Origin of the sequence: Leptospira borgpetersenii serovar Javanica (genome assembly GCF_003046425.1) — a bacterium.
Classification (GTDB): Bacteria; Spirochaetota; Leptospiria; order Leptospirales; family Leptospiraceae; genus Leptospira; species Leptospira borgpetersenii.
On record NZ_QAJG01000012.1, the window covers coordinates 1 to 57,671 of the forward strand.

Sequence of the window (57,671 nt, forward strand, 5' to 3'; positions counted from 1 at the left end):
ACCCAAAATCAGGGTGGGGCGTAAGTTTCACAGAGGATTTGTAGTAATTCCGACAGATTTATCTTCAGATCCAAGTATTTGTGGGTAAGGTTATGGTCGGGAGCGAGATGCTTTCGTTTCCTCTACCAGCCTTCTTGACTCCGTCGAATCAAAAATATCATACTCGAGACTGTCTTATGTCCAAGAATCATGCTAATCTAAGGGTCGCCTAAGAGACTCAAGTCGTCTCGCTTCTATTGGCGTTCGACGAGTTCTTGTATCGAATTCACGTTAAAATACGTTTCAAACCCGAATTTAATTTCCATTCCTTGAATTTTTTGTGGCACAAAAAAAATCGAGGGCCGTTGGCATAGTTGAACCAATTTGGAGGATTCAAACTATGTTTCAAAAAAAAATAGCTGTTATGTTGTTCTTGACATTACTTTTTTCGAACTGCGCTAACAAAAACGACGACAAGTCTCTTAACAATGCCCTTCTTTTGGCGGTGCTTCAACAAAAAGATCCAGGAACTGCCGGGGTATATGCCGCTTTGAGCGTCCTATCCACAAACAACAATCCTGGAAAACAGGGAGCTTATTCCAGAGGGAATGTGTCTCCTTTAGCGGTAATCAGTCAATCTCAGGATTGTGCTTCGGGCGGAAAGATGACTTTGTCGGGCGATTCTACCGATCGTCAAACGGCTAACGGATTTAGTATCCAATATACCGGTACAAAGATGACGTTTGAAAATTGTCGACAGATGGCGCCTACGATGCAGGATAGTGGGACCTCTCTTTTTATCATTCAAGGAGAAATTACGTTGGATGGAAGAGCGGATATCGTAATGGATGGAAATTTTAATCCGAATGCCCCGATGACAGAGCTGAAGTATACTGTAAACAGTACACAAAGAATGCATAGTAGTTCTTATACCGTCAACGGTTTCCTATATCCGAAAATGGATATTACCTTCACATCAAACAATGCAAAATATTCGTTTCAAAATATGGACGATATTGATAAAACAACTATCACCATTGAAGAGACCGTGGAAATCAGCGGAACGATCGGCGAGGAAAAGATAAAAGATTCACATACCTATAAATCTACGATTAAACTTAAACCTTAAATTATTTCTGAGCCGCCGAGCCGAAAAGGTTCGGCGGCGTGAATGAATATCATACATTAGTGACTGTTTGATCTGTAGACTAACACTTTGACAAAATCGAGTTTTCTGGAAGTGTATTGGAAGTCGTTAAGAATAGAACCGTAAAAGATGGAAATAATCCGGAAACTGTCGATCCACTTTTAAGTTTTATAGCTGCTTTCATTATTGTTTGGAAAAGAGTTTACATAAAGAACATGAAATCCTGAAAATTATCGACTCCATTGTAGTGTCGTTTCCTCGGAATAAAGCATTTGGAAAACCTTTTGCCAACTTTCTTCCACTTTGTGGGAATACCAAGGTCCAAGCCATTCTTCCAACGCAAAAAGCCAGGCTTTTTCCAGCAGGGGAATTTCCTCTATTCGGTTGCAAATTTTAATACATTCCATTTTGAAATCTTGAATCGCTTTTTCTAATTGTACATTTTGAACATCGGAAAGAGCGATGTTCCGTGCGGAATTCATAAAGGATTTGGCTTCTTCTAGTTGAATCTTCGAGAAGATGTTCTCGAATTTCGGATTTTTCTCTTTGAGATAGACAAAGAATATTTCTGCGAATTTAATTCTATCCAAATTGATGATATCAAAAGACTCGTTTAAATTCCGAATTAGGTTCTCTGAAATGTTCATTCCGATTTGTGCTCCTATAACCAACCTTCAGAAGAACCTTTGAAAGAATATTCAATTTCAAGAGATAAGTTTTTTAAGTTATAATGAGAAAGGTTTCATAATAGGAATCTAGAATCATAGAGGACAGAGGACTCATCGAACCCGGTCGATATCGATTCAAAGACGTCGGTAGAGTTTCGAAAAGTGTTCGAAGTGCCTTTTGTTGCGTGATTTTTACTACTCGGACGCATGGAAAGAATACCGCAATAAGTTCGTTTCAAAAGTTAGAATTCTTCTTCAAAAAAGCCGACAATTCTGGATTCGGTGCAATTTGATCTGGGCTTCTATATCTTTGTAAAATCGCCTATTAATTTTTAGTACCATTTTCATACATCCGAGTACTAAGTCTGAAGTTATTCACAGAATTTGTCTGTTTTCTTGCTAAACTTTATTCGTCTTTTAGGTCCGGGATAGGCCATTCCTATAGGTCTTTCTATGACGTAAGCTTTTTCGAAAATCACCCAAGCATGTTGTTGTTTTCCGGTCGGACTGACGATAAGATTTATTTCTTGAAAACTGAAGGAAAAGGATTCTTCTTGGTGCATGTCACTATTTCTTTTTGAAACTTTTTCTGATAACTTTCAAACCAAACACAAAGAAGTTACTTCCGGAAAGTGGTTCGGTTTAAACTCTTTAAATTTAGAAGGGAAACCTTTTGCCACTTTCTTTGAAGGAGATCTCGTTCTGAAACTAGGAGCGGAAAAGATCGCAGAGGTCATTTCCCGTTATCCGGGAGCAAAGCTCTTCGACCTTCTCATAACAACAGGGCCATGAAAGATTGGCTCCAGGTTCCGGTTGAATTCGAGGAAGATTGGCTTTCTTTAGCGGAAAGTTCTTTTTTACTTGCTCAAAAAACGTTGAATGTCTCACTTCCGGCTAAGAAGAAAAGCGCGCCTAAAAAAGCCGCTAAGAAAAAAACTCCGGCCAAGAAAAAGAGCACTCCGAAAAAGAAGGCGGTTAAGAAAAAGTCTTCTGCTAAAAAGACCAAAGTAAAACCCAAAACTACGGCTAAAAAGAAAGTCGCTCGGAAAAAAGCGGCCACTAAAAAACGGAAGAGATAAATCATTCTGTAACTTGCCCGAATTTCAGATTCGGGCAAGAAGGGTTCTTATGTGTTTCGACAAAATCCGATCCTTGGCAAAAATGTTTGAGGCGGATTTAACTCGTTTTTTGAATAAAAATCGGGAAACCGAAGAAGTTACCTTTTAAGTAAAAATACTTTCTGGATGAATTCTTTCGTTTCTTTTAAGATCAGATCTTTGTCGCTTTTCATATATTTGGAAAACAAGACGTGGTCTCCTGTTTCTACCTTTACGGCTTTGTTGAAAGGACTCGCTTTTCCGTTATGATTCAGTTTTCCAAATGCGTTTAACATCGACGGAACTGAGGCGGATTTGTCCTGTTCCTGTTCGTTTTTGTAATAATAAAACAAAAGAACGGGAGAAGTAATTTTGGAGAACGGATCCGTTTCTAAGATGTATTCTCTCAAGTCAGATAAGTTTTGAACTGCCGCGAGATACTGATCTCTATACCAAAATGCGCTGGCAGGATCTTGCTTTTGTTCTTGTGTTGATTTGCGAATTTTTCCCATCACTAAGTGAGCGAAGTTTTTTCCCCAGGAAAATTGGTAGATACCGCCCCAAGGGCTCGTAAAATCGTAAAAAGGAGAAACAAGAATCAAAGCATGTACTTTTTCCGGATATTTGGCCGCTAAATACGTGCAGATCAATCCACCCATACTTGTTCCGATTAGAATCGTTTTTTTACCGAGTTTTTCAAATTCTAAAAATGCCGTTTCGGAATCTTGTATAATTTCCGCAAAGGTAGTGTCTCTATGATCTTCCAGATTGGTTCCGTGTCCGGGAAGACGAACATAATAAAGATTCGCTTTGAGGTCTTTTGCTAGTTGGTCCGTAACTTCTTCCCCTTCCGCGCGAGATGCTCCAAAACCGTGGATATACAGAATGGCGAATTCGGTTTTACCCTGGGAATATCTTACCAATTTTTCCTCATTATCCGGTCTTGCTTTTTTAGTTCGACTGATTTGAAGTTTTTCGTGATAATAACTGCCAAAGTCGGGGTGTAGAGGAACCACTTTGTATTCGTATTTAGGAGTTTCTGCATAAAAAGTAACGATGAGGAACAGTGCAAACATCCCTAAAAAACCTAAAGTCCACTTAAATAGTTTCATCATTTTATTTTTTTTCATCATTCTAATTAAACAATTCAATTCATTCGTATTACTCCTGCAAGAAAAAAGAATTCAAAAATGCAAGAGATTGAATACGAAAGCAGAATGATTGTCGTTGTCACTTAAGGTCATAAAAGATAAGGCCCGTTGTCGTATCTGCGTTCGGAAAGATATTTAAAATTTTCATCTTTCAATATCTTCATTTACCTTTAGGAATATTTGAAATTTGTCATAAAACTTTAGAATTGTAGGAACTTTTTGGATATCAGGATAGGACTTTACATTCAGAGGACTGAGGACTTTTGTTTTCTTTTTTGTCTCCGCAAACTGCATTTTAAATCCGTGATGTACCATCTCCCCCGTTTCTTTCTGTCCTCTGTCTAGAACGAGCGAAGCGAAGTTCGTCAGTTTTCAGTCCTCTGAACGCGAAAGGTCTTAGAGCCGGTCTCAAAACCTTAGGAATGTAAGAACTATTACAATTTTAAACGACGGGAGAAAACCGCCAATGCGATGGTTTCTGTGGGAATTCCGACGTTTTTTAAAAACTTGCCGGATCGTTTAGAGATATTTTTCTTCAGGTTTTAAGACCGGCTCTTAATTCCTTTTGTTGGCTTTCTTGTCTTGTGGTAAAATCTCGCATATTAACCCACGTTTTTCAAGTCCGGAAAGGGCGCCATTTTGTCTTATCTTTCGAAACTTATTCGATGAAAAGAGTTGCTGTAACTGCCTTCTTCCAGCGTTGAATTTTTTGGGCTCTTTGGGTTGAATCCATTTTCGGTTCGAAAGACTTATAACCTTTTTGTAGACTTTTGAGTTCTCCTAAATTTTTCCAAAAGCCGATGGATAAACCCGCAAGATACGCTGCACCTGTTGCGGTCATATCCGGTTCGGGAGCACGATCCACTCTCACGTTCGAAAAGTCCGAAAGACATTGGAGCAGAATATCGGATTGAGAAACTCCTCCATCCACTTTGATATCCTTAATCTTGATTTTTGTATCTTGTTGAATTCCTTCCAAAATTTCGTAGAGGCTAAGAGCAATTCCTTCCAAGACGGCTCTTGCTACATGCCTTCTATGAGATGCAAGTGAAAGGCCGATCACGGAAGCCTTGGCGCGAGGATTAAAGTAAGGGAATCGAGCGCCTGTAGGAGTTGGAATAAAAACGACTCCTTCCGTGTCTTCAGTTTGCGCCGCAAGTTCGTTGAGAACTTTAGGGGTGTCGGAAAGTCCGATCCCTTTACCTAACCAGTCAATTAGAGTTCCGGCGGTTGCAACATATCCTTCCAACATATACGTGGTTTTTCCGTCGATTCTCCAAGCGATCATAGGAAAAAGTCCGCGTCTGGATAATTGTGCCTTGAGGCCGATGTTGATATCTACGAAGGCTCCCGAGCCTTGGGAGATTTTCACTTCACCCGGTTCAAAACAACATTGACCGAAAAGAGCGGCCATCTGATCGCCGATTGATGCTCGAATCGGCACCGAATGTCCTCCTAAAAACTCGGGTAAGGTATGACCGAAATCTCCGTTGCTGTCTTTCACTTCCGGAAACAGATTTGCGGGAATTCCAAAAATTGTAAGGATCGGTTGATTCCAAATTAATTGGAAGGGATTAAACATTCCTGTTGCGACCGCGTTAGACGAATCGGTAAGATGTTGTTTCCCACCTGTGAGTTTATAAATGAACCAGGTATCTAAGGTGCCGAAAAGGACTTCACCCTTTTTACATCTGCGTTTTAACTCCGGATTTTCGTCCAAAACAAATTTCAGTCTACAAGTTGCGTGATCGGTTGTAAACCTAAGCATAGAAGTAGCGATCATCATTGGATGATTCGTCAATCTTCCGACGAGTGTGGAAACAAAACGAATGATTTTCCAGATCGGATTCCGATTCATAGCCTCCGCGGTTTTATGCGAACGAACATCCGCCCAACTGATCAAAGGGGTTAAGGGTTTGCCGGAAAATCTTTCCCATAATAAAAAGGATCCTCGTTGATTACAAATTCCTAATGCAGCTATTTCTTTCGTGATTTGTTTATTCTTTTGAATTTTTTTCAAAAGAATAAGTAGGGACTTCCATAGTATTTCCGGATCGTGTTCCAAGGCTCCCGCTTCGGGGATGTTTGGAGGAGTTTTTTCATATTGTCTTTCGGTGATTTTACCTTTTCTATCCAATAAAAATGCACGAATTCCACTTCCTCCGCTATCGATGGAAAGGACGTATTTCCCCTGTGGATTAGTCATCCAAATCTCCGAGTATTCAGTTTTTTTAAAGAGAGATCAAAATAATCGAAAGATGAAGATTTTGTCCATTTCTTTCTGAGGATTAGGGCTTGTCTCAAAATCTAAAATTGTGGGAACTCCTACAACTCTAAACAACAGGGAAAATCGTACAAAAGCAGTATAAACCGCCAATGCGACGTAATCTGTAGGAACCCTACATTTTTTAAAACTTATCGGATCGTTTAGGGATATTTTTCTTAAGGTGTTGGAACGGACTGACTCTTCGTGATTCTTTGGTAAAAATTTAGGAAAGTTTTTCGAACTTGAAAAATATATGTTTGGCCGTTTGATCATCGATTGATTAGAAGAAAGAGTGAATTTCAGTGAGAATAACGCTTTTGTCCATACCAAAAATCCCATTGAACATTCTTTTAAAGAGTGAAGTTAGGTTACTTCAAAGCGCTTTCCCAAAAATGGAAAGCGCTTTGAAAAGGGTTTAAGAAAGAATAGTTCTATACGAGAATTTCTCGAAGATGAGAAAGAATTTCTCGATTGTTCGTTGCAATAATATCTTTTCCCATCTTATGAAAAATCATCGATTGAGATTTTCGATCCATCTTGTCTAGGAGCATTCCGAGAAATCTCGGTTCTGATATGAGAACGAGACTAAGGAATCGATTGGATTTTCGTCCTTGAGTGATCACATCCGAAATCTGGCTAGCAAAGGATTCTGCAACTCTTCGTTTCGGTTCTTGAACGGACTTCGTGTCAAAAGCGATTTTCTGCGCTTTTGCGCGTTTCCCACGGCCGGAAGAGTTGGGAATCAGTTCTCGGTTTTTCATTCTTCCTTTTGGATTTTCGATACTTTCTAGAAGTTCTAGTCCCTTTCGAGAACCTTTGTACTCGAAAATTTTTGCTTCGGATCGATTTGCGACCACTACCCATTTGTTTTTCATCTTTTCCTCCTATCGAGCGATTCATAAAGAGCGAGATAGTCGTAGCGTAGCGCGAAGACTCTTAGCGTAGCTAAGATAAGCGATTCATAAAGAGCGAGATAGTCGTAGCGTAGCGCGAAGACTCTTAGCGTAGCTAAGATAAGCGATTCATAAAGAGCGAGATAGTCGTAGCGTAGCGCGAAGACTCTTAGCGTAGCTAAGATAAGCGATTCATAAAGAGCGAGATAGTCGTAGCGTAGCGCGAAGACTCTTAGCGTAGCTAAGATAAGCGATTCATAAAGAGCGAGATAGTCGTAGCGTAGCGCGAAGACTCTTAGCGTAGCTAAGATAAGCGATTCATAAAGAGCGAGATAGTCGTAGCGTGACGCGAAGACTCTTAGCGTAGCTAAGATAAGCGATTCATAAAGAGCGAGATAGTCGTAGCGTAACGCGAAGACTCTTAGCGTAGCTAAGATAAGCGATTCATAAAGAGCGAGATGCTTTAGTTTCCTCGAGCGATTCATAAAGAGCGAGATTACAACGAGAGGCGAAGAGTTGCGTAGATTAGTATGGTATGCTTGTTTTGACTTCGTCAAGATAGATGGTAATAGATAAATCATATTCGAATTTAAACCCATTCCCTCGATGAATCTAAATTGATCCTCGAAAACGTATCAGGACCTTTTGGTGAGAATCATCCTAAAAAAACTCAAACACCTTTATGGGGTCGAGTGTTGGATTCGTGCTCGGACCTGTTAAGATTTTATATTCGTATGTATTTTAGGGGAAAAAGAGGAATAGTCAAGATTCAAATTTCATGAGAATCGATCACGGAAAAAAATTAGAGATGATTCGGATCAATATTTTTGAACAAAGATAATTTATTGCTCTCAAAATAGAATTGAAAGCTTCTTCAAGAAGTTGGTTTGAAATGGTATCGTAAATTGGGAAACGAGTTTTTAGACTTTTAAAATCTCAAAATCGACTTAGAGCCAGTCTTAAAACTTGAAAAGAAATCAGTTTCAATCATTCCACAAGTTCGTAATAGAACGTAGTAGTTTCTACATTTTTGTTAAACTCAAGCCGTCTCGCTTCTATTGTCGCTCGACGGGATTTTAAATTTTTGTACGCGGGAGTGAGGCGAAGGGCTTTCGTCTCGAGCGTTTTTTGGAGTAACCCGCAAGTCCCGTTTTATTTCGCGAAGATATGAGCGAACAACGAACTCACCTGAAAAAATATTCAAAAATCATTATGAACTTATAGAAAAGCTTTGGACTGAATTTTAAGTTTTATGAATCTATCTATCGTTTTTTTCCGTAGAACGGTTTGAAATAATAGTTCTATTTACTCGATCGAAAGTTGGCTTAATTGATCTAAAAAATTTACCGCAAAACTTCCGGGGCCGTTCGATTTTTTCGCTGAACGAGAACCTGCAATCGCAAATACCGCTGAAGCGGATGCGGATGCTCGTAACGGATCTTTTTGAATCCCTAAAAAAGAAGCGATCAAAGCACCCAAAGAACAACCGACGCCAGTTACCTTGGTCATAATCGGATCTCCTCCGTAGATCTCTATGGTCTCCTTTCCGTTTGTTACGTAATCCACTTCGCCGCTTACGGCGACAACCGCGCCGGTTTTTCCGGAAAGCTCTTGTGCATAGGGCAGTGCATCCTTGGAGTTTACCGTCGAATCGACTCCTTTTCCTTTGCCTGCTATTCCGGCTAACGTAAGAATTTCGGAGGCATTCCCTCTAATGACAGTCGGTTTTAAGTCGAGTAATTTCTTAGTCGTTTCCGTTCTAAACCCGAGTGCGCCTACGGCGACGGGATCAAGCACCCAAGGAGTATTCGTTTGATGAGCGACGGTTGCTGCGATTTTCATGGCTTTTGCATCGTTTGAAGTTATTGTGCCGACGTTGATCAATAATCCATTTGCAATCTTCACGAATTCTCCCGCTTCCTCTTCGGCGATTACCATCGCGGGAGAGGCGCCGACTGCAAGCAATACGTTTGCGGTCCAATTAGTGACTACGATGTTTGTCATAATATGCGTTAGAGGGGAACGTTTTCTTAGCTCTAAAAGATCTTCTACGATCTCTTTTGCGGGCCAGGCCCTTTCTAAGGCTGAATGTTTTGGCATGGTACTGTAGTTTTAAAAAAGAAAATGAAATCTTGTAAAGAACTTTCATCCTTTTTTTTATGTCGAAAAAAAACTTCGAATCCGTTTGTAGATAATTTTACGTTTGTAAGACTTTCTCTGTTTCCTTTTTCTTGAAAGTCGCAATAATGGGAATTTGTCTGATTTCGTGCGTCTATCTCCGTGCTTAAAAATCATTCGTCCCCAATTCTCGGATTCAACATGAAACTCAAATTCGTTTTACTTAAAGCTTGTTCTAACCTGGAATGTGAAACGAAAAAGGTCGTCGAAAAATCTATAAAAACTTCCCCAAAGGAATGTAATTGTAGAAACCCTTGCGTTTTTTGTTGCAAACTTGTTGATGATTACAGCTATTTTATCCCAAGGTTTTGGAACGGACTTTAAAATTTCCGGCGATGTACAAAGAGGCGCACAAATATGCACGCCTCTTGATTGATTCGGAAATTTTTTAACGATAAATTAAATCCGAACGCCAATCTCTCACCGGAGTGGAATTCAATCGTAGATAGAATGTCGTCTCCCTGACAACACCATTACTCCAAAGAAATAAGTATTGGCTCCAGGCTCCATTTCTCCAAATCGTGAGGTATTGATGTTTTGCTAAGACAGTATTATAATCTTTGAATGCGATTTGACTTCCGTCTTGTATACATCCTCCGTCCAGGTTTATGATTTGGAGTCGATTGGAGCCGTCGTCGAATTTAGGATAGTAACCGTAATTGCCGTTTCCTCCTGAAAATCCCCCGGAATACCACCAATTCCAAAAATAATTCAAATAAGCGGAGGGTTCGACTCGAACGTATCCGCTTTCCATGCAGAACGGGTTTGAGTTGGGATCCGATGGTTGCACTAAATTGAATTGTGTGAATTTTGTTTCAGTGGTTGCGTCCGCTTTTAACCATCCGTTCGGTTTTCGAGAATCGGCTTGAATCCTTTTTCCTGTGTTTACGGATACTAAGGAAACTTGATCGTACTTTCTTCTATGCCCGGATTTTGTTGGAGTTGTGTCATCCGCATATACAAAACCGTAAACTGGATAGGAGTCGGAAAATTCATAACTTATATGTCCGTTCGATCTTTTCCAGATTTTTGGAGAAATCGGATCGTAAGCCAAATTTTGCCAAACCTCAGGTTGGCTGTGGGATTTTGAAACGAGTACGTAATTCGTATATGTAGGTTGTGAATCTCTATGTCTCAAAGCGGTAAGGGCGTTAACTTGCGGGTCCTGTGTATAAGGAATTCCCGCATATTTAGGCTCGCTTACGTTTAGACTAGTAAGCATTCCATAATATTCGTCACTACCTCTGGTTACGTTCAGATCTCCCGCTATTAAAACGAGTTCGTCCCCTGGGATTGCTTTTGTATTGATGAAATCTTTGATATTGTTGAATTGATTCATTCTTACGGATCTTCCTAAATCCGAGCATGCCGGACCTACCGTTTGAACTTGGGTTCCTATAACATGGAATTTTTTTCCATTTTTGTTGATTCTTACGTAAGTGAATCCTTTGTGATAAGACGATTCAACACCACATCCAGGATTGTCGAAGATGTATTGTACCTTTTCTTCAATGGGCCATTGACTTACGATTACAACTCCTCCGTCTGTAGACGTAGATTGCCTGTAAACTCCTAAAGTGGCATTCCAACCGTTTCTGGTACTTCCTACTGCTTCGGTTTGATACGGATATTGTGAATGAATTCCGTCTAAGAGAATTTTTCTCGCGTTAGTGTCGGAAAGACCTTCAAATACTATGACGTCTTGATTTTTTATGTAGTCCGAGTTTGCGATTTGTTCTGCTCTTTCTTTTTGTCCCCAATCTGTCCAAGCTGGAAGTTGAGTCGACATTAAAGAAACGTTATGACTTAAAATTTTGATTTCCACGTTTTGTGAAGCGGAGCGTACCCTTCTGGAGCCTGATGGAACTCGAACAGGGCTTATTGTTTCTATTATAGTAATACTTCCTGTACCAGTACTTGCTGGCTGTGTTGGACCGTGGATTATTTCTATGCTAGTAATACTTCCTGTACCTCTACCTGCTGGTCGGCTTGGAGGTGATGTTGAGCCAGAACTTGTTGGTCGGCTTGGAGGTGATGTTGAGCCAGAACTTGTTGGTCGGCTTGGAGGTGATGTTGAACCAGAGTTTACTGAACTTGAACTTGTTGAATCAGAGTTTGCTGAACTTGAGCTTGCTGAATCAGAGTTTACTGAACTTGAGCTTGTTGAATCAGAGTTTGCTGAACTTGAGCTTGCTGAACCAGAGTTTACTGAACTTGAGTTTGCTAAATCAGAGTTTACTGAACTTGAGTTTGCTAAATCAGAGTTTGCTGAACTTGAGTTTGCTAAATCAGAGTTTGCTGGGTCGAGATCTCCTGGACCTGCTGGTGAGGTAGAACTTGCAGGATCAGAGTTTATTGGATCGTAACCTGTTGAACTCTGACTTTCGTTGCTTACGCTTCTGTTATTTGAAATAAGGAGCAAAAACTTAAATAAATCAGCATAAGAATTTTGTTTATCAGGTAAACAACGTGAGGTAAAAAATAAGAAGAGACTGCAACATATAAGAAGTCTTGAATTTGTATGTCTCTTTGATTCTTTTCTGACTTTTTCGGGGAAGACATTTCGCTTTGTTTTCATAATTTATCTCCATTCCTTTTTATGAACGTCCTTATTATACACGATCTGAAAAAGAATAATAATATTTTATAAAAAAATGTTTCAAGGGCGTAATTCTTGTCGCTTAAGTGTCGTTTGGTGAAATGTGTATTGAAGTTTGACGAGAATGCGAATCAAATGCGACACTGAAACATATGTTCAATGAAAAAGTTGAAGTAAGTTGTCCGATTGAATAAATCTTTGAAAGGAACGTTTGTGTATACTGAGCGTTTGTTTCAAAATTTCAGATTACATTTTATTACGAACTTATAGAATGATTGTAATTAGTTTTTCTTAAGGTTCTTAAAATAGATTCTTAATATTTGAAATCAATTCAACTTCGAAGTTTGTTTGGACGCTAGTATACGATTTGATTTAGGAAAAGGTTTCGGAAGAAGAACGTATACTTAATGTGAATTCGATATAAGGTTCTGTCCCAAAACTGGGACAGAACCTTGCAGCTTGATCTTTCTGACAAAGCAGAAAACGAAAGCGCGTTCGCTCGCTAAAGGGTCCACTCGGGTAACTAAAGCGTCTCGCTTCTATTGGCGCTCGACGGGACTTAGGGACGCGCTGTAAAAAAGTTTGGCGAATCCAGGCCTTTGCAAGTAAAGGCCGAAACTAAAGTGCTTCTCTCCACGGATCGCGCATAATCATCGCTTTCGCATTTGTCACGCCGAACTCATGTTATATTTAGGACAGAAGCGATGGGCTTAGGTAGATCGATCAATATATATTCGTAATCTTCGATGACAGGACGAAAGATGAAATTGAAAGTGTTTCTATACTCACGATAGAAAAAGAAAGGATGTTTTATGAACTCGTATTGTATTGTGTTACAGTAAAAAAACACACATCTATCATCGATACCTGCACTTTTTTCTTAAAGCGTTTTTAAGTATGCAAGAATGAACGGTTCTATATCTCCGTCCATCACTGCCGCGACGTTTCCGGTTTCATGATCAGTTCTATGGTCTTTCACAAGATTGTAAGGATGGAAGACGTAACTTCGAATCTGAGAACCCCAAGCGATGTCTTTTTTTTCGCCGGATTTTTTTTCCAATTCTTCCTTGGCTTTTTCCTGTTCCATCTCGTAGAGTCTTGCCTTTAACATCTTAAATGCGGTATCCCTGTTTTTGATCTGAGATCTCTCGTTTTGGCAAGCGACGACGATTCCGCTAGGAAGATGAGTGATTCTAACTGCGGAATCGGTTGTGTTGACGTGTTGTCCACCGGCTCCCGAAGAACGATATACATCCACACGAATGTCTTTTTCCTCGATTTTAATATCGATTTCGTCGTCTATCTCGGGGCTTACGTGGACTGAAACGAATGAGGTATGCCTCCTTTTGTTTGCATCAAAAGGAGAAATCCTTACGAGTCTGTGAATTCCGTTTTCCCCTTTTAAAAAACCGAAAGCGAAATCACCTACTACGTGTAAGGTGGCATTTTTGATTCCGGCTCCGTCGCCCGCCTGAATATCAATGAGAGAATACTGATATCCCTTTTTTTCAAAATATCGAATGTACATCCTAAGAAGCATTTCAGCCCAGTCTTGACTTTCGGTTCCACCCGCTCCGGGATGAATGTTAAGGAAAGCCGGTTTAAGATCTTCTGAATTTTTAAGAGCGCCCAAAAGTTCCAGTTCTTCGAATTTTTCCTGAAGCCTGTTGTATTCCATCGAAAGCTCTCCGATTCCGTTTTCGCCTTTTTCGTCGAGAGTTAACTCTACTAAATCAGGAAAATCTAATATATCTTGTTGAATCGTAAACCAAGGAGTGAGTTTTTTTTCCAGTTCGTTCTTTTTCTGACTCACAATTCTCGCTTCTTCCGGATTGTTCCACAGGTCCGGATCTTCAGACTTTTCATTGAGCGCCTTAAGGCGATCCTTGTCCTGTTCCAAATTTAGGAGTTTCCAACGATTTAGAAAATTTTCCTGTAATTCTCTGGAGACTCTTTTAAGTTCTTTTGCTGATTTGACTTCCATAATCTTTGTTTGCGGTTGATTTAATGATTTGTAATTTGCTGTAAGATGGTTTGAGAGGATCCATTTATTGAAAAAGAAAATCTTCTTTATTTTCTCTTTCTTGTTCCCAGGAAAATACGGTGTCTCTGAGTTGCGGAGTGTTCCCTTCCACCGTGGCTACCAAAATATATTCTTCCTTTTTCCTGAATTCTTCCGGATTTTTCTTTAAGATCAGCTTACCGGAGCGAATTAGATCGAGAATGTGTAGAAGAAAAGGATCTTTTTCCGTTCTGGAAAGCTCCTTCATCGCTGAATAAAACGGAGTGATTCCTTTGTGGAACCAATCCACGATTTCATTTTTACCGCTTGGCCAGAGTTGATTCAGTTGGATCGTTTCTTCCCTGAGAAGAGACTTACCTTGAAACGGTTTTTGAAGATGCCTGCATTGGAAATAGAGTTCGTGGTTGATCTCTCTCGGAAAGGTCTTTCCATACCCGGACCCGATCCATTCGATCCACGCTTTTTTTTCTTTTACGGGTAAGGATGGAATGAGGGCGAAGAGATAATTCTGATTTTTGAATATTCGAGAAGTGGAAAGATGATCCAACACCTCATAGGGGATCATGTATAGGCCTTTCTGCCATTCTAAAACCAGGGGAATTTTTTCTACGTCCAAATACTCCACAGGAGTTTCGGCTCGGACTACGTCCCCGAACTGAGTGAGAATATAAATAAAAGAAAGAAGTTCTTGTCGATTCATTTTCCGGATCAACGTATCGGGATCCAAATTACGATGCAAAGCGTGTCTTAATAGATTGTATTGTTCCACCGGAAATTGAACCGGAGATAGGATGATCCCGAGAAATTTTTCCATTTTCTTGAGGCTATGTCTCTCCACAAGATCCAGATTTCCAGAAATCAAAAATGGCATAGGTTAAAGGGCCTTGTGTCCGATGTCTTTTCTATAAAAAGTTTTTGGAACCTGGATTTTTTCCAGGAAAGAATAAGCTTGGTCGACCGAATTCCTAAGATCGGTCCCTTGAGCGACTACTCCGAGGATTCTCCCCCCTGATGAAAAAACTTTTCCATCTTTTTTTGATGTCCCCGCATGAAAAAGATAAACGTTTTGACCGGAAGTTTCCGGAAGATTCAACGGAATATTTTTTTCATAAGAATCCGGATAGCCCTGAGCAGCGAGGACCACTACTGTTGCGGCTCCGCTTTTTATCGATGTTCGTACTTCTTTAATTTTGCCTGTAGAAGCTATATAAAGAAGTTCTAATAAATCTCCGTCGAACATTGCAAGTACACATTGGGTTTCAGGATCTCCGAATCTGCAGTTGAATTCAACAACTTTCGGTTCTCCGTCAGGGGAAATCATCAAACCGGCGTAAAGAAGACCGCGATATGGATGTCCTTTCTTACGGAAAGTTTCAAACATCCGATCGAAAATTTTTTCTTTCACTTTTTGTAATATAGTTTCCGTAATGACGGGAGCGGGACAATAGGCTCCCATACCCCCGGTATTCGGACCTTGGTCTCCGTCGAACGCTCTTTTATGATCTTGTGCTGCCGGTAAAAGAAAGTAGGAATCTCCGTCGGAAACGGCGAAAATGGACGCTTCTTGGCCCTCCATGAACTCTTCAATGACAACTTGATTGCCGCTTTCTCCGAATTTTTTATCTTCAAAGATTTCTTTGAGTGCGTTCATCGCCATTTTTTTTGTCGTGGCTACTGTGACGCCTTTTCCGGCGGCCAGCCCGTCTGCTTTGATTACGATGGGAACCGTTTGGGATTCTAGATAATTTAAGGAAGCGGAATATTCCGTAAACGTTTTATACCCCGCCGTAGGAATGTTCGCTTCGACCATTAAAGATTTCGCGAAATTTTTGGAACCTTCGATTTGTGCACAGTAGGAATCGGGACCAAAAGTGGGAATCTCCAATTCGGCCGCCCAATCCGCAAAGCCTGCAACTAGAGGGTCTTCCGGTCCGACCACGATAAAATCGAAAGGATTCAGTTTTAAAAAAGACTGAACCGATTCTTTGGACAAAATATTAAACGAATTGGAGGGAAGAATCTCGTTGTCCGGAAAACCGCCGTTTCCGGGAAAAACTTTCAATTCGCTTAACAATGAGGACTTACGAAGATGGAACGCGATTGCACTTTCTCTGCCTCCTGAACCGATGAGAAGGACTTTTAACTTAACTTGCAAGATTTTGAATCCCCTTTTTCAGAACCTCCACTTTATCGGTGAAGATTTTGAGTTTTTCTCTTTCTTTCTCCACTACATCGGGAGCGGCTTTGGAAAGAAAGCCCGGATTGGATAGTTTTGCTTCGAGTTTTTCTTTTTCGACCTCGGATTTTTGAAGTTCCTTATTTAAACGAGCTTTTTCTTTTTCAATGTCGATCAATCCTTCCAAAGGAAGAATGATTTCTCCTTTTGTAAAATGAGAAACCGAATCCGTTTTCTGAATCTCGTATGTAGCTTCGATTCGAATGGATTCCAGACGGGCGAGTTGTAAGAGAGATACCTCGTTTTCAGAAATTGTAAGGCGAGTGATATCGTCTTCGGATTTAACGATCGCTTTACACTTCTTGTCCGGAGTGACTCCGTTTTCAGAGCGCATAACGCGTATTTTTGTGACGATTTCTTGAAGAAGATTGAGCTTTTGAACTCCTGCAGCATCGTAAGAGATCGGATACGCTTCCGGGAAAGGGGTTGTAACAATGTATTGGTTTGAAAAAACGGAATGAACTTCTTCGGTCAAAAACGGCATAAAAGGATGCAAAAGTCCTAATGCACGAATAAGCACGTCCGAAAGAACCTGTTTTGCGACTTCCGTTGATCGGGGAGAAACTTTACCGTACGCCCTCGGTTTGACGAGTTCTATATACCAATCGCAGAAATCTCCCCAAATGAATTCATAGATCGCGGCGGCCATTTCATAAAAATGGAATCTAGAATGAGCTTTATTGTATTCCTCTAAACAGCGGTTGAATCTGGAAAGGATCCACTGATCCATAGGTTCGAGGTCTTTTTCGATTTCCGAAGTGATTCCTGTCGGAACGAAGGATTCTTCCAAGTTCATCAGAATAAAACGGGACGAATTCCAGATTTTGTTACAGAAAGAACGATAACCGCCCAAACGCGATTCGTCGAAAAGGATATCTTTCCCTTCGGGGAGGGTTGCCGCGAGAAAGAAGCGAAAAGAGTCCGTTCCGTATTTTTCCATCATTACGAGAGGGTCGATTACGTTTCCGACGGATTTGGAGAATTTTTTTCCGTCTTTATCCCTGACTAATCCGTGTATGAGTACTTTATGAAATGGTGGAGCTTTTAAAAACTTCATTCCCATCATGATCATTCTGGAAACCCAGAAGAAGATAATATCGAAGCCGGTGACAAGAACGGAAGTCGGATAGTATTTTTTTAAGTCCGGCGTTTGTTCCGGCCAACCCATTGTCGAAAAAGGCCAAAGTTGGGAGGAGAACCAAGTATCCAAAACATCCGGATCGGGCTCCACATCTTTGGAATTGCAGGAAGGACAGGCAGTTACGGGAGTTTCGGAAACTTCCACGTGTTTGCACGTTTTACAATGATACGCGGGAATTCTGTGTCCCCACCAGAGCTGTCTGGAGATACACCAATCTCGGATGTTGTGCATCCACTCGAAAAAAGTTTTTTCCCACATTTTTGGAATAAATTCGACTTGGCCGGTTTGAACGGCTTCTACTGCCAAGTCCGCGAGAGGTTTGATCTTAACGAACCACTGGGTCGAAAGATACGGTTCTATCACCGTTCCTCCTCTTGAGTTGTGTCCGACTGAGTGAACGTGGTCTTCGATTTTTTCGATTAAACCTTTAACTTCAAGATCCGCGACAACTTTCCTACGCGCTTCAAAACGATCCAGACTTTGATACGGGCCTGCATTTACGTTCATGGTCCCATCCGGATTCATGACGAGAAGGGGTTTGAGTCCGAGTCTTTGGCCCGCTTCAAAGTCGTTTGCGTCATGTGCGGGTGTGATCTTTACAAGCCCCGATCCGAATTCCTGATCCACGAAAGAATCGAAGAGTAGCGGAATCTGTCTGTTTGTAAGAGGGAGATCCAGAACTACGTCCTTAAAAGACACATAACGTTTATCTTCGGGATTCGCACAAACCGCCACGTCTCCGAACATCGTTTCGGGTCTTGTGGTAGCTACGACTAAAAATTGATTCTTTTTGCCGTGGATGGGATATTTAATATGATAGAGTTTACCTTTTGTTTCACGGAATTCCACTTCTAGATCCGAGATCGCAGTTCTGGAAGTGGGGCACCAGTTGATGATTCTTTCTCCGCGATAGATCAAACCTTCGTCGTAAAGAGATTTAAAAACTTTGAATACGGCTTTGGAAAGACCCTCGTCCAAAGTGAATCTTTCTCTGGACCAATCGACCGATTCTCCCAAAAGTTTTTGTTGTCGTGTGATCATTCCACCTGAGTGGTCTTTCCATTCCCAGATTCTGTTAACGAATTCTTCTCTTGTAAAATCGGTTCTTTTTTTTCCTTCTTTTGCAAGTTCTCTTTCCACAACCATTTGAGTTGCGATTCCTGCGTGATCCATTCCTGGAAGCCAAAGAGTGGACTTGCCTTTCTTGCGTTCGATTCGGATAAGAATGTCTTGAATAGTATGATTGAGTGCGTGCCCGATATGCAAAGATCCCGTAACATTGGGGGGCGGGATAACCATCGAGAAAGATTCTTTGGAATTGGAATTAGGCGCAAAGGACTTTTTCTCTTCCCAGAGTGAAATCCATTTATTCTCGACTTCTTTCGGTTCGTAGCGATCGCCTATTTGTTTTTTCATGTCTATAAAAAACAAGTTTTCCTACTTTTTCCCAGGGTCAAGAGGATTCAAACTGTTCTGACTTTAAGAAGGGAAAAATTAGGCTTGAAGTGACGATTTATTTTCATACTTGAATCTTCATTCTAAAAAGGTTCGAAAGGTTAGAATGAAAATATTACTCTTGAGAGTAAGACGCCTGTATGGACGTCATTCATGTAAACTCAGTGAAACCGTTTTTGGTTGTGGAGACGGACCGGGAAACGTTTTTTTGAAAACCGATTGGCCCGGTTCTATTCAATTGATTGGGGGAATTTTATATCGTATCGATGCAAGGATCTTAGGAAAGGATTCTTGATTCAGGGACAAAGAGCGATTATTTTTTCGGATTTCGATTTGAGTGTATAATTCAATGAAGCACGATATAATTTTTTCTGAAGTTTTCGATCGTAGAGGAGTTGATGAGCCTTGTGCCTTTGCTTTACAATCTCAGAGAGGTGATTATAGTAAAATTACTTTTCACGCACATTCTATGAGTCAACTAGTGATCGGCTTAACGAAATTTTTAAAAGAAATACTCTGACAAAATATTTAATGTGAGTTCGGAGTGATTCATTTTTCTGTTGGAATTTGAAATTTGTAAATTTATTCTTAAAATGTGAGAACTATAACAAATCGCGATTTGACGAGCAAATTCTAAAAGTAAGGCCTCTACTTATAGAAAATTCTTTCTCATTTTTTGATGCCGAATTCACGTTATTTAAGTCTGTCCCAAACAAAACCTTAAAAGAAATCAGTTGCAATCATTCAATAAGTCCATAATGAAACAAATGAGTTTCCGTGGATTAGTGGATTGGAATATTCCGTGTATTTAACCGTCGAAACTCTTACGGTCAATTCTAAGAATGCAGGAACTCTTCGATTTCCCGGAGTAACAAAGAGTATCCCTCACCGGAAACGGACTGGAAAGCGACTGAAAGCTCTGTGTTGGAATCCAATCCACCGGAACTTAATTCGCCGGCAAAAGGAATTCCGAATTTTTGCTCGCAGAAACGGGCCAGGGAGGAATGAATCGGGCTGATCGAGTAACTGCAAATCCTCTTCTTTAAAAAGACCGCTTCAAAAAGAGACTGACCGAAATAACTTACAAACCCGGAGCAAGACGCCAATAAATTTTGAAACTGAAACCGGGAAACTCGAGGTATAAATTCGATCGAGTTTCCGACGGGAGGCGCACCGCCCACACGAACGATTTGAGATAGACTTTTATCCTTCGAAAGTAAGGACGAAAGGAAAAAATCCAATTCTTTTGAGGAATGTATGCTCCCGGCATAACAAAGAAGGAAGGAATTCGATATCGGATCCACATTCAAAAGTCCGGGAGAAATTAAAATCCGATCCAAAGAAAAACGATCCGAAATTGTCGGATGGGGAAGAAGATCGTAATGACCGTATTTTTTCCTATCCGGACCGAAGTGATCCAAAAGAAAAATTCTTGTTTTTGAATATTCTGGAATTGGAATGTCTCTGGAATCCACTACGAGCAAATCCAACTCGCCGTCGGCGGGAAAGTCCTCAAGCCAGAACGTTTTGTAAGAAGCCGCGGACAATAATGCGAAGAGAATTCTAGAACGTTCAAAATGGCCGCTTCCGAATTTTTTCGGATCTCCGACTAAAATTCCGACACGAAACTGATTTGTTATTTTCGTGGATTGAGTTTGAAAACGGATTTGTTCCACGTCTTGGTTTCCCACAAAAACGTTCGGTTCTTTTTCGAAAAGTTGGATACACTCTTTCGCTCCGAAAAAAGGATTCCGATCGTTGAGCAGATTGAAAATTCGGGAGACAGTTTCGAAATCTTTCGGCTCGTCGACCGTAAGTCTGAGTTTCGGTAAAACTTGCTTTTCTTTTTCGGTAAGCAAAGAGGAAAGTTTGGTGATTCGAAAACGATGCGGGTTCTCTTTTATGGAAAGACTTACGTGTTCTTTGTGTCTTTCTTCGAGGACTTGAGGGCGCCACTCAAGGGCCTTTCTTGTAAAGATTTCTCCTCCCATACCCAAAGGGAGTTCCGTCACATAAGCAAGATCCGGTTTTGTAAATTGAAACGACTGTAAAAGTTGGTCCAAGTGAAGCGTATCGTAAAACGGATTATCACCTGTGAGACGCAGAATCGCTTCCGCTTTGAAAAATTCTGCGGCTTTTATATACCTCAGTCTTACGTCGAGAGGATCTCCTGTAAAAAAACGATACTTCCTATTTTCTAAAAAGGAACGAAGCTCCTGATCCGCTTCGGGGATCAAATACACGATTTGCTCTTCGGGAAGGACGACTCGAATTCTGTCTTGGATTCTGTCGATGAGAGTTTTTCCGGAACCGGAAGGAAGCTCTCGTAAAACCTTACCGGGAAGTCTTGCGGAACCCGTCCGAGCCTGAATGAATGCGTAAATATTACGCGTTGAACGTATACCACTCATCACAATTCAGGCAGGGTGCACCCGTAGTTTCATGTTTTCCGTTTAACGAATCTGCGAAAGAAGGCAGACCTTTTTGCCAAATCTGCATTAGGGTTTCTTTATGAAGATTTCCAAATACCTTGCCCGGAGTTTGTTTACAAATGGAAACAGTTCCGTCCGAATTCACGTAAAGATCTCGGTTGAGATGCCAGCAGAATTCCCTCTGAATCGGAGTGAGATCAGTAACCCTTTTTTCCGGCATAAGGCCGGCATAACGATTGTATTTTTGAAGAATGACTCCGTAACCTTGTTTTTCGGTTTCATCCACCCAAACTTCCACTTCGTTTTCAGTTTCCTGAATCTTTAAAAATTGAAGATAAATTCTATTTTTTGGAAAGATATTACCGAGTTGTTCCAGATTCGAAAACACTCGACTCAATACTTTTTTTCCGTAAAGAGAATTATATTTTTCCTGGTTTCGGGTCGTGAGGTTTACGATCCAGGTGATTTTTTGCCTAAATGAGGAATCTAACGTATTCAAAAAATCTAAAGTTGAATTCAAGTCGGTATAAAGAGCTGTTTCTATAAATAATTCCTGCAGCAAAGGGGAGGAAATTTGAAAAACTGTAGAAAGCAACTTCGTAAATTCGGGATGCAAAAGAGGTTCGCCTAATCCTCCGAAACAAACTCCATATTCGTTGGAAAAGGATTCTTCCTGTTGTTTCAGTAAATTCTCCAGAAATGCCGGACTAAGAAAGGATCCGTCTTGATCGTTAGACGAAAATTGTCTCGGACAAAAACTACAACTCAATTCGCATCCTCGATATACTTCCAATTCCAGATACGAAGGGCCGGTTCTAAAAACTTCCGGATGTTTTTGAATCCACGGATGGATATCGGAATAGTTCCATTCTTCTTTGGATTTCAAAAATCCTCTGACTAAGCTCAAGGATCTTTTATTTTTTAAAGAGAAGTCGAGTCTGTATTGTCTTAGATCCGGGTCGTGATAAAAGATTTCAACGTCGTAGTGATTGATATTCTTGCCGAGATATTCCTGGACGCTCGTATTAGCGGTTTCCGGAATTCCGTTCGTAAACTCTCTGGATAAAATTGTGGGAATAATTCCGGAGGGTAAGTTCTCGCTGTAAGAATACTGGGAAAGATAGAGATCGTGTCTTCGGTAGATTTCCAGGCTTAAGTTTTCGTCCAAACAAGGGAAAAGTCCGGTAAAGTAAAAGAAGGACGCATCATCCCAGTCGGGATCACCGGTTCTGGATTGGGGGAGTTCGGAAGAAATTTTTTTTACGAACGAGATTTCCGACGGGTCTTCTAATATTCTAATATTCAAAAAATTGTATGTATTGATTCTTTTGGGAAAGGGCCAGGCGTTGAAAAAAACCGTGGACTCTGGAAGAACCTTGGAAAGCTTTCGGAGGGAAAGAAACAAAAGATTTTCCCCTTCGCTTGCGGATTCTAACAGAGATGTCGTTTCCGGACTCAGGAATACGGCGGAATGGAAGATCGGAAATTTCATGATTTGAAGTTAATATCGACCGAAAACGCGTATCTGACAATGCTCAAAATCAATCCAGATGAAACGTTTCTTCCTTGAGAGGAATCTTATTTTCTTTTCTATAGGCCTCGTCGAAAATTTGGATCGGAATTTCGGCCCTCGATTCTTTCAGCCATCTGTAAAACGTGTCTTCTTCCTTATCCCTGTAGAGAATATTCTGAATCCCGCCTCGTAGGTTTTCCATTGGAGTTGGCCTTTTACCTTCTATCTTGAGGATCGAATATCTTTTTCTTTCGTCTCTAAATACCTCGGAAACTCCTCCATTAGGAAGAGGTGCAGCGATCGTGGCCGTAATTTTACTGTATTTGTAAAGATCGAAGGAAGAAATCCATTCCACCATTCCTCTTCTGGATCTGAGAGTCGGGTCGTTTCTGGGTGAACCCGCGATCAATGCAAAGGAGGAAGGATCCGCTAGAACCGATTTCCTGATATCGGAAAGTTCCTTATAGAGTCTGTTTTCTTCTTGGATGGAGTCGTTTTCGGGGGCGATTGAAATAATTCTATATCGAATTTCAAACCCGACCTTATCTCTGTTCTGGTTGTACCAGCTCTTGATTTCCTGTTCGCTCGGAGGAGGGACCGCGATTTTTAACTGAAGGAGTTGCCCCTTTTTGATTTGGTACGGAAGTTCCGTAACCCAGAGTTCGAAAGGCATGCCCGAAGAAGTTTCCATTGCCTTTTCGAATTGTTTGCGATTTGTAATTCCCATTACTTCCATTCTTTTTTCGATTTCTGCATCGACTCTTTGTTCGTTGACTTGAATCGATTCTTCTTCGGCGACGACGTCCACGATGGCGCGGTCTATCAGAAAGTCTATGATTCTCGTTCTGAGAGATTTACGAAAGTCTTCATGTTTTAGGTGTTTTTGGAGTTTGGTATATTTCTCGCTTGCGTCGTCTAAATCGAGTTCCGAGATAGAAATCGTTCCGACGGTCGCGATGACTCGATTCAGGGACTCCGCCGTTTGAATCGGATTTTGTAAAAACAGAAATACAAATGTTCCCGTAAAGAAAAAGTTTTTTGCGTAAGTTTGCTTCGAATTCATTTGCGGCCTAATGCCCTTGATCTGTAAGATTCTGGGTAGGTTCAACCGTTTTTCCGAGTTTTAGTCGGTCTTAAATTTTCCTATCAATTGCCCCAGATTTTGCGCTTGACCGTACATATTTCCGGAGAAAGAAGTGAGGTCTTCCGCACCTGATGCGATTTCTTGGGTTCCGTCGGAAATACTCATAATCGTCTTTGTGATTTCATCTGTGGCACGTTTTTGTTCTAAAACCGCTTCTTCGATCTGTAAACTAAATGTCATCAGTTCGTTTGCGTTCTGAGAAATTTCTTTCGTATTTTCTTCCTGTGTTTTAACGGATGCGAGTACGTTCTTAGCATATCGATCGAATTCTTCGACTTGTTCCCTCAGTTTTTTGAGGACGTTAGATGCTTCTGCGACTTTAGTATTTCCGTTTAAAACAGCGGTGTTCGTTGAATTAACAAGGGATCCGATTTCTTGAACGCTTGAAGAAGTCTGCGATGCTAATTTACCGATTTCTTCAGCGACGACTGCAAATCCTTTTCCCGCTTCTCCTGCTCTTGCCGCTTCGATTGCTGCGTTGAGTGCGAGTAAGTTTGTTTTTTCGGAGATTTCGGTGATGATTGATAGAATTTCTGTGATTCTGGAAGCGCTGTCACCGATAGCAGCCATTGCACTTGTGGATTCTATCATAGCATTTTCCCCGGTAACACCTTGCTCTTTGGATAGAGCGGCGAGTTCGACTAAATCCTGCATTTCTCTGTTAATATTGACGATCTGTTCTTTGAGTCTGACGACGTTTCCGTCGATTTCTTTCATACTGAGGACCGCTTTCTCCATTGACTTGCCGACATTTTGAGCGGAAGCCGCGAGTTCTTCAACAGCAGCCGAAGATTCTTCCGCAGCGGAAGCTTGTGTTTGTGCGACGTCGGAGAAATTTCTAGAAGAATCCGCCATCTTCTCAGAAGTATCTCTGAGCATTTTTGCGGAGCCGCCGATTTCTCGTAAGACTTTGAGAAGACTCTCCCGCATTTGATTCATGGAACCGAGAAGTGTTCCGATTTCGTCCTTTTTGTCGTGTGAACTTTGTGCGACTAAATTTCCGCTTGCGATTTCTTCGGAAAATCCGACGGCTTTGAGAAGTCCGGCCGAGATCAATCTTTGGAATATAAAATTTACACAAAGAAGAACGGAGACCAATATGAGGATAGCCGTTAAAGCCCTTGAGAAAATCGTATTGAACATTTCGTCCGTATAGATCGAATCGGGAATACTTACTTGCAACGTCCAAAAGCGTTTGTCTTTGCCGACGTGAAACGGAAAGAAATAATGTGTGTGTGCTTCGGAACTATAAGTGAAATTTTTTCCTTCCTGGCTTTTTTTAAGATAGAATTCTAATTCTTGGGCATCGGGGATTTTGTTTTCCTACCAGATTACCGTCAAAACCATTTACAGCATAAATTCCCTTCGGGGAAATCAGGGATAAATAACCTTGACCTTGGAACGGTTTTTTACCGCCGATCAGTTTTTGCAATTCCTCCAACCGATAATCAAGACCGCCTACGCCGTAAAATTGATTTCCTACACGGAACGGAGCGATCAGAGATATCATAAGAATTTTGACCTTTCCGTCGAGTTCATAATAATACGGGTCGGTTACAAATTGAGTAAGCGTTTTTTTAGGTACTTGATACCATTCTCCTTCCGGACCCGGATTATCGTAATATTTAGCGGCTTCCAATACGATTTCTTCATCCGTTTTTCCACGGTGAAGATAAGGAATGAATCTTCCGCTTGCGTCATGCCCCGGAGTACTTTCAAATTGAGAATCTTGCCCGTCGAAACCGTTCGGTTCGTAGGCTACTCGGGCGCCGAAATAACTCTCGTTTACCTTTAGTATTTCCTGCAAGGCTAGAATGACTTTGTTTCTGGGAGGAGAATCGAATAAAAGCGGGAATCGGAAACCCCGGATTATACCCATACCTGTATTTAAATAGTCTTTTATTTCCATCGTCCAACGTTCCGCAGTTACTTCGGAGCCGTTGACTACTTCTTGTTCTAATTTTTTATAAGCGGTGTATGAGTTGACTGTTGCAAGAATTCCAAAACCGATAAACAATACGATCGAAAGATACAAAGAAATGCGAAATCGAATGCTCATTGCGTGCGCCTCCCGCAACTTGTCTTTTAAGTAATTAAAAATGATTAACGAAGGATGGGACGAAAAGCTCGAGCAAAAAATTGCTAATTTATAAAAAAATCATTATTTTATCTTGGGAAAAACAAAAAATTCGGCCTATGTCGCATTTATAAATGAAATATCCATCGATTCTTCCGAGATTGATTCGAATTTTTTGATCATTTGGAAGGATGAAAAACATTACCTAAGGCATTTGAATCGACTCAGACAACAATTTACGATAGAGTATATGAATAAAAATTTGTTCGAGAGTCCTTTCTAAAAATAATGTGAGGTCTTAAACCATGTCGCTTTCGGCACGTAAATTACTTTTACAGATCAATGGTATTGCGTTGATTCTTGCGTCTACGGTCGCGTTTTTTGCTTTGGATATATTGGGAATCTTTTTTGGAAAGGGGCCGGCGCGTTTTATTTTCGAGGGACAGGAATTTGTAGGAATCGGCTTTTTCGAGGCGCACGGGCTCGCTTTTATACTTGGAGTCCTTCTTTTTCGTGCGGAACCGAAACGATCCTGGCATATTGTCGCCGTTGCGATTCACGCTTTATTAGGAACTGCGAATATTCTTATGTGGGGAATTTTTATCGCTGTGAATAGTTTACCTATGGGCTACGGAACTACGGCGATGCACTGGATTTTTGTATTTTTTCAATTGCTTGCCGTCTTCCATTCTACGAAAGAGGATTGAATTAAGAACTTGTCCCAAAACCTCGGGTGTAGGAACTCCTACACGAGAGTGTTCCAACGATAAAATCCGTTAGAAAAGCCATAAATCACTAATCTGCGGGAATTTCCACTCTCTATTAGGAACTGATAAAATGATTGTGCTGATTTCTTTTAAAGTTTTGGAACAAGTTCTAAGTGTGTAAAGTCCTAAACCTGCCGCGACGACCATAGAGAGTCGTGGCGCTGAGTTTCCCCGCGACGACCATAGAGAGTCGGCGGAACATCCGCATTTCTCGACGAGTTTAGAAATTCCGTTTTCGATGGTTCTATAAATCGAAGACTTTATCCCGAAAGTCCGAAGACGTCATGGATTTTGTTGATCGCAATTTTGGCCTGATCTTCTGGGATTACACAAGAGATTTTAATCTCGGAGGTGGAGATCATTTCTATGTTGATTCCATTGTCCGCAAGTGCCTGAAACATTCCGGCCGCAACTCCTACGTGAGATTTCATACCCACTCCGACCGCGGAAACGATCGCAATACTTTCGTTGATTTCGGGTTCCTTTGCGTTATGTGTTTTTGAAAATCCTTGAAGAATCGGTTTTGCTTGAAGAACGTCCTTTTTGGAAATCGTAAATGAGATCGTATTGATTCCGTTATGTGGAGAGGATTGTACAATCATATCCACGAGAATATGCTTGGAGTTCAATTCTCCAAAAAGTCTCGCCGCTAAACCAGGTTTGTCGGGAACTTCCGCAATTGTGATTCGTGCTTGATCACTCTTTGCGGTGACTCCGCTGACTTTTAATTTTTCCATAATTTTATCCTCGCTCATCACAAGTGTTCCTTGGTTTTCGTTGAAACTGGAGCGGACGTGTATAACTACATCGTAATTCATTCCCAATTCTACGCTTCTAGAATGAAGGACCCCCGCACCTAAACTTGCAAGTTCGAGCATTTCTTCATAAGTGATTTGTGTATGTTTTTTTGCGTTTGGAACAATTCTCGGATCGGCCGTATAAACTCCGTCAACGTCGGTGTAAATTTCGCATTCTTTCGCGCCTAGAACCGCCGCTACCGCTACCGCCGACGTGTCGGAACCACCTCTTCCCAGAGTGGTGATGTTTTCTTCTTCGTCGATTCCTTGGAAACCCGCGATGATAGCTACCTTGCCTTCATTCAAAGCCGTGTCGATTCGAGATCGATCGATCATTTTGATTTTCGCATTAGAGAAATTTCCGTCGGTTAAAAGTTTGATTTGAGAACCGGTAAAAGAAGTCGCGGGAACTCCGATTTCCCAAAGTGCCATAGCGAGTAATGCTGTGGAAATCTGCTCACCGGTAGAGAGGAGCATATCCATTTCCCGTTTGGGAGGATTTGCGGAAATTTTTGCAGCGAGTTCTACGAGGTCGTCCGTGGTATGTCCCATAGCGGAAACCACGACGGCGATTTGTTGTCCCTTGTCATGATAGGATTTGATTCTTCTTGCAACGTTCTGGATTCTTTCCGGGGTTCCCACGGAAGTTCCGCCGTATTTTTGAACGATGATGTTTGGCATAACCTTAACAGTCATATTTTTCTTTCAAGACGAGGGATCAAGAGAATTCGATTTTGATTCTCCGATTTTGGAAAGAGGGTTTTGTTCTCAGGAAAGGTTTTAAAACTGACGAAAGTTTTATCAATACCGTAGAATTTCGTTTTCGAACGAATCTCCATTCCACCTTTAAGAAGAAAGTATGTTCAGTGTTCTCGATTGGTTTTTCATCTTGTTGTATTTATTATTTGCGTTTGCTGCGGGAATTTTGCTTTCTCCCAAAGCGGGCAAAAGTCTCGTTTCTTACTTTGTCGCCGATCGTAAACTTCCTTGGTGGTGGCTCGGAACTTCGATGGTCGCGACTACGTTTGCGGCGGATACTCCTCTTGTGATCACCGGTTTTGTGGCTGCGGATGGAATTTCGGCTAACTGGTTTTGGTGGAGTTGGGCGATCGGTTATATGGCGATGACAGTTTTTTTTGCGGGAAAATGGAGAAAGATGGAAGTCCTTACCGATGTCGAGTTTGTCGAACTACGTTACGGTGGAAAACCGGCGACTATTCTCCGTATGGTCAAAGCGTTCTATTTAAGTATATTAGTAAATTCGATTGTACTGGGGTGGGTATTCAAAGCGATGTCCAAAATCACCGGTCCTTTTTTGGATTGGACGGATATACTCGGCGTGGACGGATTTGCGATCGTTCGGAATCTTTGGCCTTCTTTTCTAATATTCGATTCTTTGAATAATACGATCACGGTGTTGATTCTGTTTTTGATCGTGGTCGTCTATAGCAGTATGGGAGGAATCCAAGGTGTGATTCTGACTGATCTCGTTCAGTTTGCTTTAGGAATGGGAGGAGCGATCCTTTTTGCGGTGTACGCCGTTTCTAGCCAAGGGGGGATTTCCGGTCTACTTATGGGAATGAAAGAAATCTATCCGGACAAACACGAATCCATCTTGAGTTTTTGGCCGGATTTTCAAGGCGCCTCCCTTCCGTTTAATGTTTTCCTGATATTTATATCCGTACAATGGTGGGCTCAGTATTATTCGGATGGTTCGGGATATTTGGCGCAGCGAATTCACACCGCAAAAAGTCCAGAGGAAGCGGAGAAGGGTTCTCTTTGGTTCAACGTGGCGAACTTTATTGTTCGGACCTGGCCTTGGATCTTGACCGCGCTCGTAACGTTAGTCGTATTTCCTCTGCATGATCCGACGCGATATTTTTCGGAAGGACAAATCGTGGGTGGCGACCGCGAGATGGGTTATCCGATTTTAATGAAACTTATATTGCCGAGCGGAGTTTTGGGAATCGTATTTGCGAGTTTGATGGCAGCGTTTATGTCCACGGCAGACACTCATATCAATTGGGGCGCGAGTTATTTGGTGAACGATTTTTATCTGAGATTCCTTCATCCGGGTGCGGATGATAAGACTTTGGTAAGAGTGAGTCGAATCGCTGTTGTTCTGATGGCAATCGTAGCCGTTCTCGTGGCGACTCAGATTCAATCCATCGCGAGTGCCTGGAAATTTTTATTGGCGTTTGCTTCGGGTATGGGATTGCCTCAGATTTTACGATGGATTTGGTGGAGAACCAACGCTTGGACGGAACTTTCCGGTATGATCACGGCTTTGACGCTATCGATGATTTTATATCCTTTTTTTCCCGAGGTTCGATCGGAATACCTTTTATTTTGGGTGGCGATCGGTTCCGTCGTGGTTTCGATCCTCGTTACCTTAACGACTCCCCCTGTTCCGAAAGATACGTTAGACGCATTTGTAAAAAGGACCGACCCTTTCGGATTTTGGAAAGGACAGGGTAGTAAAAAAAGGCTCGAGGATTTTCAGGAAAAAATCGTACTTTGGATTTTGGGAACCGTTTCGTTGTTTTTCGGAATGTTTTCTTTGGGATGTTTTTTTCTTTTGAAGTTTTGGCAAGGCGCATGTTGTCTGATTGGCTTTGTCGCTTTCGGTTTCTTCTATTGGAAAAAAGAATTCGGTAATAACGGGGTCGACTAAAAAACTTTCCTGTTTTTGAATATTCAAGAAAATTTAATCTTTATTTGTCTGAGCACTCGGCTCCAGTTTATAACGTCAATGGTAATGATTGAATAAATACTTTTTGGTTCGCTTTTATTTTATAAATGTCGATACTACCGTTTTGAATTTCGCAACCATTGCCTTCGATGGTTCCAATTTCTACGGCTCTATAGTTTTCGATGGTGAATCAGCCGCTTTTCCAGTCGTAGTTTGTGCGGTCCGCTTGGTAAAAGAATAAAAATATTTTGTTCCTTTGATTGGAACTGGAATAAAAAGTCTTTTATTTTTCTAAATTTTCCGTTAGATGGGATAAACAAATAAAGACTCCTCGCATCGTTTACAAAAAGATAAGACCATTCCAAAAAAATGTCTTCATAACCATCGTTATTAAATTCTTTAAACTCAAAAGATTTTATCTCTTCACTATCCCTTAAGAGTCAAATTCAGGATTCTATTTCGTTTAGAATTTCACTACGGAAAATCCAGAATCGTCTAAGCGCGCAATATAATCTTAACCTTGGATTGTTATCTTTTCTATTTGTTGGCGCTGGGCGTTCAGTCCGACAGAAAAAATTAACAAAGAAAAAAATACAAGAATAAGTATTTCATAAAGTGTTACCAAGTCGCGGAAAAGGCTCCTCTTAATTCTCCTAATTTGTAACCCTTTGCTTGGTCGTTAGGATACAGTTCTGCAATTTTTTTGGATACCGCCGGGTTTATATCTTGAGGACCACCGTGGCATTGTAAACAGGTCGCATTCTGAAGAATGATGGGTTGTAAAATTCGAACTTCTTTGTCTTTGGATAAAACGATCGTGTAGGGGGCCATTCCGGCTTTTTGAGATTCTTTCCATTGATTGAAAATTTCGGTTTCCCAGATCTCGGGTCGATGACTCGGGTTTCTTGGTTTTTCGGAAACTCTTCTTATAAGAACTCCGGGAAATTCTGCCTTGAGATCGGCTTCCTTTTTAGGAGAAATTGTTCGACAGACATTGATTGCGCCTACGATTCCCTTCGTTCGAATTGCGGATTCTAAATTCTTTTGTAAATCGATTTGAAATTCTGAGATCAGCCGAAGTAAAATTTCTTTCTTCTCCGAATTCCGCCCCGAGTCGCAGACCGCAAAAAACTGAATGAAAAGCAAGAAGGACAATAACTTTACTGGATTGTTTTTATATGAGGAAAGAACGCGAAATTGTTTTTGAGAAAATTTGAAAAAAGCGTTCATGAAATCCATTCTAATCTTTTCCTTTACGATGGAAAAGAATTTTAAAATTCTTCTCTGCTTTAAATCCATGATGAAGGAATTCGAAGCCGCTTGTTCATTCTTCCTTTGAAAAGAATGGACAGAATGTCTTTTTTTTGATTTTTGGAAAGTATCATCCAGAATCAACTCAAGCTTGATTCGATTATCAAAAGCAATTCATAGGGGATAATAAATCATGTCCGGACATTCCAAATGGGCAACGATTAAACGTAAGAAAGACGCGATCGATTCCAAGCGCGGAGCCATTTTTACAAGAGTCGGGAAAGAAATCACGGTAGCGGCAAAAATGGGAGGAGGGGATCCGGAAGGAAATCCTAGACTCAGACTTGCAATATTGAAAGCCAAATCAGTAAACATGCCCAAGGATAATATAGAGAGGGCGATCAAAAAAGGGACCGGAGAGCTAGAAGGAGTCGTTTACGAAGAATGTCTTTATGAATGTTTCGGGCCGGCTGGAATTGCAATTATGGTTTCTGCGGTGACCGACAAAAAGTCTAGAACAACTCCGGAGATTAAAAGTATTCTTACAAAACTAGGAGGTTCGCTTGCGACTTCCGGTTCCGTAAGTAGGCTTTTTGAAAAGAAAGGAGTGATCGTTTTAGAATCTTCTCAAATCGGAGAAGATAAATTGGTGGACATTGCGGTAGGCGGAGGAGCGGAAGACGTAATTAACGAGGGAGAAGTTTATCGAGTTATCACTACCCCGGACGATTATGAATCCGTATTACACGCGCTAAACGAAAAAGGGCTGAAATCGGAAGAATCGGAAATCCGTTATATCGCTCTTGTCAGCTCCGAAATCGCGGACAAAGAGGTCGCGGAAAAAGTGATGAAGTTGATCGAGCAACTTGATGGGCACGACGATGTTACTTCCGTAACGTCCAACTTCGAATTAGCCGCTTCACTCGAAAAAGAATTTGAGTGATTCTCCGAAAATCCCCGGTGCCGTTTCCTCTTTGAAAGATAAGGAAGAAGCGGGTTCTTCTTGCTTATCTTTTTTCAAATTCGTTCGGGAATTTTTAACTTGAGAATCATCGGAATCGATCCGGGTTCTCATCGAGCCGGTTATGCGGTTTTGGAAAAAACCGCCTCTAAAATTCGCATTTTGGCCTATGGAACCGTGGAGGTTCCTTCGGGAACTCCGAGTCCGAATAATCTTTTGGTATTGCGGAAGGGACTTACGGAAATTTTGAAAGAGTTCAAACCTTCCATCGCTTCGGTTGAGGAAATGTTTTTTGCGAAAAATAAAAAGACCGCATCAAGAGTATTCGAGTCAAGGGGAGTTCTGTTAGTTACTTTAGCGGAAATGAATATTCAAATTCTGGAACCTACGGTTTCTCAGATTAAAAAAGGAACTACCGGAAGCGGAACCGCGGACAAAAAACAAATCCGTCAAGCTTTAAAACTACTGCTCGATATTGATTTACTCAAAGGGCACGACGACTCTTGGGATGCCGTTGCCGCGGCCTATGTCGGTCTTTCGATGAGTTCCAGCCCTTTGTTTGCGGCGCGTTTTAAAGTTTAACCGCGAGAAATGCCAATGAGCGACTGACCGCGCTTTTGGGATCCTTCTTATTCCGAGATTCTTCTCAACTTGTGGGAACATTATGGCCTTTAGCGAGATTCTGAGTTGTACATCGATCCTTTGTGCGGGGATTTACAAGTTTAAAATCCAACTGCGGCGGTTATCTTTTCTTCTTTTTCTTTACCGGAGCCGACTTTTTCTTAGGAATCGATTTCGACTTCGCTGGTTTTAAAGGGGACGAATTTTTTTTAGGGGCGGGCTTTTTTTTGGAAGCAGGCGCGGGGGATTTGGAGGGCGTTTTCGAGAACTCGACATCTTCCGGTTGTTTCGTAGATTCCACTTTTCTAATGATTGGTTTTGGGTCCTTCTTTTCTTCCGCGGTGATCAAGTCGAACAAACATTCGATTCCAAGAGGGCCCATAAATAAATTCATATGACCCGCTTCCGGAAGTTCCACGTCATCGAAGTGACCTAAACGGGAATTCTCGGAGGGAAGAATGACCTGATCTTTTTTCGTAAAAACGGATTGAACATTAGGCAACTTTCCGAATACTTCACCGACTTCTCGAATGAATTTGGAATTCGGCATCATCTGCCAGCTACAGATGAACATGGGCAGGAAATACGAAAGGTATGTTCCTCTTACGGGAGTTCCCGCGATGAAAATTTTCTTAACACGATCTCTCCCTTTGTAGGTAAGACCGGAAGCGATCAAACCACCCATCGAATGACCCACAATATAACAATCTTTGATACCCTTTTCGATCAGGAAGTTTTCCAGAATCTTACTTTTGGTTCGAATGTTCCCAACTTGAAAACCGAGAGGTACAACGTAAACCGGATGTCCGTTGGCGGAAAGATGTTTGAGCATCGGTTCCCAAGAAAGAGTTCTACCTAAAAATCCAGGGACTAACACTACGGGACGTTTATCACCTTCGGGGGAATTTTCCAGTTCGATAAACATTCCGATGATCATATGCCAGATACAAAGAATCGTGTACCATTTTTCCGCTAAAAATTGTAGAATCGGATTTCGAACGGAACGATTGTCGGATACGTACGTGAGATAATCATTCATAGAGTTGCTCCCGGTTGAATCCGGATTTAAGCATGATTTTCCTTATTGTCACGACTTGAAAATCAAAAAAAGAAGTGAAACCTTTTCTGGGAAATCAAAAGTATTTTTCGAAATTATTCCATAGTGAAGATTCACAAAACTGCTTCAATCGACTGTTTCCGGAAAATAGAAGCAGATAAAGAATTCATTTTCAAACTCTATTCTTTCCGAAATTTTAAAGAAGCGGAATTGATACAATAGCGTAGCCCGGTAGGACTCGGCCCATCGTTGAATACGTGACCTAAATGTCCTCCACATTTGGCGCAGAGAATTTCGGTTCTCACCATTCCATGGGTGTTGTCTTTTTCTTCGTTCACAGCACCTTCCTTTGTGGGTTGATAGAAAGAAGGCCAACCGGACCCGGATTCGTACTTGGTTTCGGAAGAAAATAAAACGGCACCACAAGCTGCACAAACGTAGGTTCCTTTGTCTTGATTTTTATAAAGGGCTCCGGTAAACGCCATTTCGGTTCCCTTTTGTCTTAAAATTTTATATTGTTCCGGAGTGAGTTCTTTTTTCCATTCGTCTTCGGATTTGTTAATTTCGTAACTCATACTCTCTCCTTTTTGGTTTGTCCGGTTTGAGTCGCCGCCGACTTTGCAGCAACCTGAAAATACTAAGGATACTAAGATGACTGGAAATAAAAACATGTTTTTCATACGTAAAAATTCGTTTTCGGTCGGAATAGGTTACTGAAAAAAACGGATTAAAAACAAAGCGTGTTTTTTTAAAAATACGATCGTGCGTTGTTTTAGTATGGTCGAGTAGCTAGCGATAACTCGAACTGATTTATACACTGGAGAATAGGAATCGGTGCCACCGATCGGTTTGACAAGAGCCGAATGAAGTGAGAGTTTCACGTACTGCTCCGTGAGAGCGCATGAGGAAAGTTCTCATGTGCTCTCGACCGTATTTGTGCGTTTTTTTACTTGTCGATATTGATCTTAATTCCAGGAATGTTTTCTTTGAGACGAGAAACGATCTTTGCCTTTTGATCCTGTGAAAACGAATTTCCCCACAAACCGATTTCTTTCAGTTTTTTGAGTTGGTAGATACTTTCAGGCAGGTCGGTCAATTTGTTATTACCCGCTGATAATTCCTCCAAGTTTTCCATAGTGCCGATCGTTTCCGGTAAAAACTCGATTTGATTTTTTTGGATATCGAGCGATTTACAATTTTTGAGTTTTCCGATCGTGTCGGGCAAAAACCGGATTTTCGTTTTGGAGATTTCAAGTGTGTACATGGAATCCATATCTCCGATTTCCTTCGGAATCTCTTCAATATCCACGTCGCTCAAATGGAAATACTTGCAATTCTTAAGTTGACCGATTTCAGGAGTCAATTCTTTGATTCCGACCGCGTAAGTATGGATAGTTATCAATCCTGTGATTTTTCCAATACCGTCCAAACTTTTGAAAGGATTATGACGAAGATCCAGTTCTTCAATGGAATTCATACCGTACAAAGCTGTCGGTATTTTTTCGAATTTATTTTCTCCCAAATTCAATCGTTTCAATAAAGTCAACTTCTGGAGGTTTTTCGGTAAATCTTTGAGTTTGTTCCCGCAAAGATTCAAATGATTCAGATTGACAAGAGCCCCTACGTCTTCCGGAAGTTTATTGATTTTTTCCGTTCGAATATAAAGATATCTTAAATTACTCAATTTACATATCTCAATTGGAAATTCGGTTAATTTTTTCGAAATGATTGATAAGTCCTTGAGATTTTGCAGGGCCGTTATCGTATTCGGAAGTTTTGCGATTTTCGTGTTCCAGCAGGACAATGTTTCTAAATCTTGATAATCTCCGATCTCGTCCGGTATTTCTTCAAGATTTCGATCTTCTATAAGCATGGATTTATCTTTAGAATTATACAGTTTACTTAAATCTATTCCTTTTTTTGTCAGTTCCGGATAGGGAGAATTCTTAATTTTACCAGAACTATCGAAGATTACCTCTGATTCCTCGTCGTCGTGGTAATAAGCGAATATCAGATAATAAGGAGTTTGTTTTTCGATTTGTAGGAATGAATTTTCCTTCAAGGTTTGTAATATAATTTCCTTCGACATTTTGCAAAGGATATTCTGCATTACGGTATAATCTTCTCCCATGGTTTCCCAAATGTCGTCGGGTTCTTCTTTTAGATTTTTACGAATCAGATCCGAAAAGTCGATCACCGATTCATTATCTACGGCCCCTTCTTCCATTGCATTTTTAGGATCGTTACTTTCCGTATCGTAGTCGAATTCGATCGAATACTGTGTTGCGGCGTCGTCCCATCGGATATCGAAAATTCCGATCGGTTCTATGTTTTTCTCCTTAAGTTTCTTCCAGTAAGAACAAACGGATTGGAATACTTTCTCCGCTTCCTTTTCCCAGTTGATTTTTTGGAAGGTTTTTGCATATTTCGATTCCTCGAAATCCTTAACTTTTACTTTCAAAAATTGATGGAACGAATCACTTAATAATTTTTGAATTGGCTCCGAATTCTGTTCCGGTAATTCGGTTTCCGATCTTTGTTCCGTCAATTCAGCTTCGACATACCCTTTTTTCAACTTTTCACGGAATAGTTTTTCCGCTTCTTTCAAACATTCTTTTTCGTCAGAAAACGTTTTGGTGGAACTCTGACCGGAGGATCCGATTTTTCCGAAGGTTACGGTAAATGTACTTCCGGAAACTTGGATACTCCAAAATTTCTTAGAACCTTCATCTTGATAAATTAAGTATTTTTTCATTCAGAACACTGTTTTTTGTTTAGATAGATGGACAATCGAATTATTCGATGAATTGAATTTGAAATTTAAGTGATCTGAATTATTAGAGTTGTTGAAAAATTAATTCTTCATCTGTTTTTGTTTTATGAAAACGGTCGATTGAAGTAGTTTTGTTAAACTGAATTATGGAATTTTTCAATAACTCTAATATGAATTCGATATAAAAAAGTTTGGGTTTTTAGTCTCGGATTGAAAATCGGATTCTACGTTATGAGATGATTCACGTCAAAAAATTCTGTATTCTTCCACGATTTCACGGAGGGAATTGTCCATTTCACGGATAAAACGAAGTTCCCTGGTCATTCTCCACATTGTAACCGAACCGTGATAGGCCATCAAAATTCTTCTAGCGACGTATTGAATATCCATGTTTCTTTTAAGCTGACCGGAACCGATCGCTTTTTGAAGATAATCACTAATTATCCGAGTCCATTTAGTCACGATGTCCTTAAGGAATTCCGTATATTCCGGATCGGAATCCATTACTTGACTTGCAAAACCTGCAAAAGGACATCCCACGAATTCTCCGTGGCGGATTTGTTTTTCTTTGAGAATCACCCAGGCTCTTAAAAATTCACCGAGATCAGGATAACGATCCATCAAGTCTTGTAAATCACTGAGAGTTTTTTCTTCCTGACGTGATAGATAAGCAAGTCCCAATTCTTTTTTGGAAGGATAATGATCGTATAAACTCGCCGCTACGGAATTGGATTCCTGAATGATTTGTCTCATTCCGGTGTTGGAAAAACCCTGTTTGTAAAAGAGAGAGGTGACCGTATCTAAAATTCTTTCTCGAACACCGGTTCCTGATTCTTTCTTTTTGTTAGGTCGAGTTTTCATACGATAATTCTATAAGATTCAGTCTTCAATCGGAAAGATCTTCTGTCAATGAATTTGGAAGATAAGAACAAAAAACAGAACGTTCGTTCTGTTTTTTGTTTGATCTAAATTTAACTCGGTTTAAACTAGGGTTAGAATTTTCTAAAGGGCACACGGAGGGGAATGCTATTTCGCTCCCTACGGGTCGCGAAGTTCCAAATACTGGAACAACCAAAGATAGCGGAGGCCGATATGATCGCGAATGAAATTCAACTCGTGACTCGGATATCCGATCTCGACACTCAAAGGCACGTGACTAGCAGGACGTATGAGAATTTCTGTCTGGAAGGCAGATTTCGAACTCTCGAAGAGAACGGATTTTCTCTAAGGGAAATTCTGTCTCAAGAGATAGCGATCCATCCTTTAGAGTCTCAGATTCGATTTCTCGCTCAGCAAATGGAAGGAACGAATCTAAAAACGGAAACCAAGGCATTTCCATTGGGAAGCGGTAAGATTTTTTGGGATCAAAAAGTTTTATCGGATGTGGAAACTCTGGCGGCAGAGATTAAAACGCTCACTTTTTCAGAAAAAGGCGGAAAGTCGATCGATCTTCTTCCTTTGGAAAAAACGGAGATGAGCGGATTCGATCAATTTCCGCAGATCCCCGATTTTAGAGGAACTTGTAAAACGGTGGATACAGAAATGGTTACTCTCTATAGTGAGAGGAACATTTTCGGAGAATATAATCCGGCTTACTTCTGGAGAATCATCGAAGATTCCAGATGGTTTTTTTCCACCGAGACCGGACTAACACTGAATCGTTTTGTGGAGATGGACACCACGATGTTTTTTATGGGTGGTGTGTTTAAGTTTTTTCATCCCGTTCCGGCGGGGCGGAGAATTAAAGTCAGCACGTGGATTCATTCTTTTGAAAAAATCCGAAGTTACATGAGACACGAAGTTACGGATGCGGAAACAGGTTTGAGATACTTTGCGGTGCAAGATGAACAATTGGTGGTTTCTTTCTCCAAAGTTCGCCCTAAAAAGGCTCCCGAGGAGTTTCAAAGGCTTGTAGGTGAATATGTAGAGCATTTTGAATATTCTAAAATATGAATATTTTATTGGTTATTAAGAATTTGAAGTTTGGAGAAAAAAAATGAAATTAACAAAACCTTTGGCGCTTTGTACGCCGAGAAGAACTCCTTTTGCTCAGATTGCGAAAGCTCTGGGACCATACCCTGGACATCATCTGGGGAAAATTGTCGCAGAAGACATTCTCGCTAAAAGCAAACTGAAGCCGTCTCAAATCGACGGAGTTGTGGTTGGAGAGGGATTTAGTAATGCGCCTAACTCTGCAAGAGTGATCGCTAACTTAGTCGGAATGAGAGATGAAATCGCTTGTATTACCGTTGCGAACAACTGCGTTTCCGGTATGGAAGCGGTTGCGGAGGCGGCCCGTAGAATCATACTCGGCGAAGGGGAGGTATTCCTCGCAATCGGCGAGGAGTCCCAAACTTCCATGCCTTTTATCGTTAAAAATGCTCGTTTGAATAAGAAAGCGGGATCTCTTGATAAACTCAAAAAACTTCTTCCGGATAACCTTCCCGAAGGTGTCGAGCTAAGGGACACTCTGGAAGACGGACTCGGAGACGGGGAAACCTCTTACGGAATGCAAGTAACCGCGGAAATTGTAGCTCAGAATTACTCTCTTTCCCGAGAGATTCAGGACAAGCTCGCTTTCGAATCTTTTAAAAGGGCATTAGAAGCTTCTAAAGCGGGTAGATACGCTCCTTATATTATTCCGATGAAAGACGACGAGGGTAACGAACTTGCCATCGACGAAGCGGTGGGTCTGCGCGAAGGTTTGGTGGAAAATCCGACTCGTATGGGACGTGCTATGCTTATGTTCGACAATCCCGGAATGAAATTCGAAGAATTCAAAACAAAATACGCAAAGGATCTTAAAAAATCTCACGGACCGACGGTTTCCATCTTTAACGCAAGTCCTCGTTCCGACGGCGCTGCGGGTGTGATCGTTACAACCGTTGAAAAAGCGAAGGAACTCGGTCTTACGATCGAAGCCGTCATTTCCGGGTGGCACATGAAAGGAGTTCATCCTAATAACATGGGAATCGGACAAGCAGTTGCCACCAAAGCCCTGTTAGACGATGTTGGAATCAAGATGCAAGACGTAGACTACGTTGAAATCCACGAAGCTTTCGCTGCGACTGCGGTTGGCGCTCTTGAACAAATCAAAATGGATACTGGTTGGGATTGGGAAAAATCTTTCGACGCTAAAAAAGTAAATCCGAACGGCGGATCCATCGCGATTGGTCACCCATTCGGAGCGACCGGAATCCGTTTGATCGCAAATGCGATCATGGACTTAAAAGAAGATTCTTCCGCGAATAAGGTTCTGATCACCGCATGTGCGCATGGTGGAATCGCAGGATCCATGTTGATCGAAAGATTTAAAGGTTGATTAGAATTTTAGGTTTTTCTAAAATTCAGATTAGTTTCCTGTTTTTCTAAAGTAGGAATAAAAATTCAAAAGCCTCGGTTTTGGCCGGGGTTTTTGAATTTATTTTTCTGACTCTTTGTATCCGTTTTACACTCCATTTGAGTAAGACAAAGTAACGTCCTTCTATACTTGAAAAACGAGGGTTTAGATGCGAGTATTAACCACAAAACAAGAAAACCAACAGAAGGAACTAAGAGCCGGTCCAAAAACTATCTTTTGTGGGAACGACATTGGCGCGACACTGTCCAGTCTTCTGAATGTAAAATCCTAAAATCAAGTTTACAGAAATCAAACTGCGGATGAACGAAATGAGGAATAAAAAGGGCTAAATGCTGATGAAGTTAACCGAACATTGTTGTAAAGAAAAGCGGCTGTTCAAGAGTGTATTGAGTTTACAGTGTTATGGATCATGTCGATTTAAAATTGTGGAAAAGCAATGAATCAATTTTCCATCATTTTCGGGAATCGATTGAATTTCGATTCGTTTGAGAAACGTCATTTACACAAAATCGTTGGCAACACCTGGTTACAATGTCACGTTAGAGAATTCCATTTTCTTTCAGGGTTTTTTCGGAGAATCCTGTAATTTCTAAAACGGTCTTTAGATCAATCCCCTCTTCAGCATTTTACCGGCATCTTCCAATTTACCTTTCTCAACACCTTGTTTAATGCCTTTCTCGATGCCTCTTTCAATCCCTTGCTGTACTCCTTTCTCAATCCCTTCTGAAATGAGTCTCTCCGCTGTAGTCATCGTTAGTTCCTTGTATTGTTCCAATTTTGATCTTTCCAAAACTCTTTTGAGTTCCGTAGGTTTTAAATCACGGGCCCAATAAATATACAACAACAGTTTCCGCAGGATTGCAACCCTTTTCGATTCTTCCTCGATTTCAAGTAATAGGGAAAATAACCCCGGCAGGTGAGAAGCGAATTCCAAATCCCCTTCCCGGATTTTTTGAACCACTCCCAGAGTGACTTGAAACGTGATACTTTCTAACTTCTTCTTCAATTCTATCCCTTTCAAATCGAATCAGTCTATTTTAAAATCGGGAATGAAATCCTGAAACACGTCCGTTTCTTGTTTTGTTAATACAACTGATCCGAAAATCGATCTCCCAATTTCCATTCAGAGGACTGAGGACAGACGAACTCGCTTTGCTCGTTCTAGACAGAGGACAGAAACGGGAGAGTTATTGCATCGCGGTTTTAGAATGCAGTTTGTGGAGATAAAAAAGAGAACAAAGGAAACTGCATTAGCAAAACGAACTGCTTTTCGCGTTCAGAGGACAGAAACGGGAATGTCTTGTTTCGTTTTTGGATTTGAATATCGATTCTTTGTTTCTTCGATCAAGGCTTAAAAATCCCGTCCTAAAACAAGTCGCGTCAATAGATTGTGTGAGTTCGACGTAATGAATGCGAAAGCGATCATTGTGCTTCGATCCTTAGATTCGTATGATTCTTGAACATAAGACAGTTCCGAATGGATACTTTTGATTCGACGGAGCCAAGAAGGCTGGCGGAGAAAACGAAAGTATCTCGCTCCCTAACATAACCTTACCCACAAGTTATGTATTGATAAGTAATTTAAACATAAAGCAGATCTCCATAACTCTCATAAGGCCTTTAAAAATTACAATGGGTCCAGGAGGATCGTCGGACTTACGAGCCAAGTGACCACCAATTTGGCAATCTGGCTCAAAACTGTATCCAAATCAGGTTCTTTCTTAGGCGGTTTCGGAGTTTCAAAAATTCTACAATAAATACCTTTCCATTCAAAAGATTCGAATAAGATAGACACTTTTAAACCGGGGATATTTCTACCTAAGAATGTTAACATCATAACTCTCCACGCAACGATAGCGTAGACTGCAATATAAGTTTTGAATCGATCTTCAAATTTAAATTGAGTTGATTCAATATTACATCCTGTTTTTTAAACCTTGAAGAATATTTCGATACCCCAATGGCTTTTGTAATATGCGATTATTCTTTTGCATCATCTGCGTTGTGAATAGGAATTGTGTTAGAAATCTCCAATTGATAGATTCTTCCTTGGGTCTGTCTACTTTAGTTGCGGTTAACGCATTCGTATCAATATTTTCTAATTTCTCGTATTGAGGGGATTTTATCGTTAGCTTTTCAAATCGAAGTTCAATTGTTGCTTCTTTTCCTTTCTTCCTTGGCACAGTATCGTATATGTGTACAGGTTTCAAAGTTTCAAGATAGGACCAAGAACAGCTTCTATAAGGGAATTCCATCAGGCGTAAACGCTATTGATGGATGCAAAAGAAGACCCTGATTGTATTCCGAGTTCATTGGTCCCAAACCTTCAACGTGATCCCTTTTTCTATAATAGACTTCCGTTGTGTCATTTAATACCAATGCTGTTTCTTGTTTTTGAATTCGTTTCTTTGTGGATTGGCGATGAGGAGAAAGTATCTTATCAGAAGATACTTTTGGATTTGAAAAAAACGATACGCCCCCTTGGTGCCTGCCCAATTGCCAAATATGTCGGGCAAACTGGTTCCACCTCGCTTTGTCATTACATTTACAATTTTCTTAAGTCGTTTATCTAATCTTTTATCTCCTAAGTTCAATGATACATATTCTTCTTCCACCCAATCTAATTCCGTTCCGAGTGTACTACTCAAATGTTGAGTGTTCATTGGGCTACCCTTTGTGGGTAAGGTTATGGGCTCCCTTTTATGGTCTCATGTAAAAAAATTGCGGAAGGGCTTGATACAAAATACATAGAAGAGCGCGGCACTTTAGTTTTCTACTTTACCATAAAGATCAAGCTGCAAGGTTCTGTCCCAGTTTTGGGGACAGAACCTTATCTAATATTCAAAACGCAGAATGGATTTTGTCGGAGTTACGACTTGGAAAAAATTCTTATTCGAAGAATTGGAAATCAGTGCATTTTTTGGAAAACGAACTAAAAAACGATAGATATGTTCTGTTGTGGTAATCACGTCCGAATCGTAAAAAATCGTTCCGGAAGGATAAACCCCGGGAGGAACAGTTTGATATGGATAACCAAAAGCTCCATAAAAAGGAAGAGCTGAAAAACGATAGTTTCGAACTCTGGCGGTGAACGTCTGAATGTAGTAATTCCAAATTTTTTCTGAAAATTTGTCGTTTAAGGAAAATTGAAATTCCAAAAACTCTGGAAGGACTCTCGTTTCTGGAACGATCTGAAATAGAATATAAATACCTTCCGAACCGTTGATCGAACTTACTTCTTTCCATTTTTCGATTCTGTCCTTCGGAGCTCTCGAAGCTAATTCGTTTTTAAGATCCTTTCTAATTTCTTCGAAATCTTCTTTTTCGATTCTGGACGCGGAAACTTGAAATCCGGCTCCGTAATAGGGTAATTCGGAAAGGCGATTCGGTTCACCTTGGAGCTTTAAGTCTTTTCCTGCACAAGTGGGAAAGAAGAGAATCGGAAGAAAACATAAGTATATTGTTAACTTTGAATATTCCTTTCGACAAACGTTAGTTATATGATCAATTTGGTTCCGCACGAAGGACAAAATTTCGCTCCATAAATTTCGATCTTAAAGCCGCATTCATGACAGTATTTTGGAAGAGTGGAAGGCGGAATTTGAGTCTGAAGTTGTTTTGGAGTATTTTGAGCGATTTTTTCGTCGAAATCTTCCAGATCCTTTACAATTCCTGAAGAGATGGTTTGAAATTCAATTTCGGTAAGCTTTCCTGTATCGAATTCGATTTTGATATCTCTTAGATTTTCCAAGATTATTTCTCTTCGGTTGAGCAGCTCCAACTTTTCAGATTCCGTTTCAGAAGTTTTTGTGTGAATTGCAAATCGAATATATAGAAACGGAGAAACTACGATTCCCAGAAGAATGATATAAAATGGAATGAGTAAAAGGTCCATTATTTCTGTTTTTCCTGTATTTCGGAAAGATATCTATGGAAAGAATCTTCGTTTTGTTTGGCGGTTGTATCGAAATCCTGTCGAACCGTTTGCTTGGAAATGTCCGGATTTTTACGTTTAACATAAAGATAGATAAATAGAATCCCCGAAAGACCCGCAAGTGCAAGGCTGAAATTGATCCACGTAGAATCGGGGGCTGCCAAAATATCTTCTCGAAATCCGAAAACGACCGAGTTCGCCATACCCATGTTACCCGATTCCACGAACTTTTGGATTACCGGATCGTTTAGGGCTTCCTCTCCGAAACCGTGAACCATTTTGTTCACGATGACTTCCGCACTTTCTCCTTTTTGAATTCGGTTTTCTATGAAGAGTTTCAATTTTGCGGAAACTGTACAGTTGTTAAAGGAACAATTTTTGATCGTGATCGAAGGAATACAGATACATCTGATTTTGGACGTAACCTCGTGGAAAGTACGGATCTGATCCGGTTCCGTCAGGTTTGTGAAAGTGGAATCGGCAGACAAAGACGGACCAAAGACGTAAATGAATAAAAACGTTAAGAGAATTAGAATTTTATAAAATTCTATTTTCATGATCTGGATTCTCCGACTGGAAGAAGAATCAAAAGTCCCGAAAAGAAAAATAACAATGAGCCCGCCCAGATGAATTTTACGAGTGGATTTATCCAAACTTCAAGATTGGCGACGATCTGTCTCGGAAATCGATTAAAGTTCTCCAATTTGCGGACGGGTTGATTTTCGTTCGTAAAAAGATAATTCATAAAAAGAAGAGGGAGATCCGGATTTTCATCCGAAAGATCGGAATGTTCTAGGGCACCCAACTGAATGTATAAATCCTCTTTCGGAGTGGAAGTGATCGAGGGCTCGCTTGTAGGAATATGAGTTTCAAATTCTCCGCTTAAGTGCGAGATCTGAGGGTAAAATCTTCTTTCGGTTACCATTGTTGAGAATTCTTTCAAATGACGTTTAACCTGAAAAGTCGCCTCGTGAGAAACGATTACGTTCTGTATGTTCAATCCGTTTTTTGCGTCCCCGTTTACAAGGGGTTTGATTTTGAGGGTGTCCGCGGAGATCTGATAGTTTCCTAAAATCCCCGTATCCTGGCTGGAATAAACGATTTCGTTATTTTCGGGAGCGTTTAAAAAATAGAAAAATTTAATGGAAGTGTTTTGTTTGAACGCATTCCCTGCGTAACCGATAAAAAGGATTACCATCGCCAAGTGAACAAGATAACCGCCGTATCTTCTTTTGTTTTTCAAAAGCATTCTGAAACCGGCAAAGAAATAATTTTCTCCGGGATAGGAAGTTTTTCGCGCAAGAATACCTCTGTGATATTCTTGGAGGATTCCGGAAATCGTAAAAATTCCGAGACCGACCGCGATCACAGAATACACTTCGCCTAAAACGTCTCCAAGGTTGTAATCGCTGATTGTAAAATTCCGCCTATAGAAAAGGATATAAACGCCGGCTCCTGCAAAGCCGACTAACAGTGGTTTGATGAAAGTGGAAAAGAAAATCTTATCCGCCCCCTTTCTCCAAGCCAGAAGCGGAGCCGAACCCATCAAAAGCATTAAAAGAATTCCTGCAGGAACTCCCCAGGAATTAAACCAGGGTGCTTTGAACTCTCTTCCGTAAAGAAGAGGTGAGAAAACTCCGAGAAGAATCGCAAGAGTTGCAATTACTAGTAGAAAGTTGTTAAAAAGAAAACTTCCTTCTTTGGAAGTTAAGGCTTCAAGATTGCGTTCGGGCTTGAGTGAATTCCTGCGATAGATCAGAAACCCCAGAAAGAAAAATAAACTCACTCCGATGTAGATGATGAAGGGAGTTCCGATTGTGGACTTTGAAAAACTATGAGGACCTTCGAGGACGCCGCTTCGAGTGATCCAAGTTCCCAATAAACAAAAATGGAAAGCGAAGATAATCAAAAGCATATTCCAAAACTTTAACATTCCTCTTCTTTCCTGTATGATCATGGAATGAAGAAATGCCGTCGATAACAGCCAAGGCATCAGAGACGCGTTTTCCACAGGATCCCAAGCCCAATAACCTCCCCAGCCCAATTCCTCGTAGGCCCATTTCGATCCGAGAAGAATTCCGGTTCCCAAAAAAAACCAAGAGAAGATAGTCCATCTTCTTACAAAACGAAACCAGTTTTCGGAAAGATGTCCCGTGATCAAAGCTGATGTGGCGATCGCAAAAGGGATTGCAAAACTCACATAACCCACATAAAGGATCGGAGGGTGAATCACCATCGCCCAGTGTTGCAGAAGCGGATTTAGGCCCCTTCCCGCGACGGCGGCCGGTTGAAATTCCCGAAATGGTTGTGCGTCCGAATAAAATACGGCGAGATAGGAAAAAAAAGCTGAAATGACGGCTAACGTGAGATTCATGATCGGGATTCGATCTTGAACGAGTTCTCTGGTTTGCCAAAGAACGATGAACGTAAAAACGGAAAGTAAGAGATTCCAAAAGAGAAGAGAACCAGAAGATCCGGACCAGATTCCGGTAAGTCTGTAAAATAAGGGAAGGTGTTCGTTCGAATGCATCACCACGTAATAATTTGAGAGGTCGGTTCTGAAAAGTTGAACGAGCAGAACGGTAAAAGCGAGAAGAATAACCGCGGTGTTTGCCGCTAGGGTGTATCTGCCTAATTCGATTGCTTGTCGGTCTTGTTTCCAAATTCCGTAAGAAGTCTGAACGATCGAAAAAAGAAGAATCGCGAAAGAAGTGATGATGCAAAGTGCGCCGAAATCATTCATATTAAAAAAACGTAATCCTTTTATTTGTTTTCTTCCGAATAATCGGCTTCGTATTTGGAGGCGCATTTCGCTTCTACGTGATCCGAGACTAACACTCCGTCTTTTATATAACCGTCCACTCTCGCACGAGTACCTTCTTTAAAAGCGTCAGGAAGAAGGGTTTCTCCCGTAAAAAAAACGGGGATTTGTTTTTCGTTAAATTCTAATATGAACCTCGCGGTCTTACCTTCGCGAATCACGGAGCCTAATTTCACAAAACCTCTGACTCTTAAAAGATTGTCCTGATATTTAGCCGGGGATGCCGCGAGCTCCGAGGCATCGAGAAGAGTGTAGGATGTTTCCTTGGAAGAAAAGTAAGCGATAGAGCCGAGGGACAAAAGAATGATCCCTGCGAGGACCGTGAATTTGATGTTCATCGTAAAAGTTCCGATTGTTTGCGTTTTAGACCATAAAAGTGCAACGGATGGTGGGAGAAAAGTGGAAATATCCCGGTTTTCTTTCGTTCCAATCGGGGATTCATGAATTCCGGATCTTATGAATGAGAATCTCGACCCATTCTTGAATCGAGATCGTAGTTCGGATTTTATGAACGAGTATTCCGATCCATTCTTTGATCGAGATCGTGGAATTTTCGAGACATCCTGTGGAAGGAAAAAAATTATCCAAGGTTAAGACAGACTTTTGAGTTCGGAAGTCGGTGGGAAAGGGAATGATCGTAATCCCTTTTTCTTGAAAAATCTCGACGGATCTTTTCATGTGAAAAGAAGAAGTGACTAAAATTACCGAACTCCAGCCGTGTTTCTTTAGTAGCTCGACCGCGAAGTTTTTGTTCTCTGCCGTGTTCCGACTTTTCGATTCTAAGATCAGGGAAGAATCGGGTATGCCCATTTGTTTTAAGAACCTTCCTGCAGGTTCGGATTCCGGAACCGTCTGATACAAAAGATTTCCGGAGCCTCCGGAGAATAAGATCTTAGGCGCCTTTTTGGCTCTATAAAGTCTTACCGTTTCCGTAAGTCTTTCCGCGCTGTTAGAAAGATCCACCGGTTCGTTGTGGATGCTCAAAGTCGAGACCATTCCGCCTAATACGAGTATGACGTCCGCCTGGGGAACTTGTTCGAGCGGGAGTGGAGGGTAATAGATTTCCAAAGATTGAATCAATTTCTGAGAAATATTACTCGTGGATAAAAGCCAAAGGATTAAAACCGGCGCCCAAACGGAAAATTTTTCTTTCCATTTTTTCAATTTGGCACCGGCAAATAAAAGTAAAAGAAGAACTAAGGGCAAGGGAAATAAGACAAGAGTCGCAAGTTTTGAAATCGAAAATAAAATCGTGGACATGTGTAATCGGACTGGAAGTTCCGTTCTCCTTATTTTTTAAGACAAAGTTACTTGTTAAAAGGAAATACTATGATTAGAGGGAACTTCTATAAAATCCAAAAATGAAGATTCTAAAATTGAATTCTAGATGAAATCACCGTTTTCGAAGTGATCGTCCGATAAAAAATTCATTTTATAGAGGCCCCTAAATTTAAAAATTACGATCGGTCTTAAAAGTCGAGTCTTCTTTTTGTTTTTGAATGAGAGGGGACGCGACTTGTAAATTTACGTACGACATACGTCTTGAATTATTTTTTCAAGCCTCGTTTTTTAAAAACAATTCAAAGATGCAGAGCATAAGATCTGTTTTAAAAGTCATATCGATCAAATGCCATCCGGAGTGAACGCGGCTCTATATGCTTTTGGCGGACAGGTTAAGTAAGAACAAGACTTTGTCCCTTTGTTTTCCGGATCTTCAGACCAGATTCCTTCCGAAGTCAAATCCTCGCAGGATATTTTCACCGAATTCGATTTTTGACGTCCTGCGGAATAACCTTGGCAACTCCAAATCGGAATGTTCGTAAAACAGGAACAGTTTCCACGGAAGGCCTGAGTGTCGGTGCAATAGATACAATCCGAAAGAGTTTTGTTAAAAGCCCCGACAAGTAAACGAATGAGTTGGTCCTGTTCTCGTTTGTCCTTTTGGCAGAACAGAATCGGAATTATTAATAAAATGAGAATATACTTTTTCATGAGATCTCCTATGGAACGACCGTGAACGGAAATGAGATTTTGAGAATTACATTCACGCCCGGATTGAGAGCGTAGTCCTTGTATCTGCTGAGATGATCCACATAAGAAACATTGAATACGTTTTGGACGTTCAGGTCCACCGAGGGCCGAGACGTTCCGTCCCCTAAGTAGGGAAGTTCGAAACCGAGCCCGATGTCCGTAAGATTATAACCTTTGGTTGGGGTTTCCTTAGGATCGACCCTATATTGAGAATCGTAAAATCTTCCGTTGATGGAAAAATAGAAATCCTTTAGCCCCAAAATAGAACCTTCCGTCCATCGAAGGCCCGCACGTGCCCGATTCGGAGTTGTTCGGGGAAGAGGGTTGGTGTCGTTCTGATTTCTTGCATAAACAATATCGATTCCGCCGGAAAAAACTAGTTTGTTAGTGAGTTCAGCTTGGATCGAAAATTCCCCTCCTTTTAAAACGGCGTTTCCCTGTTTGTATTTGTACTTCGGCAGGCCGGAGTTGGGATCGATTTCCGCGATACTTGCGGCATATATGAAATTTTGAATCTGATTTTGAAATACATTAACTTCCATTTGAATCCGAGAGGAAGCGTATCTGACGGAAAAGTCTAGATTATTCGAATATTCGGGTTTAAGGGAGTCTTTTCCTATTTCGAATTTTCCCGTACCTTCGTGAACTCCGTTGGAAAAAAGTTCGAACGGGGTAGGTGCCCTAAATCCGCGTCCATAGTTTAAAATTGCGGAAAAAGATTTATCGATTCTCCAAACGAGACCAGTCGAGTTCGTTGTCGCATAATAATTTTTGGTTTGTTCCGCGATACCCAAAGTCATGTTGTTTTTGATGTCTGCGGATCTTTTATCGCCTCGGACTCCCGCACTCAGAGTCAAGGAGCCGAGTTTGAGTTCCTCCAGAAAATAACCGGCTATGTTTACAATTCCATAGGAAGGAATCAAAGGTTCTGTTCCGATCGTCCTGTTCCTTTGTTCTAAACCGGAAACGCCTAGGGTTCCTTGCAAAAGATTGAATATAGGTTTGTGATGAAACTTTGCGTCTGCGGTCGTCGTATCTAAAAGAAGGTTTAGACCTTGGTATTTTGCCTTTGAAGTGGCCTGATAGAATTGAAATGATTTGTCGAAAATGTCTACGTTCTCGTCCCGAAGAACGTCTTTGATAGGAAAGAGTTTATTTTTGGATTCGATTTCTCTTCGATTGTTCCTTTGGTAGGAAAAATCGAGTTCCAGGTTTCCTGCGGGAAAAATGAGGAAAGAATGAAAATGGGATTTCTCATGAAGAAGTCTTTGATGAACCGTTGAACCCGGATTTTCGTTCGGATTGTCCAATAGATCCTGAGTTTGTTCTCTTCGGAAAGAATCCAGATAAAAATTTCCCCATTTTCCGTCTAAACCGATCGATGCATTTTGATTTTTTTCAATCATACCTGTGTTAGGCATCGTTCCGTTTGGAGTCGTAATTCTTCCCGCTTTTCTCGTATTTGCACTGGCGTGGTAGCCGAACCCGTCCACGTTGCCGTATATCGCAAAATTTCCTGCGTCTTGTTTGTTGTTCGAATAGTTGTTGGAGTTGAAAAGTCCCGCCATTTGGGGAACACCTTCTCCCGAACGAGGAGCTTTGTCTCGGATCACGTTGACTACTCCGGCGAGAGCGTCCGAACCGTAAAGTAAACTTCCCGGTCCTCGAATTATTTCAATTTTTTGAATATTAAAGGAATCTAATTCTACTGTGTGGTCGTCTCCGAATTGTTGTTCTTCCTGGCGGATTCCGTCGGTCATTACAAGGACTCTTTGCCCTGTTAAACCTCGGACGATCGGTTTTGAAGTTCCAGCCCCCGTGGTTAAGTTGGAAACTCCGGGAGTATTGTTGATCGCCGACATTGCCGTTTCTCCTCTTTGACGATCGAGTTGTCTGCCTGACAAAACCGTAATCGGTTGTGGAGAGGTTAGAAAATCCGAAATTGTGGATTTTGCGGTGACATTGATTGCGGAACCGTCCAAAGAACTTTCGAGGAGGATGAATTGGGTTTTTTGGTCTTTTTCTCCGATCGTAACCGAAAGTGTTTCCGATTGATAACCTCTTGCGCTGGCGGTCAGAACATATTTTCCCGGAGGGACGTGGTCTAAAACGAACTCGCCATTTTCGTTCGTAACCGCACTTTTTCTGGACTCTTGGATAAGAACCCTCGCGTTCGAAATCGGTTTTCCGTTTTTGTTTTTAATAACGCCGATTAATGCAACGTCTAAAGCGAAAACGGAAACCGGAGAGAAAAAAATTGAAACTATGAATATTCTAAAATACAAATGTAATTGCTCTTTCAAGCCGAACCTCCTGGACAAAAAATCCATTCAATCAAATAAAATCGGAAAAAAATGATTTAAGAGATGGAAATTGAAAAAGGAGGTGCTCGACCGAGCTGGATTTGAACGAAATTAGAAAGAGGAATAAGAACTTTGGAAGGAACTAATTTTTCTTTTTGAAAAATCGAAAAAAAATTCTGAGTTAGGAAACTCGGATTCCAGATAGAATGTGTTTCTCTTTGGAACCGACAGATCGGACAAGCGGGAGACTGTTTAGAATCTTGATATGCGGAGTAAGATGATTGAGAAAAGGTTCGAGTCTCTTTTTCTGCGTGAATATGAAACCCCGTTCCCACGAAAAGAACAAGCGCAAGAAATCCGGATTTGAGACTTTTAGCAGTCATTTTATATTATTTGCTGGCTATGATCCAATGTGAATAAGAGTATTTAAAATGTAAAATCATAAATGAAAAATTAAGATTTCGGTTTAAAAGTTTTTAAGTATTGATAATGTAATTCTCTTTAAGAAACGTCATTTACGCAATATTGCTGATAACGTCTGAAAATTTGATATTTTCATTTTGTAATCAATTCATACAATTTGTACTACTAGACGAACGGGAATTCGATATAAAAAAGTTCGGGCAACCACTCGCAAGTTTCATAACTAAAATGGTTCGCGAGCTGAAACTAAAGTGCTGTTTTTGTGGGTTGTAGTATAATAATTGTTTTTTCATTTGTTACGCCGAACTCACGTTATCATAACACCGTAAACTCAATACGCTCTTGAACAAGTCATTTTCTTTACAACAATGTTCGGCTTCATCAGCACTTAAGCTTTTTACTCCTCATTTAGTTCATCAAGCAGTTTGATCTCTGTAAACTTAATTTTAGGGCTTTACATCTTCGAAAAAAATTTCGTTTTCCTAATGCAGTTTCTTTTGTTCTCTTTTTTGTCTCCCTAAACTGCATTAGAGATCCGTGATGTAATATCTCTCCCGTTTCTGTCCTCAGTCCTCTGAATGGACAAACTCTTGGTTCCTTCTGTTGGTTTTCTTTTTTTGTGGTAATACTCGCATCTAAACCCTCGTTTTTCAAACCCGGAAAAAGGGGCACCGTTTTGTCTAATTTAAAACCGATCTTAAATCACAGAACGCTTAGAATTCTTTCTAAGGTTTTTTGTTTTTCTTCAAACGGAAAAAAATGGGAGGCTCCTGGCCAAATCTCTAAGGTTGATTTTTTATTTCCGGAATTGATTCTTCTTGCGCTTTTTGGAGAACAAACTTCGTAGGGATCGGGAATTGTAAGATGTGTTTCCGTCTTGATTTTTCTAAATTGAAACAAACTTCGATAACTCACCGAATCGAAAATTTTCGCTTCTACTTCGGGCAGACAGCGTAAAAAAGCTTTTCCGCTTTCTCCGATTCGAAAACAACTTTGGATGTAGTCGTCGTAAATTTCAGGATCCATCTTGAAAAAGGAAGGGGTTCTTTTGTAGAGTTTGGAAACGGTCTCTATATTTTTAAATTCCCTTCTTCTTTTGATGGCAACTTTGGCAAGAGGATTGTGAAAAAGTCGAGAGTAAGATACTTTCAAAAAATCTAATATGACCGGATCGTGTGCGATCACCTTGTCGAACTTGTCGGGAGAATGATAGGATGAAAGTAAAAGGCTCGCTCCTCCCAGGGAGTGGCCGACGCCTATGATATTCCGTAGATTTTCCGTTTCTATCAGCCTAAGGATTTGATCTCTAAAGAAATACCAGTCTTTAAAATCGAGAGTGGAATCGGATTCTCCATGGCCCGCAAAATCGAGAGCGATTACGCGATGCGTTTTAGAAAGAGCTTCGATGTAAAATTTATACGTAAAAGCGCTGTATCCGTTTGCATGACAAAGAATGATCGTCTGTTTTGAATTGGAATCCGAACCTGTATCGATATAGGAAAGATTGAGTCCTTGAAAGGAGAATATTTTTCTGAACATAATGGAAAGATTTGACCTTGATCTTTCCAACTCCTTCGATGGACTGGTTTTGTAAAGCTGAAACCGGGGCCTCTATGCAGATACAAGTTCTTATCGTTTTTACCGTCGCTCTTGCATTTAATGCACTTGCTAATGTTCTCATTAAGGCTAGTTCTTTAAACGACGTTTCCGAAAAAACGGTGGGCTTGGGAGCGATTCTGCAAGTCGTCTTCAATCCAATTTTTATCGGAGGATTGGTTTCTTTCGGTTTGGCACTTTTGGGATATCGCTTCGTTTTAGGGAAGGGATTAAAACTTTCTCTTGCATATCCGGTTTTTACGAGTGCGGGTTTTATTATCGTATTGATCGTATCTTCCATTGTGTTTAAGGAAAGATTAACGTGGCCTCAGTGGGTGGGAATTTTTCTTATACTTGCGGGTGTTTGGCTTTGTGCCGCAAATATGTTCGAAACAAAATCTTAAGGTTGATGGTTAGAAGGTATTTCAAAAATACTTTATCTTTGCTTAAAACGCCGATTCAAATCATTCTAAGATATTTTTGAGATACTTTCCGGTATTCTCATGACCATGATTCATTCAAACTTAATTTGAAAGATTTGGTTCGCTCTGAAGTCCGTGATAAGAAGTCTTTGATTGGGACAATCTATCTTGACCACGCCGAGTGCGGAGAACGTATGAGGAATCGTGAAAACGTTGAGGTCTGGGTCGACGATTCGGATTTTGTTGGAGCTTGTATCTGACACGAACATATAGCCGCTATTGTCGAGAGAAATAAAAGCGGGACTGTCAAAGGATGCGTTTAAGCCTTTTCCATCTATGCTCGCTTCGATTCCGTTCCCTAAAAGAGTGGAAACCGTTGAAGTTTTAAGATCGATCTTACGAATTCTGTGGTTTTGAAGATCTGCGACTAATAGACTATCGGTTTTTTGATCATAAATAATCCCTGATGGAGATTTGAATTGTGCCGAAGTTAAATCCCCGTCTAAGTAGCCCGAAACTCCGCCTGAGAGTGTGCTCACAGTTTCGGAGTTTAAATTTATTTTTCGGATTGTGTGGTTGCCCAGTTCTCCCACATATAAATTCCTTTCCCGATCCAAGTCCATAAAGAGCGGACCTTTGAATAAAGAATTCAACCTATCCCCGTTTTGGAATCCGCCTATGCCCGAGGAATTGCCCGCATATAAGGAGAATTGGTCCATAGGATCGATCTTCAATATTTGGGCTGTATCTTGGCAGGAAATGAATTTATCTCCAGTGATCGGATCGAATTTGATTCCGGCAGGGGCCCCAAGAACTAAGTTTGTAGAAAGAGTGGTCACATTACCGAAACGATCTATCTTACGAATCAGATTTGAATCTGAGTCGCTCACGAAAATATTTCCGAAGGTATCTAATTCCAAACTGAAAGGCGTTTTGAAAGAAGCGGTCTGAGTCGTTCCGTCGATACTCTCTCGAATTCCCGTTCCTGCAAATGGGCTTACCACAGGGTTGTTTGTAACCTTCAGTTTACAAGTGTGGCATTCCTTAAGGATACAATCCAGGATCATATTTTCCATCCAGGCCTGGCTCATAAAAATACTCGGATTATAAACGGAAGAAGGAGAACAAGAAACGAATGCCAGGATGAAAATTATAATTCGATAAAACATGAGGCGATTTTTCTTTGGAATGAATCTAGAAACGATACATGTTTCAGAATGAATAGACGAAAAAAATCTGGTAAAAAATTCCAAAAACCGAAATGAAATTTTCAAAAAAAATGGAATTAGAAGCTATCTCAAAAATATCTTAGAATGATTGGAGTCGGCGTTTTAAGAGAAAATAAAGTATTTTTGAGATAGCTTCAGCAACTCGAAAGTTTTCCCATTATGAATTTTTGGATTCTCAAGAATGAAAATAAAAAAAGGTATCTCAATTTATTCTTTTTTTCTCTATAGGAAAAGATTCTTTTTGAAGAGGTTTTGATTCGATGAACAAAGGTCCACTTTCCGGAGTAAAGGTAATCGACTTAAGTTTATTACTTCCAGGTCCGCTTTGCTCCATGTATTTGGGAGATATGGGAGCGGATGTGATTAAGGTTGAAAATCCGAGAGCGATGGACGCCACCCGGGTTATGTTTAAAAAAGCGAATGGGGCCCCTTCTTTATTTTTGATGCTCAATCGAAATAAGAAAGCGATTACCCTCAATTTAAAAAAGGAAAAGTCGAGGGAAATATTTTTTAAACTATTAGAAGACGCTGATATACTTTTGGAAGGTTTTCGACCGGACGGACTTGCCAAGATGGGAATCGGTTACGAGGATCTAAAAGAGCGTTTCCCGCGTTTGATTTACTGCGGCATCTACGGATACGGAGCGGAAGGAAAATATAGGGACTTTGCCGGACACGATGTAAACTATCTTTCACTTTCGGGAGTTCTTTCGCAAACCGGTAAAACTCCGCAGATTCCCGGTTATCAGCTTGCGGATATAGGAGGAGGAACGATGACGGCTCTTGCTTCGATCTTGGCGGCTCTGTATGCGAGGGAAAAGACGGGGAAAGGACAGAAGATCGCGATTTCTATGATGGATTCTTCCCTTCCGTTTTTATCTTTGTATGCGGGAATATTCGCGGCTACCGGGAAAAATCCGGAAGGGGGAAACGAACTTCTATCTGGTAAATTACCGAATTATAATATATATCAAACTAAGGAAGGGCGTTGGGTTGCATTAGGCGCGCTTGAGGATATGTTTTTTAAGACCTTTTTACGTCAGTCGGGATTAGATGGACATTTGGGGGAATTACCGACGGAAGAGAAAAACTTTTCCAAGTGGAAAGAAATTCTTACCGCTTACTTTGCATCCAAGACGTTTGAAGATTTGAACTTTTTATTTGAGAATGAGGATTCTTGTCTGACCCCCGTTAAGACGATGGAAGAAGTCAGTAAAGATCCGGTTTTAAGGGAAAGGGGAATGATTCTAGATAAAAAACATCCCGAATATGGTGATTACTTTCAGTTTGGAGCTCCTTTTCCGTTTTCCGCAACCCCGATTACATATCGGTTGGATCCTCCAAATCATGGGGAACATAATACGTCGATTTACCGATCTCTCGGATATACTTTGGAAGAAATCGAAACGATGAAAAAGGAAAAAGTGATTTGATTTCGTCTGAAAACGTTTAGGACATTGAAATATTTCCAAAATTGAAATCTCTAAATACTAAAAACAGAACGTTCGTTCTTTGAGATTGAAAAGAATGGCATATTTGAAGCTGATTTTTGAAGGGAATGAATTTTGAATAAAAAGCTTTCAATGTAAAATGAATAAAAAAGAAAAAAACGAGTGAAGCGCCGATTTTTTCTCCCGTATTTTGATTTGATCTAATCATGGAGAAAAAAAAAGTAGGATCAGAACACTCTCGTAAGAAGGGAAAAACCGATGTATCAGGAATTTACCGAACAACAGCTCGAAATCAGAGACCAGATCCGTAATTTCGTGAAAAAAGAAATCACACATGAAGTTGCAAGTCACTGGGACGAAGAAAATAAACATCCCGAAGAACTCATCAATCGTATGAGAAAAGAATTGGGAGTCAACGGTTTGACCATCCCCGAAGAATACGGCGGTTGGGGACTTGGTTCTGTGGAACAGTGCCTCGTCACTGAAGAACTTTCCAGAGGATGTCTCGGAATTTCTCTTTGTTTTGGTTATACAGGTCTTGGGATTCTTCCTATTTTGAAAGGGGCTTCTCACGAGCAAAAGAAGAAGTGGTTACAACCAGTCATAGACGGAGAGTATGGAATCTCTTTCTGTCTTTCCGAGCCGGGTGCGGGATCCGACGTTCCGGGTATGAGTACGACTGCCGTTAAAAAAGGCGATAAGTGGGTCATCAACGGAACGAAACAATGGATCACCGGTGGTGGTAGTGCCGGTGCCTATACTGTATTTGCCTATACTGATAAGGGGAGAGGGACCAGAGGAGTGAGTTGTTTCTATGTGAAAAGAGATACGCCGGGGCTGACCGTCGGTAAAAAAGAAGACAAACTCGGAATCCGTGCTTCGGATACTCGTCAGATCATCTTTGAAGATTGTGCCGTGGAAGAAGCGAATATGATCGGAAGGGAAAACTTAGGGTTTATCTACGCGCTTCAAACTCTAAACGCTTCTCGTCCTTACGTTGCGGCGATGGGAGTAGGTGTCTCTCAAGCGGCTCTTGACTACGCTTCCAAATATGCAAGACAAAGGGAGCAATTCGGATCCAAGATTTCCAGCTTTCAAGCTGTTCAGCACATGCTTGCGGATATGTCCATCGGTTTGGAAACTTCTCGTCAAGTTACGTATCTTGCGGCGAGGATGGCCGAT

Annotated in this window: 43 protein-coding genes and 4 pseudogenes (1 of these 47 running past the window's edge); 12 read left to right on the forward strand and 35 right to left on the reverse strand. The window is 40.9% G+C overall.

Annotation, left to right across the window (positions count from 1 at the left end; all coding sequences use genetic code 11):
• Positions 1–379 precede the first annotated feature (379 nt).
• Positions 380–1,108, forward strand: a complete 729-nt coding sequence (srp, locus tag CLV95_RS11105; protein WP_002723738.1) for a sigma factor SigX-regulated lipoprotein — start codon at positions 380–382, stop codon at positions 1,106–1,108.
• A gap of 248 nt (positions 1,109–1,356) precedes the next feature.
• Here the strand turns inward: srp and CLV95_RS11110 are convergent, their stop codons facing one another.
• Positions 1,357–1,773, reverse strand: coding sequence for a globin (locus CLV95_RS11110; RefSeq protein ID WP_002723740.1), 417 nt, complete (start codon positions 1,771–1,773; stop codon positions 1,357–1,359).
• Positions 1,774–2,165: 392 nt separating this feature from the next.
• Complete coding sequence (locus CLV95_RS19805; RefSeq protein WP_002723757.1) at positions 2,166–2,357, reverse strand: hypothetical protein; 192 nt, start codon at positions 2,355–2,357, stop codon at positions 2,166–2,168.
• Between CLV95_RS19805 and CLV95_RS11120 the strand changes: the two are divergent.
• Positions 2,356–2,873, forward strand: a pseudogene (locus tag CLV95_RS11120) (DUF773 domain-containing protein). The gene CLV95_RS19805 and the pseudogene CLV95_RS11120 overlap by 2 nt on opposite strands.
• A gap of 137 nt (positions 2,874–3,010) precedes the next feature.
• Here the strand turns inward: CLV95_RS11120 and CLV95_RS11125 are convergent.
• The 9 genes from CLV95_RS11125 to CLV95_RS11190 form a co-directional block, all read right to left on the reverse strand.
• Positions 3,011–4,021, reverse strand: coding sequence for an alpha/beta hydrolase (locus CLV95_RS11125; protein ID WP_275477306.1), 1,011 nt, complete (start codon positions 4,019–4,021; stop codon positions 3,011–3,013).
• A 679-nt stretch (positions 4,022–4,700) separates the two neighbouring features.
• On the reverse strand, positions 4,701–6,248 hold the full coding sequence (locus tag CLV95_RS11135; RefSeq protein ID WP_002735659.1) for a glycerol kinase 5: 1,548 nt from the start codon (positions 6,246–6,248) through the stop codon (positions 4,701–4,703).
• Positions 6,249–6,739: 491 nt separating this feature from the next.
• Positions 6,740–7,183 carry a host attachment protein gene (locus CLV95_RS11145; RefSeq protein WP_002735509.1) on the reverse strand — a complete coding sequence of 148 codons (444 nt, stop codon included), beginning with the start codon at positions 7,181–7,183 and terminating at the stop codon, positions 6,740–6,742.
• 1,323 nt (positions 7,184–8,506) lie between these two features.
• On the reverse strand, positions 8,507–9,301 hold the full coding sequence (thiM, locus tag CLV95_RS11160) for a hydroxyethylthiazole kinase (protein WP_002735522.1): 795 nt from the start codon (positions 9,299–9,301) through the stop codon (positions 8,507–8,509).
• Between the two features lie 466 nt (positions 9,302–9,767).
• Positions 9,768–11,957: a sphingomyelin phosphodiesterase gene (gene sph / locus CLV95_RS11170; RefSeq protein WP_107694953.1), complete on the reverse strand. Its 2,190-nt coding sequence runs from the start codon at positions 11,955–11,957 to the stop codon at positions 9,768–9,770.
• Between the two features lie 901 nt (positions 11,958–12,858).
• Positions 12,859–13,962 (reverse strand): peptide chain release factor 2, encoded by a 1,104-nt coding sequence (gene prfB / locus CLV95_RS11175; protein ID WP_002728367.1) that lies wholly within the window; start codon positions 13,960–13,962, stop codon positions 12,859–12,861.
• A gap of 64 nt (positions 13,963–14,026) precedes the next feature.
• Complete coding sequence (locus CLV95_RS11180; RefSeq protein ID WP_002728353.1) at positions 14,027–14,872, reverse strand: hypothetical protein; 846 nt, start codon at positions 14,870–14,872, stop codon at positions 14,027–14,029.
• 3 nt (positions 14,873–14,875) lie between these two features.
• Positions 14,876–16,156 carry a phosphoribosylamine--glycine ligase gene (gene purD / locus CLV95_RS11185; protein ID WP_107694956.1) on the reverse strand — a complete coding sequence of 427 codons (1,281 nt, stop codon included), beginning with the start codon at positions 16,154–16,156 and terminating at the stop codon, positions 14,876–14,878.
• Positions 16,146–18,794 (reverse strand): valine--tRNA ligase, encoded by a 2,649-nt coding sequence (locus CLV95_RS11190; protein ID WP_016749486.1) that lies wholly within the window; start codon positions 18,792–18,794, stop codon positions 16,146–16,148. Before CLV95_RS11190 ends, purD begins: the two co-directional genes overlap by 11 nt.
• A 145-nt stretch (positions 18,795–18,939) precedes the next feature.
• Between CLV95_RS11190 and CLV95_RS11195 the strand changes: the two genes are divergently transcribed.
• Entirely contained in the window at positions 18,940–19,128 is a 189-nt protein-coding gene (locus tag CLV95_RS11195) for a hypothetical protein (protein WP_228003554.1), read from the forward strand.
• Positions 19,129–19,669: 541 nt separating this feature from the next.
• Here CLV95_RS11195 and CLV95_RS11205 read toward each other — a convergent pair.
• The 4 genes and pseudogenes from CLV95_RS11205 to CLV95_RS11220 form a co-directional block, all read right to left on the reverse strand.
• The gene (locus tag CLV95_RS11205; protein ID WP_002728347.1) at positions 19,670–21,244 is read right to left on the reverse strand and encodes a cytidylyltransferase domain-containing protein; all 1,575 of its coding nucleotides are present in this window, start codon (positions 21,242–21,244) and stop codon (positions 19,670–19,672) included.
• Positions 21,219–22,757 (reverse strand): spiro-SPASM protein, encoded by a 1,539-nt coding sequence (locus CLV95_RS11210; protein WP_002735502.1) that lies wholly within the window; start codon positions 22,755–22,757, stop codon positions 21,219–21,221. Before CLV95_RS11210 ends, CLV95_RS11205 begins: the two co-directional genes overlap by 26 nt.
• A 49-nt stretch (positions 22,758–22,806) precedes the next feature.
• Positions 22,807–23,841: a putative peptidyl-prolyl cis-trans isomerase gene (locus tag CLV95_RS11215; protein ID WP_002728351.1), complete on the reverse strand. Its 1,035-nt coding sequence runs from the start codon at positions 23,839–23,841 to the stop codon at positions 22,807–22,809.
• A 60-nt stretch (positions 23,842–23,901) separates the two neighbouring features.
• A pseudogene (locus CLV95_RS11220) lies at positions 23,902–25,981 on the reverse strand (methyl-accepting chemotaxis protein).
• Between the two features lie 323 nt (positions 25,982–26,304).
• On the opposite strand from CLV95_RS11220, the gene CLV95_RS11225 reads away from it, so the two are divergent.
• The gene (locus CLV95_RS11225; protein ID WP_002729819.1) at positions 26,305–26,706 is read left to right on the forward strand and encodes a hypothetical protein; all 402 of its coding nucleotides are present in this window, start codon (positions 26,305–26,307) and stop codon (positions 26,704–26,706) included.
• Between the two features lie 320 nt (positions 26,707–27,026).
• Here the strand turns inward: CLV95_RS11225 and CLV95_RS11230 are convergent, their stop codons facing one another.
• On the reverse strand, positions 27,027–28,244 hold the full coding sequence (locus CLV95_RS11230; protein ID WP_002721684.1) for an aspartate kinase: 1,218 nt from the start codon (positions 28,242–28,244) through the stop codon (positions 27,027–27,029).
• Between the two features lie 178 nt (positions 28,245–28,422).
• Here CLV95_RS11230 and CLV95_RS11235 point away from each other — a divergent pair, with 178 nt between their 5' ends.
• On the forward strand, positions 28,423–30,237 hold the full coding sequence (locus CLV95_RS11235; RefSeq protein ID WP_002733236.1) for a sodium:solute symporter family protein: 1,815 nt from the start codon (positions 28,423–28,425) through the stop codon (positions 30,235–30,237).
• A gap of 636 nt (positions 30,238–30,873) precedes the next feature.
• Here CLV95_RS11235 and CLV95_RS11245 read toward each other — a convergent pair.
• The gene (locus CLV95_RS11245; RefSeq protein WP_032850844.1) at positions 30,874–31,494 is read right to left on the reverse strand and encodes a Tll0287-like domain-containing protein; all 621 of its coding nucleotides are present in this window, start codon (positions 31,492–31,494) and stop codon (positions 30,874–30,876) included.
• 205 nt (positions 31,495–31,699) lie between these two features.
• Between CLV95_RS11245 and CLV95_RS11255 the strand changes: the two genes are divergently transcribed.
• Positions 31,700–32,449 (forward strand): YebC/PmpR family DNA-binding transcriptional regulator, encoded by a 750-nt coding sequence (locus CLV95_RS11255; RefSeq protein ID WP_002733248.1) that lies wholly within the window; start codon positions 31,700–31,702, stop codon positions 32,447–32,449.
• A 99-nt stretch (positions 32,450–32,548) separates the two neighbouring features.
• The gene (locus CLV95_RS11260) at positions 32,549–33,049 is read left to right on the forward strand and encodes a crossover junction endodeoxyribonuclease RuvC (RefSeq protein WP_002733239.1); all 501 of its coding nucleotides are present in this window, start codon (positions 32,549–32,551) and stop codon (positions 33,047–33,049) included.
• Between the two features lie 160 nt (positions 33,050–33,209).
• Here the strand turns inward: CLV95_RS11260 and CLV95_RS11265 are convergent, their stop codons facing one another.
• The 5 genes from CLV95_RS11265 to CLV95_RS11280 all read right to left on the reverse strand — a co-directional run bounded on the left by CLV95_RS11265 (position 33,210) and on the right by CLV95_RS11280 (position 37,779).
• Positions 33,210–34,127 (reverse strand): esterase/lipase family protein, encoded by a 918-nt coding sequence (locus tag CLV95_RS11265; protein WP_002721695.1) that lies wholly within the window; start codon positions 34,125–34,127, stop codon positions 33,210–33,212.
• Between the two features lie 197 nt (positions 34,128–34,324).
• Complete coding sequence (gene msrB, locus CLV95_RS11270; RefSeq protein WP_002721689.1) at positions 34,325–34,720, reverse strand: peptide-methionine (R)-S-oxide reductase MsrB; 396 nt, start codon at positions 34,718–34,720, stop codon at positions 34,325–34,327.
• A gap of 135 nt (positions 34,721–34,855) precedes the next feature.
• Complete coding sequence (locus CLV95_RS18855) at positions 34,856–35,026, reverse strand: hypothetical protein (RefSeq protein WP_002729038.1); 171 nt, start codon at positions 35,024–35,026, stop codon at positions 34,856–34,858.
• A 65-nt stretch (positions 35,027–35,091) separates the two neighbouring features.
• Positions 35,092–36,900: a leucine-rich repeat domain-containing protein gene (locus CLV95_RS11275; RefSeq protein ID WP_002733195.1), complete on the reverse strand. Its 1,809-nt coding sequence runs from the start codon at positions 36,898–36,900 to the stop codon at positions 35,092–35,094.
• A gap of 264 nt (positions 36,901–37,164) precedes the next feature.
• On the reverse strand, positions 37,165–37,779 hold the full coding sequence (locus CLV95_RS11280; RefSeq protein WP_002733170.1) for a TetR/AcrR family transcriptional regulator: 615 nt from the start codon (positions 37,777–37,779) through the stop codon (positions 37,165–37,167).
• 231 nt (positions 37,780–38,010) lie between these two features.
• On the opposite strand from CLV95_RS11280, the gene CLV95_RS11285 reads away from it, so the two are divergent.
• Complete coding sequence (locus tag CLV95_RS11285) at positions 38,011–38,871, forward strand: acyl-CoA thioesterase (protein ID WP_002729707.1); 861 nt, start codon at positions 38,011–38,013, stop codon at positions 38,869–38,871.
• A gap of 43 nt (positions 38,872–38,914) precedes the next feature.
• Positions 38,915–40,240: a thiolase family protein gene (locus tag CLV95_RS11290; RefSeq protein WP_002729103.1), complete on the forward strand. Its 1,326-nt coding sequence runs from the start codon at positions 38,915–38,917 to the stop codon at positions 40,238–40,240.
• A gap of 578 nt (positions 40,241–40,818) precedes the next feature.
• Here CLV95_RS11290 and CLV95_RS11295 read toward each other — a convergent pair.
• The 12 genes and pseudogenes from CLV95_RS11295 to CLV95_RS11355 all read right to left on the reverse strand — a co-directional run bounded on the left by CLV95_RS11295 (position 40,819) and on the right by CLV95_RS11355 (position 53,330).
• Positions 40,819–41,300: pseudogene (locus tag CLV95_RS11295) on the reverse strand (Rpn family recombination-promoting nuclease/putative transposase).
• A gap of 541 nt (positions 41,301–41,841) precedes the next feature.
• Positions 41,842–42,942, reverse strand: a pseudogene (locus CLV95_RS19390) (IS4 family transposase).
• A gap of 171 nt (positions 42,943–43,113) precedes the next feature.
• Positions 43,114–43,740: a hypothetical protein gene (locus CLV95_RS11305; protein ID WP_230456551.1), complete on the reverse strand. Its 627-nt coding sequence runs from the start codon at positions 43,738–43,740 to the stop codon at positions 43,114–43,116.
• Between the two features lie 35 nt (positions 43,741–43,775).
• On the reverse strand, positions 43,776–44,174 hold the full coding sequence (locus tag CLV95_RS11310; protein WP_002733244.1) for a zinc ribbon domain-containing protein: 399 nt from the start codon (positions 44,172–44,174) through the stop codon (positions 43,776–43,778).
• Positions 44,174–44,770, reverse strand: a complete 597-nt coding sequence (locus tag CLV95_RS11315) for a cytochrome c-type biogenesis protein (RefSeq protein ID WP_002733300.1) — start codon at positions 44,768–44,770, stop codon at positions 44,174–44,176. The genes CLV95_RS11310 and CLV95_RS11315 overlap by 1 nt, the downstream gene beginning before the upstream one ends.
• The gene (locus CLV95_RS11320) at positions 44,767–46,956 is read right to left on the reverse strand and encodes a heme lyase CcmF/NrfE family subunit (protein ID WP_002733250.1); all 2,190 of its coding nucleotides are present in this window, start codon (positions 46,954–46,956) and stop codon (positions 44,767–44,769) included. The genes CLV95_RS11315 and CLV95_RS11320 overlap by 4 nt, the downstream gene beginning before the upstream one ends.
• A gap of 20 nt (positions 46,957–46,976) precedes the next feature.
• Complete coding sequence (locus tag CLV95_RS11325; protein ID WP_002729012.1) at positions 46,977–47,372, reverse strand: cytochrome c maturation protein CcmE domain-containing protein; 396 nt, start codon at positions 47,370–47,372, stop codon at positions 46,977–46,979.
• Between the two features lie 100 nt (positions 47,373–47,472).
• Positions 47,473–48,294: a YdcF family protein gene (locus CLV95_RS11330; protein WP_002729045.1), complete on the reverse strand. Its 822-nt coding sequence runs from the start codon at positions 48,292–48,294 to the stop codon at positions 47,473–47,475.
• A gap of 363 nt (positions 48,295–48,657) precedes the next feature.
• Positions 48,658–49,026 (reverse strand): hypothetical protein, encoded by a 369-nt coding sequence (locus CLV95_RS11335; protein WP_002729106.1) that lies wholly within the window; start codon positions 49,024–49,026, stop codon positions 48,658–48,660.
• 8 nt (positions 49,027–49,034) lie between these two features.
• Positions 49,035–51,368, reverse strand: a complete 2,334-nt coding sequence (locus CLV95_RS11340) for a TonB-dependent receptor (RefSeq protein WP_002733272.1) — start codon at positions 51,366–51,368, stop codon at positions 49,035–49,037.
• Between the two features lie 56 nt (positions 51,369–51,424).
• The gene (locus tag CLV95_RS11345; protein ID WP_002728986.1) at positions 51,425–51,751 is read right to left on the reverse strand and encodes an LIC10965 family protein; all 327 of its coding nucleotides are present in this window, start codon (positions 51,749–51,751) and stop codon (positions 51,425–51,427) included.
• A gap of 742 nt (positions 51,752–52,493) precedes the next feature.
• On the reverse strand, positions 52,494–53,330 hold the full coding sequence (locus tag CLV95_RS11355; RefSeq protein ID WP_002729003.1) for an alpha/beta fold hydrolase: 837 nt from the start codon (positions 53,328–53,330) through the stop codon (positions 52,494–52,496).
• Between the two features lie 74 nt (positions 53,331–53,404).
• Between CLV95_RS11355 and CLV95_RS11360 the strand changes: the two genes are divergently transcribed.
• Positions 53,405–53,791: a DMT family transporter gene (locus CLV95_RS11360; protein WP_011670854.1), complete on the forward strand. Its 387-nt coding sequence runs from the start codon at positions 53,405–53,407 to the stop codon at positions 53,789–53,791.
• A 110-nt stretch (positions 53,792–53,901) separates the two neighbouring features.
• On the opposite strand, the gene CLV95_RS11365 is transcribed toward CLV95_RS11360, so the two are convergent.
• The gene (locus CLV95_RS11365; RefSeq protein ID WP_016561375.1) at positions 53,902–54,978 is read right to left on the reverse strand and encodes an NHL repeat-containing protein; all 1,077 of its coding nucleotides are present in this window, start codon (positions 54,976–54,978) and stop codon (positions 53,902–53,904) included.
• 392 nt (positions 54,979–55,370) lie between these two features.
• Between CLV95_RS11365 and CLV95_RS11370 the strand changes: the two genes are divergently transcribed.
• A complete protein-coding gene (locus CLV95_RS11370) occupies positions 55,371–56,471 on the forward strand; it encodes a CaiB/BaiF CoA transferase family protein (protein ID WP_002733306.1) in 1,101 nt (366 codons plus the stop codon).
• Positions 56,472–56,747: 276 nt separating this feature from the next.
• Positions 56,748–57,671: the 5' portion of an acyl-CoA dehydrogenase family protein gene (locus CLV95_RS11380; RefSeq protein ID WP_002729082.1), read on the forward strand. The gene runs 240 nt beyond the window's last position; 924 of the gene's 1,164 nt are visible here — the first part of the coding sequence; it begins with the start codon at positions 56,748–56,750; the stop codon falls past the right edge of the window.

Excerpts from the sequence above, each read along its gene's own strand:
- CLV95_RS11310 (WP_002733244.1), bottom strand. The coding sequence starts at position 44,174 with ATGGACCTTTTACTCATTCCATTTTATATCATTCTTCTGGGAATCGTA.
- CLV95_RS11345 (WP_002728986.1), bottom strand. The coding sequence starts at position 51,751 with ATGACTGCTAAAAGTCTCAAATCCGGATTTCTTGCGCTTGTTCTTTTC.
- srp (WP_002723738.1), top strand. The coding sequence starts at position 380 with ATGTTTCAAAAAAAAATAGCTGTTATGTTGTTCTTGACATTACTTTTT.
- CLV95_RS11180 (WP_002728353.1), bottom strand. The coding sequence starts at position 14,872 with ATGCCATTTTTGATTTCTGGAAATCTGGATCTTGTGGAGAGACATAGC.
- CLV95_RS11235 (WP_002733236.1), top strand. The coding sequence starts at position 28,423 with ATGTTCAGTGTTCTCGATTGGTTTTTCATCTTGTTGTATTTATTATTT.
- CLV95_RS11265 (WP_002721695.1), bottom strand. The coding sequence starts at position 34,127 with ATGAATGATTATCTCACGTACGTATCCGACAATCGTTCCGTTCGAAAT.
- CLV95_RS11285 (WP_002729707.1), top strand. The coding sequence starts at position 38,011 with ATGATCGCGAATGAAATTCAACTCGTGACTCGGATATCCGATCTCGAC.
- CLV95_RS19805 (WP_002723757.1), bottom strand. The coding sequence starts at position 2,357 with ATGCACCAAGAAGAATCCTTTTCCTTCAGTTTTCAAGAAATAAATCTT.
- CLV95_RS11205 (WP_002728347.1), bottom strand. The coding sequence starts at position 21,244 with ATGAGTGGTATACGTTCAACGCGTAATATTTACGCATTCATTCAGGCT.
- CLV95_RS11335 (WP_002729106.1), bottom strand. The coding sequence starts at position 49,026 with ATGAAAAAGTATATTCTCATTTTATTAATAATTCCGATTCTGTTCTGC.
- CLV95_RS11230 (WP_002721684.1), bottom strand. The coding sequence starts at position 28,244 with ATGCCAAACATCATCGTTCAAAAATACGGCGGAACTTCCGTGGGAACC.
- msrB (WP_002721689.1), bottom strand. The coding sequence starts at position 34,720 with ATGAGTTACGAAATTAACAAATCCGAAGACGAATGGAAAAAAGAACTC.
- CLV95_RS11360 (WP_011670854.1), top strand. The coding sequence starts at position 53,405 with ATGCAGATACAAGTTCTTATCGTTTTTACCGTCGCTCTTGCATTTAAT.
- CLV95_RS11280 (WP_002733170.1), bottom strand. The coding sequence starts at position 37,779 with ATGAAAACTCGACCTAACAAAAAGAAAGAATCAGGAACCGGTGTTCGA.
- CLV95_RS11135 (WP_002735659.1), bottom strand. The coding sequence starts at position 6,248 with ATGACTAATCCACAGGGGAAATACGTCCTTTCCATCGATAGCGGAGGA.
- sph (WP_107694953.1), bottom strand. The coding sequence starts at position 11,957 with ATGAAAACAAAGCGAAATGTCTTCCCCGAAAAAGTCAGAAAAGAATCA.
- CLV95_RS11255 (WP_002733248.1), top strand. The coding sequence starts at position 31,700 with ATGTCCGGACATTCCAAATGGGCAACGATTAAACGTAAGAAAGACGCG.
- CLV95_RS11125 (WP_275477306.1), bottom strand. The coding sequence starts at position 4,021 with ATGAAAAAAAATAAAATGATGAAACTATTTAAGTGGACTTTAGGTTTT.
- CLV95_RS11275 (WP_002733195.1), bottom strand. The coding sequence starts at position 36,900 with ATGAAAAAATACTTAATTTATCAAGATGAAGGTTCTAAGAAATTTTGG.
- CLV95_RS11290 (WP_002729103.1), top strand. The coding sequence starts at position 38,915 with ATGAAATTAACAAAACCTTTGGCGCTTTGTACGCCGAGAAGAACTCCT.
- CLV95_RS11370 (WP_002733306.1), top strand. The coding sequence starts at position 55,371 with ATGTATTTGGGAGATATGGGAGCGGATGTGATTAAGGTTGAAAATCCG.
- CLV95_RS11225 (WP_002729819.1), top strand. The coding sequence starts at position 26,305 with ATGTCGCTTTCGGCACGTAAATTACTTTTACAGATCAATGGTATTGCG.
- CLV95_RS11215 (WP_002728351.1), bottom strand. The coding sequence starts at position 23,841 with ATGAATTCGAAGCAAACTTACGCAAAAAACTTTTTCTTTACGGGAACA.
- prfB (WP_002728367.1), bottom strand. The coding sequence starts at position 13,962 with ATGGAAGTCAAATCAGCAAAAGAACTTAAAAGAGTCTCCAGAGAATTA.
- CLV95_RS11355 (WP_002729003.1), bottom strand. The coding sequence starts at position 53,330 with ATGTTCAGAAAAATATTCTCCTTTCAAGGACTCAATCTTTCCTATATC.
- CLV95_RS11245 (WP_032850844.1), bottom strand. The coding sequence starts at position 31,494 with ATGGATTTCATGAACGCTTTTTTCAAATTTTCTCAAAAACAATTTCGC.
- CLV95_RS11330 (WP_002729045.1), bottom strand. The coding sequence starts at position 48,294 with ATGTCCACGATTTTATTTTCGATTTCAAAACTTGCGACTCTTGTCTTA.
- CLV95_RS11195 (WP_228003554.1), top strand. The coding sequence starts at position 18,940 with ATGAAAATATTACTCTTGAGAGTAAGACGCCTGTATGGACGTCATTCA.
- CLV95_RS11145 (WP_002735509.1), bottom strand. The coding sequence starts at position 7,183 with ATGAAAAACAAATGGGTAGTGGTCGCAAATCGATCCGAAGCAAAAATT.
- CLV95_RS11110 (WP_002723740.1), bottom strand. The coding sequence starts at position 1,773 with ATGAACATTTCAGAGAACCTAATTCGGAATTTAAACGAGTCTTTTGAT.
- thiM (WP_002735522.1), bottom strand. The coding sequence starts at position 9,301 with ATGCCAAAACATTCAGCCTTAGAAAGGGCCTGGCCCGCAAAAGAGATC.
- CLV95_RS11190 (WP_016749486.1), bottom strand. The coding sequence starts at position 18,794 with ATGAAAAAACAAATAGGCGATCGCTACGAACCGAAAGAAGTCGAGAAT.
- CLV95_RS11320 (WP_002733250.1), bottom strand. The coding sequence starts at position 46,956 with ATGAATGATTTCGGCGCACTTTGCATCATCACTTCTTTCGCGATTCTT.
- CLV95_RS11365 (WP_016561375.1), bottom strand. The coding sequence starts at position 54,978 with ATGTTTTATCGAATTATAATTTTCATCCTGGCATTCGTTTCTTGTTCT.
- CLV95_RS11315 (WP_002733300.1), bottom strand. The coding sequence starts at position 44,770 with ATGAAAATAGAATTTTATAAAATTCTAATTCTCTTAACGTTTTTATTC.
- CLV95_RS11210 (WP_002735502.1), bottom strand. The coding sequence starts at position 22,757 with ATGAAATTTCCGATCTTCCATTCCGCCGTATTCCTGAGTCCGGAAACG.
- CLV95_RS11325 (WP_002729012.1), bottom strand. The coding sequence starts at position 47,372 with ATGAACATCAAATTCACGGTCCTCGCAGGGATCATTCTTTTGTCCCTC.